Genomic DNA, 56402 nt, shown 5'->3' with positions numbered 1-56402 from the left:
CGCTTCACCCTCACTGGCAGCGGCCGTCAGCCAGGCCATTCCCGCGCAGCGCCAGACGCAGGTTAATACCATCATCAATGCCGGCACTGGCGCAGGAATTATCCTCTCTGTGCCGCTGCTGCTTATTCTGCCCTGGCGCTACGCCTGCGTGCTGTTCGCAGCAATTGCGCTACTGACCTTGCTGCCGGTGTGGCGTTATCTGCCGTCGGGCGCGGCGGTGCAGGTTGAGTTGTCTGGTAATACGAACCTGTTTAATCGCAAGGTGCTACAACTGGCGATTATTGCCTGTATCAGCGGTATGGCGAGCGCAGCGTGGTGGAGCTTTGGCCCCGAAGTGCTGCGCCAGCATGCGAAGGTGGCAGATACGCTGATCAGCCTGCTGTGGCTGGTGTGCGGCGCAGCGGGGATGCTCGGCGTGCTGACCGGGCCGCTTGCGCGCCTCATCGGTATGCGCCACGTTTACCGTCTGTCGCTGCTGTTTATGGCCGCACCGCTGGTGCTGATCGCCTTCAGCCATGATTTCAGCGGCTGGCTCTTCCCCGCGGTGGCGCTCTGTGGAGCCGGGTATATTACGCTCTCCGGCGTGCTGCTGGTCGGCGGCGCGCAGGCCACGCCGCAGAGAGCCGCCTCCGGGGTTGGCGTGGTCTTTTTTATGCTTGCCGCCGGGCAGGTTGCCGGATCGATGCTTTTTGGCGTGCTTTACGCACAGATCGGCGCGGCACCGGCGCTGATCGCTTTTACACTGCTGGCGGGCCTCATGCTGTTTTATCCGCCCGCAGTATCGCAAGATGGGCGTTGATGCGCTCAACAAGCATATCGGTGCTACCTTCGCTCGTCAGTTCATAGAGATCGATCCTGAAGCCGATCGCTTTGATCGGTTCACGTTCAGCAAGCGTGACCGTACCGTCAGTTTTTGGATAACCGCTATAGCTGTTCCACAGCGTGTAAGGCGAATCGTAGTTCCCTTTTTTGCCACTGGCGAAAAGAAACACCGCCAGAAAGCTCTCTGATTTATCTGGCGGTGTTTTTAACGCGCTGGCGAGCGGGTTTTCATTTTTGCCGTACTGGTCGTTGCGCTGCTCCCAGGCAAGGGCGCTGTCAGTAATCAGGCGGAAATCAAGTACGAAATCCTCGCTCCCCATTTTGCGGGTGGCGGTCTGCTGGCGACCAAAAGCGAAGGAGACATCCATCAGTGGCAGAAAGTCCCACTCCCAGCAGGTAAAAGGGTTGCTGTTGCGCTGCGGCGGCGGAGTGAAGCTCCAGTGATCGCGGCGAAAAAACGTTGCCCCGAGGTGAGAGGCGGTTTCATTGATGAGCGGCAGGATCTGCTGATAGTAGGCCGCACAAATCCGGTGCGCCTGGCGAACGACGCTAAAGGGATCGGACATCAGGGTTTTCCTTGTAAAAAGGGGAAGTCAGCCGGGAGGCCGGCATCATGAAGAAAAGTAAGAAAGGGCTGCCACGGCAACAACGGCGCGCGAACGCCATATAACTCAAGGGCGCGCAGGCAATCGGCGATGATGCGCTGATCCTGCTCTGTCGGCCAGGCGCTGGCGGGGTGTTCCATTTTAGCTCTCACCTCGCGCCACTCTGCACCATAGAATTTCACTTCTGGGAAGAGTGTTTGCAGCCCCGCAAACAGGAAGGCAGCCTCTTTTGGCAGGTTGCCAATAGCCAGGAAATGCAGCGCCTGCTGAGCTTCCTCGCTATTTTTCCAGGCATAAATCTCTTTACACCACTGCTGCTGATACTGCTGACCGCCCGCAGGGGGTTTGACTTCTACAATCAGCGTGGCGTGTTCGAAAGTCAGGACAACATCGGGCTCGGCATACTTATCCTTTTCATTGATCCACGGCGCGACAGCGCTATCCAGTTCGTCAGGAAAGGGGTATTTGGGCCAGAAGGTGAGGGATTCAAATTTCCCCCATTCGCAAATATCGGTTGCGAGCAGCGAGGAGAGTAAAGCCTGCAAGGCGTGCTGGGAGAGGTAACTTATTCGCCCCCAGAATGCGGCAGTCAGAAGATCTTCATAATGTTGAAATACCGACCGCCAGCTTTGCGAGGCCTTATCGCTGACATCCACGCGCCGGGCTTTGCCGTGCAAAATGGCGTGTAACATTGTGGTTCCTTTCACAAAGTAAGGATAAGTAGTAACGGCAGAAAGCCCCTGTTCCTTTAATGTTATTACCGGGTAAAGCGATTCTGGTAGTTATCCCGGCGGCAACTTTGCCTTACACTTTGCGGGTGTGGTTGCGAGGAGAAGAGGATGAGTGAGTACTGGTGGAAAGATCTGCACGATCGGCAGGATCGCTGGCAGGGGCTGGAGCTGGTGGTGCGCGAAGGCAGCGGGCAGGCGATGGAGATGCAGAGCGGCAACAATGGGCGCATGGCGCTACAGGTCAACGGCGAACCGCTCTTCTGGGCAACGATGCTCAACGATCACTCCGGCGTCTGGCTGGTGTTTAACGCCGGCCACCCCGGCCAGGATCTGCTGCTGCCTGCCATCAACTCGGCAGACGTGGAGAGCGCCAAACGGGCCGGTGAAGAGAACTGGATCAGCCACTGGTGCCGCTACTTTGCCCGTCAATTGATGGAAGCGCCCGTTCCGCTATTGCCAGCGCGCCGCTGGCTGCTGCGCCCGATGTTAGCGGCAAAGCCACAGGCGCCCTATGTGTGCAACCGCAAAGTGCCGCGCGAGAAGTGGCGTTTTGAGACGCCCGATCACAGCAGCTATATCGGCGTGAACTGGTCGCTCTACAGTGAAGATTTTCCCGATCTGCAAAACCCGGAAAAGGTGAAGTGGGTTGACTGGTGGTGGGGCGGTCATCTGCTGCTGAGCCGCTACGCGGTGGATGCAGAGTCCGGGCGCGTAAAGTGGTGGCGCAAGAAGTGCCGCGAAAACGCACTGCCGCCGATTCTGGTGTGGTATATCGCCGGGCTTGCCTCGTTCGTCATCCTCGACGGGCACGACCGGTTGCAGGCCGCGCTGGCGGAAGAGTATCAGCCGCAGTTTCTGGTGTTGAGCGAACTGAGCGAGCAATCCTGGACGCCTGATGAAGAGGCGCGGCAAAAAGTGCTGCGTTCGCTGGCTATCCAGCAAGAGAAGGGCAAGAAAACGCCGGCCAATATTGATGCGATGAACCAGTCGCTGATTAACCTCTACGATACGCGTTATCTCTACGCCCCGACCCACAGCCGCGCGGTGCTCGGCGATGGCTCTGGCTGGGAGCGTCAGGTGAAAACCTACCTGCAGCACCATCAGCTTGATGCCTTTATCGGGAAGATTATGGCGCGCGAAGAGTAGCTATAAAGATCAAAGCGTTAAATGACGGTGCAACGATGCGCAGGATAAAAAGATAATGATGCGAAAGCCCCACGCACCCACGGCAATCCTTTTGCGCATAGTGAAGTGCGGCAGCCTGTTTGTGGTTTCACTCGCTCTGGTGCTCTTTTTTCTGCTCTGGCTGATGCTCTCCGGGCTGGGGGAAACCACGGTCTACACCGAGCGCAATGTGTGGGATTACAACCTGTTGACCGAAAAGGCGATTGCGCAAGCGCCGCGTATCTCTTCGGACCATCATTTTGAGTTTCATAATGGTGACGGTTATCCCTCAACCAACAGCATTATTTTTGATAATGCCAGCAAAGAGAGCGTCGAGGCGCTGCGGCACTACCTGAAAAGCCTCGGTTATGAACGCGATCCACACCCGATCACCCGCGCAGAAGAGTGGCGAAAACCCGATGGCACCGCCGCAGAGACCTTTTCACTCTCTTACGACGCGCAAAGCCGCCAGGCGACGCTAAGCCTGATACTTTAACGTTAGTGAGTGCTTACTGAAAAAGTCCCGCTTCCCTGCGGGCCTGGAAAATCCCTATTTCACCGCCTGCAACGCCGTTTTATCGACGTAGGGCTTCATCAGCGTATCCGCCTCTTTTTGTGCCGCAGCCGCCGCCGCTTCCGGCGTCACTTTCTCATCGTTTACCACCGCGGCGAGCTGGTTCTCCATCGCTTTGCGTACGGCGACGGTTTCGTAAGTGGAGTACCACGGGTGCGCATACTGTAGCTGCTCCAGTGCAATCGCCGCGCGCGGATCCTGCTTGAGATAGGCTTTCATCTCCGGCGTGTCGTAGGTCGCTTTCAGCGGCGAGAAGTAGCCGGTAAAGCGGCTCCATGCGCCGTTCACCTCGGGGCTGATGAGGTAGGTCATAAAGGTATAAGCCGCTTTTTTCTGCGCGTCTGAAATGCCTTTAAAGCTCACCAGGCTGGCACCGCCAATCGGTACCGCGCGCTGAAGCTGAGCAGGCATCATCGCCACGCCCAGTTCAAAACCTTTGCTGTTCTCGCGCATAAAACCGAGCGCGCCGGTGCTCAGCATCGTCATCCCGACCTTGCCGGAGAAGAAGGCGGCGCTGATCTGTTTTGAGTTCAGCACGCCGGAAGGCATCACTTTCTCTTTGTAGATCAGATCCTGCCAGAAGCGCAGCGCGCCAATGGTGGTCGGCGCGTTGTAATAGACTTCGCCCGGGAAGTTTTCATTGAAGTAGTTGCCACCGTTGGCGCGCACCAGTGAAGAGAAGATCCAGCCGCCGTAATCGTCATTGGTGGAGGGCAGCATAATGCCCCATTGACCTTTGCTCTGGTCCGTCAATTTTTTCGCGTCCTCCAGCAGCGTTTTCCAGTCTTGTGGCGGCTGTGTAATGCCCGCCTGGTCAAAGAGTGTTTTGTTGTAGTAGAGGATCGGCGTTGAGTTGTGGAACGGAATAGCATAGGTGACACCCATCACCTGCGCATTCTTATGCATCGCAGGCCAGAAGGCGCTTTGCAGGAAATCGCCCGCTTTTTTATCGCCATATTTGAACAGCTCATCCATCGGCAGAATTTCATCTTTCAGTGCCAGATCGGTGGTGAAGTTGGCGGACATGATCACCAGCGCAGGCGGCTGGCCCGCCTTCTGCGCAGACTCGGCTTTCATCTTAGTCGTGTCGTAGTTGCCGGTAAAAATGCCGCGCACCTCAACCTCTTTTTGCGAGTCGTTGAAGGCGTTGATGATGCGCGTCATCTCCATCGTCAGCTTGCCATCGACCGGGGCCGGAAACATAAAGTCTATCTTCTCCTGCGCAGCCGCAGTGGCGCTTATCGCAAGGGTTATACTGTAAGTAAGCGCTCGCATTAGCTTATGCATGGTCTCTCTCCTGGGCTAAATTACGCTGCGTATCGGCAGCAAAAAGGTGGCAATCAAAAGGTGAAAAGCCGACGCTGAGTGTCTCCCCTTTGTTGGGAACATCTCCCCGGTGACGGCGGATGTAGCGCAGGTTGCCGATAGGCGTGGAGAGATACAGCTGGTAATCCGCCCCCATCAGTTCGCGCTGGATGACGGTCGCTGGCAGCACCAGATGACCTGCTGCTGGCGTATCGGTGATATGTTCCGGGCGAATGCCGAGCCACACCTCAGCATGATGGCGGGCGTGAACCGGCAGCGGCAGGCGCTGCTCGCCCAGTAGCACGTCGCCCCCGGCGCAGAGCAGCCGTTGCAGGTTCATCGCCGGTGAGCCGATAAACCCTGCGACAAAGAGGTTCGTCGGGTGCGCATAAAGTTCTTCCGGGCGGCCCACCTGCTGCACATGCCCGCCATTCATCACCACGATGCGGTCGGCCATCGACATCGCTTCGGTCTGATCGTGAGTCACGTAGATGGTGCTTATCTGTAACTGCTGGTGCATCGCCATGATGCTGTCGCGCACATCGCTGCGCAGGCGGGCATCGAGGTTGGAGAGCGGTTCATCCATCAAAAAGAGCTTCGGGTTGCGCACGATAGCGCGCGCCATCGCCACGCGCTGACGCTGGCCGCCAGAAAGCTTCGCCGGTTTTCTCTCCAGCAGCGTATCGAGCTGCAACATCTGCGCTACGTGTTCCAGCCGCGGTTGCCAGCTTGCTCGCTCTTCGTTACGCACCTTCATGCCAAAGGTAATATTGTCGCGCACCGACAGATGCGGGAAGAGGGCGTAGTTCTGGAAGATCATCGCAAAGTTGCGATCGCGCGGCGAAAAAGAGGTGATCTCCTGATTGTCGAGCCAGATCTCTCCGCGACTGACGCTCTCTAATCCGGCGATCAGCCGCAGCAGCGTGCTTTTGCCGCAGCCGGATGGCCCGACCAGCACCACAAATTCGCCGTCGGCTATCTCCAGCGAAACCGCGCTCAGCGCCGCGTTGCCATCGAAGCTTTTACTTATCTGATTGAGTCTTAACATAGTTTTAGCGCTCATCCAGCGGGCAGCTGATCTGCGGGTTGTAGAGCCACGGGCCAGGGTAGTGAGAGAGTGGATGCAGGTAGCTGACCCACTGCTCGCCAATCTGGCGATGCATCAGGCAGGCGGGCGGCGACATATCGTAATAGGGGCGGGTATCTTTGTGGCAGTACGGCACCTGATGCACGGTGGCAGGAATGGTGGCAATCGTCGCCTGGCGATACTGGGTCATGGTCAGGCTATGGTTATGGCCGCAGAAGATGCGCGTCAGCGCCGGGAAACGCTCAACCAGATTTAATAACAGATGACCATTTTCACAGGCAATACGATCCATCTGCGCATTGCCGAGCGGCAGCGGCGGGTGGTGCATAAAGAGCGCAGTAGGCCGATCTCTGACTTGCATAAGCTGCGCTTCCAGCCAGTTCAGCGTCTCCGGTGTCAGCCAGCCTTTTGACTCCCCGGCGAGGCTTGTGTCAATAAACAGCAGGCGAGTGGTGAAGCGATCGATCGCGTAACGCATATTGTGCGGATCGCTGCCCAGCTGCGGGCAGAGCGGGTGCATATACTCAAGAAAGTGCGCTTTGTCGTCGTGATTGCCGGGGATGACAAACAGCGGATAGTCGAGGCTGCCGAGCACCTGGCGCGCCACGCGATACTCCTCAGGCTGGCCGCAGTTAACGATGTCGCCGCTGATGACCACCGCGTCCGGGCGCTCGCGCAGGGCGTTTAGCTGGCATACCACATCGGCGTTACCGGCATTGACGTCAATAAACCCATACAGCTTCTCATGCTGGCTGCGAAAGTGGGTGTCGGAAATTTGCGCTAAAAACATCACTACACTCCTTATTTAATGCCGGAGAAGCCAAAGCTTCGGAGAAACTGTTTCTGAAACGCGATAAAGGCGACCATCAGCGGCAGGCACACCATCAGTGTCCCGGCGCTGATCACCCCCCACTGCCCGCCAGACTCTGCGCCCATGGCAAACGACACCAGACCCACCGTCAGCACCTGTTTATCGGGATCGTTGAGCATCATTAGCGGCCATAAATACTCGTTCCAGTGGTAAGTAATGCTGACGGTGGCGAAGGCGAGCAGTGACGGCCACGACATCGGTAACATCACGCGGAACAGCACCTGCCACCAGCGACACCCCTCCATCAGTGCCGCTTCTTCAATCTCTTTCGGAATGGCGAGAAAGGCCTGGCGCATCAGGAACACGCCAAACGCCGAGGTGAAGTAGGGCATCATTACGCCGGTTAAGGTGTTGAGCAGGCCAAAGGTTTTCAGCGTCAGCATATTGGGGATCATCATGACCACCGGCATGATCATCAGCTGCACCAGAAAGAGGACGAACAGCGTCTGCTTGCCACGAAACTCATGGCAGGCGAAGACATACCCGGCGGTTGTAATAGTAAAAAGCTGCACGAAGAAGGTGCCGAAGGTGAAAATCAGCGTGTTGCTGTAGAGGCTCAGCCAGTCGGCGCTTTGCCACGCCTCGCGGAAGTTATCCAGCGTCAGCGGGAAGCGCGGCAGGATCGAGGCCATCTCTTCACCAAACGTGGTAGCGCTAAAAGCAGAGGAAACCATCCAGATAAAGGGGCTCACCCACAGCAGTGCGAGGCAGCTCATCAGTAGCGCCAGAGTAAACGAACGGGAGTGGCGCAGGCGCAGCCAGCGCGGGCGGGCAGTGGCTGCCGCTGGGGTGAGAGCAGGTGAGATCTCAACGCTCATAGTGTGCGCCTCTTTCCAGCAATTTCAGGTTAACCAGCGAAAAGATGAACAGGCCGACCAGCGTCAGGAAGGTGGCCGCCGATGCCTTGCCGAGATCGTGCGTCTCCCAGGCGAGATTCTGGATGTAGTAGAGCAGCACGGTGGTGGCGTTGTCCGGCCCGCCGTGGGTCATCACCGCAACATGATCGATCTGCGTTACGGAGTAGATCAGCGCCGTGGTGAGCACAAAGCTCAGCGTCGGGCGCAACAGCGGCAGCGTCACTTTGAAGAAGACCTGGGTCGGCGTGGCGCCTTCCATTACCGCCGCTTCGCGCGTGGAAGCGGGAATGGCCTGCAAGCCGGCGAGAAAAAAGAGCATGTAGTAGCCGGCGAATTTCCATACGCCAATCAGCGCCAGCGCAAATAGCGCACTGTTGCTGCGACCGAGCCAGTTGTTATTCATCGGGCCAAAAAGGGCGGCGAGATAGTGATCGAGCATGCCGAGGCCAGGCATAAAGATAAAGAGCCAGAGGGCGGCGGCGCTCACCATCGGAATAATCATCGGGAAGAAGAAAGCAGTACGCAGCCAGCGGTTCACGCGGTGGTTTTCCCACAGCGCAACGGCCAGCAGCAGCGCCAGCGTGACGCCCGGAATCACCGTCAGCAGGATATAGAGCAGGTTATTGAGCAGCGATTGCCAGAAGACGCCATCCTCCAGCAAGCGCGTAAAGTTAGCCGCCCCGACAAAGGGCGGGTTGTCGCTCGCCATGCGCGTATCAAACAGGCTGTCGTAGACCGAGCGCAGGAGGGGAAAGTAGGTGAAGAGCGCCAGAAACAGCAGCGACGGCGAGAGGATAAGCCACGGAAGCCAGTACTTTTTCATAGTTGCCTGAAGAAACATCACACGTTTTCAAAGCGGGCATTGTGTGAAAACAATGCTGCAAAAGCATGGCGTGCAGGTGACTGTTTAATGAACCGGAGGAATGGGGGAAGGTGCCGGGGAAGCGCAGCGCGAAGGGTGTTGTAGGCCCGATAAGCGTAGCGCCATCGGGCAATGCATGGGAGATGCCGGGTGGCGGCTGCGCCTTACCCGGCCTACGAAAGGCGTGTGCTTACACCCAGGCCCAATAAGCGCAGCGATGATGGTTTTGTAGGCCCGATAAGCGTAAGCGCCATCGGGCAATGCATGGGAGATGCCGGGTGGCGGCTGCGCCTTACCCGGCCTACGAAAAGCGTGTGCTCACACCCTGGCCCAATAAGCGCAGCGATGATGGTTTTGTAGGCCCGATAAGCGTAAGCGCCATCGGGCAATGCAGAAGAGTGAGCGGTTAAACCTTAAAAATCCATCTTCACCGTGAACTGCACTTCACGCGGATCGCCAATCTGATTACCCAGATTATTGGTGCCCATTGAAGAGGTGTAATAGGTCTTATCAAACAGGTTTTTCAGGTTCAGCTGCAACGTAACCGGGTAGCGCAGCTGCATTTTGTAAGCGGCAAAGGCGTCCGCGACGACATAGCCCGGCAGGTAATAATCCGCACCGTTGGTGGCCGAGCGGCGGCTGACGCCGTGTCCGCCACCGCCGAGGGTCAACGTATTACCCGCAAAGAGATTGTGAATGTCATAGGTCAGGAAGAGCGAACCGGTGTGACGCGGCACGTTCGGTAACGGTTTGCCGGCGTAGTCCGGATCTTCCAGCACTTTCGCCGCGGTGTAGCTGTAGCTGGCAATCACGTTCATATTCGACGTCAGCGCGCCTGCCAGATCCATTTCGACGCCGCGGGAGCGTACACGCCCGGCGGTTTTTGCCACCGTCTCATCGCCGACGATCTCGTTATACAGTACGTTGCGCTTGTGGATGTCAAACGCCGTAATATTAGCGGTAACGCCATCGAACAGATCGAATTTGGCACCCACTTCATAGGAGGTCGACGTTTCTGGCGGCAGGTCGCCGATATAGCTGGCAATCGACGACTGCGGCATAAAGGCTTTCGCCACGTTACCGAACAGCGAGATCGAGGGCGTAACTTTATAGACGAGGCCAAATTTCGGCGTCCACTGTTCATCACTGCTGTCGGTATTGACCTTAAACGGACGCCCTTTGCCCGCATACTGGGTGTAATACTGATAGCGCATCCCGGCGACGGCGATCCAGTTGTCCGTCAGATAGAGCGCATCCTGCGCATACGCCGAGTAACTCTCTTGTTTGATGGTCTGATCGCTGTCCGATGCTGAGACCGTTGTGCACTTGCTGGCACCGCCGTAGCTCGGGTTGTAGATATTGAAATCTTTGATATTTTTACAGCGGATCATATCGGTGCGCAGCAGATCGTAATTTTCATACGCGACGCCGGTTAGGATCTCGTTATAAAAACCACCGAGCGTCACATTGCCCTGCAGATCGGCGCGCGTGGTGTGCATGCGCTGGGTCGATCCCTGCGTGGCGTCCACCCGACGCGTCAGCCCGCCGGTGGCGGCGTTATAGGCCATCACCCGCGACTGGTTATCGCTGTATTTATCCTGGCTGAAACCATACTCCAGCTTTCCGGTCCACTGGCTGTTAAAGCGATATTCGGCGTTTAGCTGCGCGATATCAGATTCACCATCAGTGATATTAAATGGCTCATCAAAACGGGTTTTTCGATCGACATTGACCGGCTGTTTGCTGGCAAGATCGAAGATCGTGCCGCGATCGAATGGCATCTGATAATCGCGATGGGAGTAGAGCACATTGATGGTGGCATTGTCGCCAAACCAGCTCAGTGAGGGGGCGATAAACGTGCTTTTCTGCTTGCCGAAATTACGCCAGTAATCTTCGTTCTGGTACTCGCCAATCAGGCGCCAGGCCAGCCGCGTGCCCGCAATCGGGCCGGTAACGTCAAACTCGCCGGTGCCGCCGCCAAAGCTGCTGGAGGTGGCGGAGAGGGAGCCGCCAAAAGTGGTTTGCGGGCGTTTGGTCACCACGTTGATAAGCCCGCCAGGATCGAGAATGCCATACAGCGTTGAGGCCGGGCCTTTCAGCACTTCCACCCTTGAGACATCGGCGTTAAAACTGCGCGGTACCACGGTGCGCAGGCCGTTGGTCATCACCGAGCCGTCGCGGTTAGCACCAAAACCACGGCGAACAAACGCATCCTGCGTGCCGCCGAGCGTATTCGTCTGCACAACGTTGCTGACGTTATAGAGCGCTTCATCAAGCGTAGTGGCGTGTTGATCTTCCAGCACCTGGTCGCTGACGGTATTCACCACTTGCGGAATATCCAGCAGCGGCATGGAGGTCAGCGTGGCGGTGGAGGAGTTGAGCGGCTGATAGCCAGAGGTCGCCTGTTTAGTGGTGGAAGCCGCATCCGCCACCACCGTCAAGGTGTCGCCCTCTTTGTTGTCTGCTGCGTGCGTAAGCGGTGAAACGAGCGCGCTTAAAATGAGCGCAGAGAGGCGCGTGCGCCCTTTTTGCCCGGAATAACAACCCGTTAAATCTGCCATGTCTTCTCTTTTCCCGAAGAGTGCCTGCGTTACCGGCAGGCGTGAACGTTTTTTATGATTATTACTGGTAGGTAAAGCGCTATCCGTTAACCGTAGTGTGCGGCTTCGGATTTGTAATTGATAATCATTCAATCATGGAGTTATGTAGTAGTAAACGACAAACAGGAGAGATTCACTACAGCAAAAGCGCAGTGATCAACGTGCAGATTGCGCGGCGGATTTAGTTAATTAACTTATTAAAAATAAATAATTTAATGGTTGAGTGAGTTTTGCAAATAAGCGCCTGCTCTTCGCCAGGGCGGGTAAGTGCGTTAGCGGATTAGGATACTTGACTACTACAGCGGCAAACTGCAAAATTTTTAAAGAGAATGAGATTTATTTTTATTTGAATGCTAACGCACGCGCGGGTAGCCACGCTGTTGCGGCGCAGGAGTCAACATGCCACAACATGTGGAACAACCCGACAGCGGGCAGAGTATCGTGCTCGACCGTCTCTCGGCGGGCTATCACAAACAGCTGATTGTCGATGAGATCAGCCTGACCATCCCGCCTGGCAAAATGAGTGTGCTGGTGGGAGCAAACGGCTCCGGTAAATCCACGCTGCTTGGCACCATTGCCCGCATGCTGAAACCGCTCGGCGGCAGCGTGCTGCTGGATGGCAAAGCGATTCACCATCAGCCGACAAAAGCCGTTTCCCGCCAGTTGGGAATGCTGCCACAGTCGCCAGTCGTGCCGGAGGGGCTGACGGTGTTCGAACTGGTCGCGCGCGGGCGTTTCCCCTGGCAGAGCTTTATGCGCCAGTGGTCACACGAGGATGAAAATGCGGTACAGCAGGCGCTGGAAATGACCGGCACCGCCGGGTTTGCCCATCAACCCGTGGACAGCCTTTCCGGCGGCCAGCGGCAACGCTGCTGGATTGCGATGGCGCTGGCGCAGCAAACGCCGGTGATCCTGCTTGATGAGCCGACCACCTTCCTCGATCTTCGCTACCAGGTAGAGATCCTCGAACTGCTGCATACCTTAACCCGCGATCATGGACGCACAGTGATTGTGGTGCTGCACGATCTTAACTTCGCGGTGAACTACGCCGACACGCTGATCTTTCTCAAACAGGGGCGATTGCAGGGGGTGATCAACGAAGGCGAGGCCTGCACGCCGGAGCTGATTAAACGCGTGTTCGATGTCGATGTGCAGATGTCGGTTAACCCTTTGACCGGCAAGCCTTTCTTTATACCCTTTCGCAAACCGGGCGGTAGCGGCGCATGAGTGTTCGTCAATCCGCCCGCGTGAGCGTTGCCGCGCTTGGCCTGTCGGGAGTGGTGGTGATGGCGGCGATTGCCCATCTTGGCCTCGGCGCGCGCTACATTGCGCCACCAACGGTGGTGCAGGCGCTGATTGCCTTCGACCCGCATAATTTCGATCACCGGGTGATTATCAGCCTGCGCTTGCTGCGCCTCGTCGCCGCGCTCTTTACCGGCGCCGCGCTGGGCGTTGCCGGGGCACTCTTGCAGTCGGTTATTCGCAACCCCTTAGGTGAGCCGCACATCCTCGGTTTGAACGCCGGTGCGGCGCTGGCGGTGGTGGCGACGACCGCGCTCGGCATCACCATGGGCGATGCCGCCGTCAGCCGACCGCTGATGGCCGCCACCGGCGCGGCTATCCTCTTTTCCCTGCTGATGCTGCTCTGTTCTGCCGGGCGCGCTGGCTTCACGCCGATGAAGGTGACGCTCTGCGGCGTGGCGCTGTCGGCCTTTGCCTCATCGATCACCGCCGCGATCCTGATCCTTGATGAGCAGACCTTGCTGAGCATGCGCACCTGGCTGGCGGGCGATCTTGCCGGGCTGAGCTGGGAACAGATCACACCTGCCGCGATGGCTGCTACCGCTGGCTTCGGGCTGGCGATTGCGCTGGCACCAGCGCTCAATATGCTGGCGCTTGGCGATACGCTGGCGCGCGGCCTTGGCGTCTCGCTGACGCGAATTCGCCTGCTCTCATTACTCGCCGTTGCGCTGCTGTGCGGCGCGGCGGTGGCCATTGCCGGGCCAATCGGGTTTATCGGTCTGGTGGTGCCGCATATGGTGCGCCGCATGGCGGGCAGCGATCTGCGCGTGGTGATCCCACTTTCCGCCCTTGGCGGCGCAGCGCTCTTGCTGCTGGCGGATATCGCGGCGCGAACGTTGCTTTCGCCGCAAGAGCTGGCGACCGGCGTGATGAGTGCGCTGGTCGGCGCGCCGCTCTTTATGCTGCTGGCGGCGAGGTTCTTCAAATGAGCCAGGAACTTTATCGCGCCGGGCTGCGAGCGTTCCGGATCGGCGGCTTTTCCCGCCTGCTGCGCCCGCGCGCGCTGCTATGGCTGAGCGGGCTGCTACTGCTGGCACTGGCGTTGCTGCTCTTCGGCGTGTCGCGCGGCTCGCTGCCCGTGCCGACATCAAGCCTCGCGCGGGCGCTGTTTGTGCCGCAGACGCTGAGCGGCGAGCAGCACTATGTGGTGTGGGATCTGCGTCTGCCGCGGCTCTGCATGGCACTGCTTTGCGGAGCGATGCTCGGCATGGCGGGCGCGGCGATGCAATCCATGACGCGCAACGGGCTGGCGGACCCTGGCTTAATTGGCGTGAAAGAGGGGGCCAGCGTCGCGGTATTAACGCTGGTGTTCAGCTTTCCGGCGGTGAGCGTTATCTGGCGTCCGCTGGCGGGAATGGCGGGTGGCCTGCTTGCTGCCGGGCTGGTGATCGCGCTGGCGCGGGACGTCTCCCGCCCGCGCTTTGTGCTGCTGGGGATTGGCCTCTCCTGGTCCTTCGCCGCCGGTATCGGTCTTTTCATGACTACCGCCGATGTGCGCGACGTGCAGACCGCAATGCTCTGGCTGGCGGGCAGTTTACAGGCCGCCAGCTGGCCACTTCTGGGCGTGACGCTCTGCTGGGCGCTACCTGCGACGCTTATGTTGCTGCTGACCGCCCGCGCGGCGGATGTCGCGCAGCTCGGCAACCAGGCTGCAACGGGTCTCGGCGTGCGGCTGATGCTGCTTAACGGCCTGCGGGTGTTCGCGCCAGTGTTGCTCACCGCTGCCAGTGTCTCCTGTGTCGGCAGCCTCGGGTTTGTCGGATTGATTGCCCCGCATATAGCGCGCTTTCTGCTGGGCGGCGGTGAGCGCGCCCTGCTCTGGGGCAGCGTAGCGCTCGGTGGCTTGCTGGTGCTGACCGCCGATACGATTGGGCGGCTGGCGTTTGCGCCGCTGCAAATTCCCGCCGGGATTGTGATTGCGCTGGTGGGCGGCCCCTTTTTCCTGCTGTTGCTCTGGCAGCGGCGCGATCGCTTATAACCTTAAGGAGTTCTATGCGCATCCTCTTCTCCTTGCTGCTGCTGGCAGGTTTCACCGCCGCTGCCGCAGAGCCTATGCAGACCTTTACCGACGACTTAGGGCGCGTGGTCAATGTACCGCAGCACCCGAAACGCATTGTCTCGCTGCACGATCTTGATATCACTATTCCGCTGATTGAGCTTGGCGTACCGCCGGTCGCCAGCCACGGGCGCACGCAGGCGGATGGCCACCATGTTTTACGCTCCGGGGCGCTCTTGACCGGCGTCGACTTTGATAACGCGGATATTCGCTTTATTGGCTCCGCCGATATTGATATGGAAGCCGTAGCGGCGGCGAAACCCGATTTGATTATCACCGAGCCCAGCCGCAATACGCCGGTGGAGCAGTTGGCGAAGATCGCGCCCACCGTGAGCATCGATCATCTGCAGGGCGGCGCGCCGGAGATCTACCGCAAGCTGGCGCAGCTGACCGGCACACAGGCGCGGCTGGCGATCCTGATGCGGCGCTATCAGGAGCAGATTGCCGTACTGAAAAAGAGCATTGATACCCGCAAGATAACGGTATCGGTTATCCAGGCGAACAACGGTAAAATCAACGTCTTGCACAGCTACCACTCGCTGGGTCGCGTGCTGCGGGATGCTGGTTTTCGCTTCCCGCCGCTTATCGACAGCATCCCTGAAGGGGGGCGCATGGATGTCAGCGCCGAGCGGCTGCCGGAGCTGGATGCAGACTTTGTCTTTGCGACATGGCGCGGAGATACCGGCGGCACGCCGCAGGATGAAATGGCCGCCATGGACGCGGTGATGCCCGGCTGGTGCGATTTCCTCACTGCCTGTCATAACGGGCGCTATGTGCTGATTTCACGCGAAGAGGCGATCTCTAACTCCTTCGCCTCGTTAAGCCTGATGGTGGCGCAGGTGCAGTCGCAGATTGCCGGACGACCGCTACCAGCGGCGCAAGAAGGGAAGTGAAGATGCTGAACGCCAAGCGGGCTAAAAGTCGCGTCGATGTCTACGGCGAGCGTTTTCGCGCGCGGGCGCAGACGCTGTCGCCGCGTTTGCAGGCGGTGGCGCGTTATATCCACGATCATCGTGAAGCGGTGCTGGAGCAGACGGCAATGGAGATCGCCGCCGCCACGCAAACCTCGGATGCCACCGTGGTACGCGCAATTCAGGCGCTGGGCTTTGCCGGGTTACGCGATCTGAAGCAGACCCTGGAGCAGTGGTTTGGCCCGGCGGCGTCGTCAGCCGAGAAGATGAGCGCCACGGTGAATGCGCTCGCCTGCGACGTCAATTCAGGCATCGATTTTGTCCTCGAAGGGCATCAGCACACCTGCGAAGTGCTCTCCGCTCCCGCCAACCGCTACGCCATCGCGCAGGCGGTGGCGCTGCTGGTCGACGCGCGCCAGGTGGCGATTTTCGGCATTGGCGCATCGGGTATCCTGGCGGAGTACAGCGCGCGGCTTTTCAACCGCATCGGCTTGCCCGCCACCGAGCTTAACCGCACCGGCATTGCCCTCTCCGAGCAGTTGATTGGGCTGCAGCGCGGCGACGTGCTGGTGATGATGGCGCAGAAATCGGCGCACCGGGAAGGGCTGACTACGCTGAAAGAGGCGCGGCGGCTCGGCATTCCGGTGATCCTGTTAACCAACGCCGTAGACTCGCGCTTCAGCCAGCAAGCGGATGTGGTGATCCATGTCCCGCGCGGTGGCGAGAAGGGCAAAATCCCGCTGCATGGCACGGTGCTGCTCTGCCTGGAGATGCTTGTTTTATCGGTGGCGTCGGCAAATTCGCAGCGGGCGATTAAAACGGTGAAACGCATCAATGAGTTTCACCGCGGCTTAAAGCCGGGCGGGAAAAAGGGGTAAGCAGAGATTACATCCTCTCCCTGCGCGCTGTTTTATGAGAATAGTTCTCAATAGCATTGAAGCGGCCTGATGCGAATGGTAAGGTGTAGGCCGTTTCGCCCGGCGTGGTGCCTGGGTTTGATCGAGAACGAACGGCTGCCGGTTATGCAAAAGAGAGACTTTTCCGTTGAAGATTTTATCGGCTTTGGCGAGCGCTACGGCATCGATTACCGCTTTCCGGCGCTGGCTTCCTGCCGCTCGCTGAGCGAGGAGAGACGCATTGTCATTCAGGGCAATGTGCAGGAGATGCGCTTCTCCAGCGGCCTGAACCTGACCCGCTCCGATATTCACGTTCTGCAACCCTATGAAACCACCTCTCTGCACAGCTGCCCTCTCTATATGTTGGTGGTGCTTGAGGGTAGCGTGATGCTGCGCCTCAACGACGAGGAGTTTATCGTCCGTTCCGGTATGGCCTTCACTTCACGCCTGAGCGAGCAGCAGGTGATGAACGCTCGTCACCTGGCCGATAACGCTCTGCGCACGCTATCGCTCGGCGTCGATCCCGCCAGTTGCCAGCGTTCGCCGCTGCTCAGCGCGCTGCTGGATCAGTGGGAGTCGCACGGCGCGCCGACCTTTTTATGGCAGGTGCCCGCGTTTCTGCTCTCGGGTTTACAACAGAGCCAGCTTGCAGCGCTGCCTGCGCTCTCCCGCGAGCTAATTCTTGAAGGGGTAATGCTGCAACTGGTCGGGCACGCGCTGTCACAGCGGATGGCGGGCGTGGAGCAGTGCACGCGCGCTTGCGGCGGCGAGGGGCAACGGCTTGAGTCAGTGCGCCGCTTGCTGGAGCAGCAGCCGGAAAAAGAGTATACGCTCACGGCGCTGGCGCAGCTGGCGGCGATGAGCACCAGCAGCCTGCGGGTAAAATTCCGCCAGGCGTATGGCCACTCGGTGTTTGACTATCTGCGCGACTGCCGCCTGGCGCTGGCGCGGCGCTACCTCGCTCAGGGCTACAGCGTGCAGCAAGCGGCCTGGATGTCGGGGTATCAACATGCCACCAACTTTTCCACTGCCTTTCGTCGCCGGTATGGCATCGCGCCGAGTGAAGCGCGCGCCAGCTGATCGCCTCCCCATAGACCTTTTCTCTCGCCCTGCGCGCCATTTTGTCACCGCGCATATGTGAATTGTCATTGCGCATAGCTATTGGCGAATCCAAAAGGGTAATAATTCTTATTTACAATAATAACCGCTTCTGGAGAGTTTCATGTTCGCAAAAACGCGACTGGCATTGATGATTGGCTGCATAACCGGTGGGGTAAGCGTTTCGGCGCTGGCGCAGGAAAACGCTAAAGATACGGTGGTGGTGACCTCGCAGGTACAGAGCGGCGCGACCAAGCTTGAGACGCCGGATATCGAAACGCCGCAGGCGGTATCGATCGTCACGCGCCAGCAGTATGAAGAGCAGGGCGCCACCAGCGTGCGCCAGGCCGTCAGCTACACACCCGGTGTCTACAGCAACCAAATTGGTGCCTCCAACCGCTTTGATTACATCGTGCTGCGCGGCTTTTCCGACGGCAGCCTCGATAACGTCTACCTCGATGGTCTGAAGATGATGGGCGACACCAACTCCCACAGCTCGCTGGTGATCGACCCGTGGTTTTTAGACAGTGTTGAAGTCGTGCGCGGCCCGGCATCCGTGCTCTATGGCCGCTCGTCGCCAGGCGGTATCGTGGCGCTGAACTCGCGTAAACCCTCTTTCGATCCGGGCGGTGAAGTGAAACTCTTCGCGGGCAATAACAACCAGCGCGGTGCGGCGTTTGATGTTACCGGGCCGGTGGATGATAACGATCGCGTGGCGGTGCGTTTAACCGGTATGACCCGTTACGCCGACTCCCAGTTTGATCACCTGAAAGAGCAGCGTTACGCCATCGCGCCGAGCGTCACCTGGCGTATTACCGACACGACGCGCCTCGATGTGATGGCCTATCTGCATCGCGATCCGGAAGGCGGCAGCCACTCCGGCCTGCCGTATGAAGGCGCCGTGGTGCCCCATGCCGGGGGGAAAATCTCCAACACCTTCTTTGAAGGCGAAGATCGGTACGATAAGTACAAGCGCCGTGAAAATATGGTCGGCTATAACTTTGAACACCTGTTCGACAGCGGCTGGTCAGTGCGCCAGAAACTGCGTTACCTGCGGACTAAAGTCGATCTCAATCAGGTTTATGCTTCGGGCTGGCTGAATGAGACTGAGCTGAACCGCGGTTACTCCGGCTCGGATGAGTCCCTCTCGGCGGTGACGCTGGATAACCAGCTTGATGGCAGTGTTGATACCGGTGCCATTAACCACCGTCTGCTGGTGGGCGTCGATTACCAGCACCGAAATAACAATGTCACCTCATCCTATGGTAGCTTCCCGGCGATCGATGCCTTTAACCCGATCTACGGTGCCGATCCGCTCTCAATTTCCGTGTATGGTCGCGAAAAACACAAGCTGGAGCAGACCGGGATCTATGTGCAGGATCAGATGTCACTCGATCGCTGGCGCCTGACCCTCGGCGGCCGTCACGATCAGGTGAAGATCACGAACAGCAATAAGATCGGTGATACTCACGATACGCTGGAGAAAGATCATATCAGCAGCCGTGCGGCGCTGATGTACCTCTTTGACAGCGGGTTTGCGCCCTACGTCAGCTACTCGACCGCTTTTACACCGACCAGCTTTACCGATGAGAACGGCAAGATCCTGCAACCGATGAAGGGCAAACAGTGGGAAGCGGGGCTGAAGTTCCAGCCGGAAGGTTCGCAGACCATGTACAGCGCCTCGGTCTACCGCATTAATCAGAACAATATCGCCACCAAAGTGGAGCCGACCGATCCCTACCGCGCGATTGGCGAGATTGAATCAGAAGGGGTGGAGCTGGAAGCGGTGGGTCAGCTGACGGATAACCTGCGCCTGCAGGCGGCCTACACCTATAACGACATCCGTTATAAGAAAAGCAGCGCCGACGAGCAGGGCAAACGGGCAGTTTACGCCCCGCGCAACCAGGCCAGCGCCTGGCTGAGCTATGATGTCAAAGCGGGGGCGCTGAACGGCCTGACCGTGGGTTCCGGCGTACGGTATGTTAACGGCATCACCTCCGACCGCCAGAATACCCATACGCTGCCCTCCTACACGCTGGTGGATCTGGCCGTCGGGTACGATCTCTCGAATGTCGGTCTGAAAGGGCTGAGCGCGCAGGTGAACGTGAATAACCTCACCGATAAGCGCTATGTCGCCGCCTGTAACTCCGCCAACTACTGCTACTTTGGCGCCGAGCGCAGCATCGTCGGCAGCCTCTCTTACGCATTCTGATGTGATAAACCCGGCCGCTGCGCCGGGTTTTTTCTTAGCTGAGATCGACACCTTTATGGCCGAAGAGCCAGGTGACGATAAACCCGCCGAGATAGGCCACCACCACGCCCGCCGCATAGACCGCCATTCCGGCGTAGATGCCATGATCGGAGGTCATCAGCGGCAGCGCCACCAGCCCGGAAGGGCCAAACACCGTATTCAACCCGACCGGTAAGCCAAGCCACGCCACGGCACCTATGAAAAAACCGCCGCAGGCGCCGCCAATACAGGCGGTGACAAAGGGTTTTACACGCGGCAGAGTCACGGCATAGATCAGCGGTTCGCCGACGCCGAGCAGACCGGGTATGATCGCCCCGCGGATCTGGTTGCGGATCGTCGATTCACGCGCCGCGCGGAAGTAGAGCGCCAGCGCCGCACCCACCTGGCCGCCCCCCGCCATCGCGAGGATCGGGAAGAGCGAGTTGAAGCCCTGCGCATCCATCAGAGCAAAGTAGACCGGAATAAAGCCCTGATGTACGCCAAACACCACGGCAATCAGGAACAGCCCCGCCAGCACCGCGCAGCCAAACGGGTTGCCGTTCAGGTGCAGAAACAGCCACGACATCCCTTTAAACAGCTCGCCGCCGATCGGCATGATCAGCGTAAAGGTGAGCGCACCGGTGATCAGTAAGGTCAGCAGCGAAGTGAGGATCATATCGAGGTTGTCGGGGACAAACTTGCGGATCTGCCGCTCGATCCACGCCCCGAGGATCGTGGCGATCAGCACGCCGATAATGTTGCCGCGCGGATCGATACTCATGCCGAAGAAGGTGTCGATCCCGGAGAAGTAGCCGACCGTCGCTTTCGCGTCGTAGCCGAGGACAAACAGCGCGGCAATAATTGCGCCGTTGACGCCGCTGCCGCCAAAGGCTTTTTGCGCGTTGTAGCCAATCAGGATCGGCAGGAAGGTAAATAACCCTTTGCCGAACACTTTCATATAACCGACGCTGTGCGCGAGCGCGCTGCTCTTCTCCTGCGCGTTGACCAGCAGGCTTTGCTCAATCAGCGTGGCGAAGCCGAGCAGCATCCCGGCGGCGATAAAACCGGGGATGAGCGGCGTGAAAATGGTGGCAAATTTCGCCAGAAACTGATGCAGACCGCTGGTCTGCTTCGCCTTCATCTGCTGTTTAGTATCGCGGGCGACCTCTTTGAGCGAGGCCGTTTCCGCGGGCGCGTTATCACCGCTTATTAAGAGACTCATCATCTCTGCCGCGGTTTGCGCTTTGCCGGGGCCAACGATGATCTGTAGCTGATCGTCGCTGTTCACCACGCCGAGCACGCCAGGCAGCGCCAGCAGCCCGGCCTTGTCGACAAGCGCATCGTCATGCAGCGTCAGGCGCAGGCGCGTCATGCAGTTGCCGCAGCTTTTGATATTCGCTTCACCACCGACCCGTTGCAGGATCGTAGCGATCAGTTCCGGCGTGATTTTGGCCATCACTTCACTCCTGCGTGAAGCAGCGCCTGGCGGATAAACCCGCCGTTATCCGCGAGCAGACTCGCGGCTTCTTCGGCGTCGATCTGCGCCAGCACCATCAGGATAGCGGTTTTGCAGTGGCCGTGGCTGGCCTGTAGCGCATGCTTCGCCTCGTCGCTGTCGCAGCCGGTGGCTTCCATCACAATGTTGACCTGGCGCTGCACCAGCTTCTGATTGGTCGCTTCCACGTCCACCATCAGGTTGCCGTAGACTTTGCCGCTGCGGATCATCGCCCCGGTGGTGAGCATATTAAGCACCAGTTTTTGCGCCGTGCCTGCTTTCATCCGCGAGGAGCCGGTGACCACCTCCGCACCGACCACCGGCGTAATGGCGATATCGGCAATCTGTGTCATCGGACTGCCGGCGTTGCAGGTCAGCGATACGGTGGTGGCATGCAGACTTTTGGCATACTCCATGGCGGCAATCACATAGGGCGTGCGCCCGCTGGCGGCGATGCCGACCAGCACGTCGTTGGTGTTGAAATGGAGAGATTTGAGATCGTCGACGCCGAGCGTCAGGCTATCTTCGGCGTTCTCCACCGCTTGTAGAATGGCGCGATGACCGCCAGCAATAAGGCCTACCACCTGCTCGCGCGGCGTGCCGTAAGTGGGCGGGCATTCGCTGGCATCCAGAATGCCTAAGCGCCCGGAGGTGCCCGCGCCGCAGTAAATCAGACGTCCGCCCTTTTTAAAGGCGCTGACAATCGCATCCACCGCCTGCGTAATTGCCGGTATCACCTGCTCAACCGCCAGAGCGACCTTCTGATCTTCACGGTTAATCACCCGCAACATCGCTTCAGTATCAAGCATATCGATATTGGCGCTGGCGCTATTGCGCCCTTCGGTCGTCAATCTGGATAGATCAATGTTCATCACGTCTCACTTCACTCTGCGTTATGACTTTCTGCCTGCCGCCTCGCGGCGACGACACCCGAAAAAGGAATAATATATTATTCAAAACAATCAATTTAAGAATAATTTATTCTTACACGGGGCGCGAAACGAGAGTGTGACGCTGCTCATGATGCGTATAAGTTATCGTTAAGCGTCGCGTCAGCGCTGGTGAAAAGTGAGGATCGCCTGCACCAGCGCATCGGGATCGGGCTCAAGTTCGCCAGCGTTAAGCGCCGCGCGAAGGCGTTCGATCTTAGGCTGGTCAACTTGCGGCAATTGATCAAGATCGGCCTGTGCCTGTTCAAGCAAAAAGAGGATCGCGTCAGAAAATGGGGGCGCTGTCATGATATGCGTCTCACAGAGGGCGGTTACCGTTTGGCTACCTAAAACGACCATCGGTGCCGTAAACTTAATCCCCGCGTTTTGCTTAGCCCGACTCCAGTTGATAGTGAAATATCATGCCATTTTGCAGACAGACCAACGGCACGCCGTCGGGCGCAATCTGCTGCATGGCGTTCTCCGAGTAGGTCAGCAGATCAACACTGTTGGTCACCATGCGGTTACGCTTCGCCGGGTTGAACAGCACCGGTGCATAGGCAAAATAGTGCTTACCGTACCGCTGGCGCACGTGGACAAAGTTACTTTTCAGCACAAAGGCGGTATCGTGCGGGCTACTGAGGGTGCTGACGATAATATTGCCCACCGTGCTCATGCGCGAATCGTAGATCTCCCGTTGGTGCAGCATCAAATCATAAAACCCCACCTGCTGAGCGATCTCCTCCGTCTGATGCAGGGCGCGCTGACCGCGCTGGAAAAAGGTGCCGCCGGCTAGCGCCGTCAACGTGATGGTAAGCAGAAAGAGCGATCGTCTATTTGCTATTACAGGAGGCCATTTCATCCATTTTTCTCCGTGTCTCACTCACAATCAGCTTATTTAATAACGCTGCGTCGGCGCGCCAGTGATCAATTTGCATCACCAGAATCCGTTGCTCGCAGGGATTATATATACGGAAGGTATAATTCAGGGTTTGGTTTTCACTACGATAGTAAATAGCAATACGCAGCGCTTTCTGTTTCGCCTGCTGATTAAGCCGGATATAGCTCTCTTTTAATCGATCATAAATGGCAGTCGGCTGTTTCATTCTCTCCGCGGGTGCCAGAAGGGCAAAAATACGCAGCTGGCTGTAGATATTTTTAGCCACCTCTTTGGCCACTATTTTATTGTTGTAAGTGAGCGCCAGATAGCCGCTGCAAAGCGTAGAGACAATCAAGAGCAGCATAATAAGCAGGCCGGTCATGTAAGGGGCAGGCTGCGCTGTGCCTTGCGTTGTTGTTGCGGGTAATGCAGGCGCGGCAGGTGGACTTTTCGTTGTTGTTGCGGGTAACGCAGGCGCGGCAGGTGGACTCGCCTGCGGGGGTGGGTCGATTTCAGGCGGCGCAGGGCGCGGGGTCGGCGGCGGCCCGCTGACCAGAGGGCGGCAATATTTTGCCTCCAGCACGTAACCCTGTTTCGGGATGGTGCGAATAATTCGCTGCTGCTTTCCGTTATCGGCCAGGGCGGTACGCAGCGTATGAATAGCGTGGGGCAGGCTGTTACTGCCGACGGCGCGATCTTCCCAGACCTGCGCGGTGAGATCCTCATGAGAGAGGATCTCGCCGGGGTGTTGCTGCAAAACAGCCAGCAGCCTGAGCGGGTGTGTTCCCAGTCGTTTCTCCTCGCCGGTCACGATGTGTTGGATCGCGCCTGACGCGGGAACGATGACCCAGTTATTCACGGTGCAATTGGGTTTATTCATAAAAGGTTAGCGATTGCGGCTAATCCAGCGGGCACTTATCACAAGAAATAGTGCTATTGGCTGAATCAGATAAATAACAGAATAAATATTCGTAGTTCACCGGCTTGTGGTGTTAATAATACGGAAGGCGTGGCGCAAATGACATGTGATTTCATTAGTTACCGCTTTTCAAAGGATTAAAAAACGCCTTTGTGGTGTATTGTTTGACGCCGTTGAGAAGCGTCCTTGCATGTTATTAGCGACACCTCTTCTCATTTTGTTAATTAGGTGTTGCCGAAACTTTTGATTAATTGTTTTATCCGCTGTTCCTCATACGTAATGTAAATGATGAATTTGACTGCCGCAAAAACCTTAAGCCCCGCTGATGAGGCGCGTTATATCAGTGATTATTTGCCGCTGGTACATAAAGTCGTCAAACAATTCAGCTGGCAGACCAGCAGCGTGATGAGCAGGGAAGATATGCGGCAAATTGCCCTGATGGGGCTGCTTGCCTCGCTACGCCGTTATGGGCCGCCGGATGCGCAGTTTGCCGGTTACGCCATTCAGCGTATCCGTGGCGCGGTGCTGGATGAGTTACGCCAGCAGGACTGGCGTCCGCGCAGGCTGCGTCAACAGACGCATAAGCTCACGGATGCGATCCGTGAGATAACCCGCGAGCTCGGGTATGAGCCGCGCTATGAAGAGCTGAGTGAACGGCTGTCGGTGACACCGGAAGCCTGGCAGCAATATCTGCTGCTGCACTCGGCCAGTGCGCTGGAGAGCCTGGATAGCCTGCTGGAGAGCGACCTGCATACCAGCACGCTCTTTAGCCGCCCGCTCGAGGATGAACTGCTTCCTGTCTACACGTTACGCAGTGCGATAGCCAGCCTCGACAAGCGGGAGCAGCTCATTCTCGCGCTCTATTACCAGCATGAGATGAGCCTGAAAGAGATTGCGCAGGTGATTGGCGTATCGGAAGCGCGCGTCTGCCAGCTCAACAAAGTGATTGCCCGGAAGGTAGAGGCGTTTATTGGTAAATAAACGCGCTCTTTGCGGCACTGGTTGGTGCCGGTGCTTATGTTTAACTCATTGGTTTAAATGTGTTGTTCTTGTGAAAGCTGTGATTTTGTCATCCATCGTCGCCCCCAGTCGGAGCTTGCTCCGAGGGTTTTTGGGGCTTTTTTTTACTCTTCTTGTGCTGTCGCTTGTCACCGGGTGTGTGCAACCCCCCCCGCGCACGGCGACGCCCGTATCAACCCCGCCTGAGACAAATGCGCAGGCCGCTGCCGCGCATCATCAGGCGCAGCGAAAAGCGCGCGTTCGCGCATCACTGCTTACGGTGATGAACCGTCTGGAGAAGCAGCTTGGTAAACCCTACGTGCGCGGCGGTGTCTCACCGCAGCGGGGATTCGACTGTAGTGGACTGGTGGTCTACGCCTATAACAAGGTGCTGGAGAGAAAACTCCCGCGCACGACCCGGGCGATGTTTGGGGATAAGGGGCTGAAAAAAGTGGCCCGGCATAAGCTGCGCCGTGGCGATCTGGTCTTCTTTCGCAGTCAATCGCGCGGCCCGGCGGACCACGTTGGCGTCTATCTGGGTAACGATACTTTTATCGAAGCACCGCGCAGCGGGCTGAAGATCCGCATCAGTAACCTGACAAACGATTACTGGCAGGATCACTACCTTGGCGCGCGGCGTATTCTGACCAGCGAAGCGATTCTTTGAGGCTACGCCTCCAGCGCATGGTGGATCGCTGCGCCCAGCTGTTTGATCGCCTCCCGCCTGGTTTCATCCGGCGGTAGGGCGCAGTTAAGGCGCAGGCAGTTGCGATACTTGCCGGAAGCAGAAAAGAGCGAACCGGGGGCGATCTGGATTTTTAACCGGCAGAGCTGGCGCGAAACGCAGACCATATCGACGCTTTCCGGCAGTTCGACCCATAGCATGAAGCCCCCCTGCGGGCGCGTCACGCAGATACCGCACGGAAAATATTGGCGTACCCAACAGGTGTAGATCGCCAGCCGCTGCTGGTAGACCTGGCGCATCCGGCGTACGTGGCGGTGGTAGTGCCCGTCGCGGATAAACGCCGCCACCGCCAGCTGGGTGGCGGGAACGTTGGTGCCGATGGCGGCATATTTTTTATGCAGCACCCGGTCCAGATAGCGCCCCGGCGCGATCCAGCCAATGCGCAGACCCGGTGCCACGGTTTTGGTCAGGGAGCTGCATAGCAGCACGCGGCCATCAATGTCGTAGGATTTAATGGTGTTTGGGCGCGGGTAATCGGTGGCCAGCTCGCCATAAATATCATCTTCGAAAATGACAATATCGTGGCGCTGTGCCAGCGACAGCACCGCCTTTTTGCGCGCTTCCGGCATGACAAACCCGAGCGGATTCTGGCAGTTAGGCACCAGGATCACCCCTTTGATCGGCCACTGCTCCAGTGCCAGCTCCAGCGCCTCAATACTGATCCCCGTTTCCGGGTCGGTCGGAATTTCAATCGCTTTGATATCCAGCCCGCGCAGCAGCTGCATGGTGCCGTAGAAGCAGGGCGATTCAACGGCGACAATATCGCCCGGGTTGCAGACCGCCAGCAGCGCCAGCGACAGCGCCGGATGGCAGCCCGCGGTGATAACAATCTCTTCCGCATTCAGCGAGGTGCCGCCATCGAGCATCAGGCGGGCGATCTGTTCGCGCAGTTCGTGCTGGCCGGGCAGGGGATCATAGCTGAGGGCGTCCATCAGCTGGTGCTGCGCGATGCGGCTCATCTCCTTCCACAGCGGTTTAAGGGTGGCCTGGGTAAGATCCGGCGCACCGCCGCCGAAGGCGACAATCTCTTTATCCGTGCGCGCATCAAGCAGAGTTAACACTTCATCCCACTGCGTGACGTCAACCGGGCGCTGTACCGGGCGCGACATCGCCGGCACCGGCGGTTTGGCTTTGCGCGGCGCGACAAAGTAGCCGGAGCGCGGCTGTGGGGTGATGAGCTGCAACGTCTCCAGAACCTGATAAGCCTGCTGTACGGTGCTGATACTGACGCCATGCTCCTGGCTCAGGCTACGCACCGAGGGCAGTTTCTCACCGTGGCGATATAAGCCATGTTCAATGCGCTCTGCCAGCAAGGTGGCCAGATGTTGGTAGCGGGTCATGCTGTATCCTAAAAAGTCACCATACAGTTTCGAAAAACAGTACAGATTGGGCTGGAAAGTGGCGTGCAGATCCTCTTTTACGGCATCTGTATGTTAAAGAAAACTATTTTCTGAGTCTGTATTGTGCAGGGCGATCGCAGCGAAGATAGAGCTCTTTTCAGGCGAGGAGAGCAAGATGGAATTTTTCGAAAATCGACCACGGCGCCCGTTTTCCGGGTTTGTTTTACTCTGGCGTCAGGTGCGGCGCTGGCACCTGTTGGCGAAAACCCGACGCGAACTGCGCAGGCTTACTGATGAGCAGTTAAAGGATATGGGACTGCGGCGCAGCGATATTAGCTGAGGGCTAAGTGGGCGCAGGAAATATCTGGTGGTTCCCGCCCACCCGGCGTTGGGCTATGCTTAGCTCCATAACCTGAAGGGAGAGAGCACATGCAATTTATTACCAACCACGATGATGACGATAAAAAAGAGAAAGAGGCAGGCAATGCCAGCCAGCTGATGCAGCAGAAACTGCTGGATGCGCGTTCGATCATCATCTCCGGTGAGATCAACCAGGCGCTGACTGAGAAAGTGGTGACCCAGCTTCTGCTGCTGCAGGGCATCAGCGATGCGCCGATCAAAATCTATCTCAACAGCCAGGGCGGCCATGTCGAAGCGGCAGACACCATCCATGACATGATCAAATTTATCACCCCGGAAGTGCACATCATCGGCACCGGCTGGGTCGCCAGCGCCGGGATCACTATCTTCCTCGCGGCGAAGAAAGAGCACCGTTACTCGCTGCCGAACACCCGCTTTATGATCCACCAGCCGCTCGGCGGCGTGCGCGGTCAGGCGAGCGATATCGAAATTGAAGCCAAAGAGATCATCCGCACCCTGGAGCGCGTCAACCGCATGATCGCCGACGCGACCGGCCAGCCGGTCGAGAAAGTGAAGCAGGACACCGATCGCAACTTCTGGATGAACACCAAAGAGGCGATGGATTACGGCATTGTCTCCCGCGTGGTCAACTCCTACGCCGATCTCAACCTCGATTAATCCACTCTGCTTTTCTGAGGCGAGAACGCTCTCGCCTCATCATTTTTCCTGATTCTGTTTCGCCCCCCTGACGCCTTTCTCATGATGGAGTGATGGCATGAAAAGCAGTATCACCGCGGCGCTGATGGCCGCCGCGACCCTGAGCACTCCCGCGCTGGCGGCACCTGCCAGCGTCTCGTTCGAACATAAAGACTGGCAAGTGGTGTGCGATAACACCCTGACCTGCCGCGCAGCGGGCTACAGCCCGGAAGAGGATGCCTCCGGCTCGGTGTTGATCACCCGTAAAGCGGGGCCGCAGACGCCGGTTACCGTGCAGGTGGTGCTGGCAGATATGGACGGCAGTGAACCGCCGTCGCCGCCGAAGCTGGCGCTGTGGATTAACGGTAAATCACTCGGCGCGTTAACTCCCGGCGATAATGACACCTGGCGTCTGACGGACGCGCAGGCCGCGCAGATGATTGCTGCGGTGAAGGGCAGCGGCAAGGTGGTCTTTAAAGGCGGCTCAAAACCGTTTGTTCTCTCTGGCGACGGCGCCTCTGCCGCACTGCTGAAAGTTGACGATGTGCAGGGGCGCATCGGCACGCCGGGCGCACTGAGTAAAAAAGGTAATAAGCCAGAAACTTCCGTAACGGCTGCGATCCCCGCCCCGGTGATCCAGGCCGCGCCGGTGAGCAAGGAGGGCGCGCACGCCCTGAGCGCAGCCGACGCGAAAAAAGTGACGCCGCAATTGCTCGCGGCACTCGGTAAAGATGATGACTGCGGTCGGCTCGCCAACCCGGAAGAGGAGGTGATCAAAGGTGAAAATGATCTCACCCTGACGCCACTCGATGCAAAACATGGCCTGATTTCCGCGCTCTGCTGGCGTGGCGCTTATAACGAAGGATACGGCTACTGGGTCGTCGACAACGCCCTGAAAGAGAAACCGCACTTCGTTACCAGTTCGGGAACCGATTACAGCGATGGTGCCATCACGCTTGCTCAGCGCGGGCGCGGGATTGGCGACTGCTGGGCATCGGCCGAGTGGGTGTGGGACGGCGAAGCGTTTCGTCAGAGCAGCGAAGGCACTACGGGCCTGTGCCGCGGCATTCGTGCGGGCGGCGCCTGGGAGCTTCCCGAGTTTGTCGCCGAGGTGAAAGCCGCGAAATAATCCTCTGAGCACCGCCGCGACAGGCTGTATAAAGCGCGGTGGTGCTCATCGCTTCTACCCTCATGGCATTCGCAACAGAGAGTACCCCTATGTTAACCACCCTTAATCACCTGACGCTGGCGGTAAGCGATTTAGCGCGCAGCGTTGATTTCTACCATCAGTTGCTCGGCATGAAGCTGCATGCGCGCTGGGATAATGGCGCATATCTCACCTGCGGCGGGATCTGGATCTGCCTCTCCGTTGATGAGGCGCGCCGCGTGACGCCTGCCGATCAAAGCGATTACACCCATTACGCCTTCAGCATCGGCGAGCAGGATCTGAAGGCGTTTATTACGCGGCTGGAGCAGGCAGGCGTGGTGAGCTGGAAGGTGAACAAAAGTGAAGGCGCATCATATTATTTCCTTGACCCGGACGGCCACAAGCTGGAAGCCCATGTTGGCGATCTGGCACAGCGTCTGGCAGCTTGTCGCGCGCAGCCCTACAAAGGGATGGTGTTTTTTGATTGACCTGCTGCCCTTTCACAATCCATGCTCTTTGCTCCGCCGTTTCTTGATAGTTACCCTGATAACCTTTATTGTGCCCCTCCGCTAATGTGAGGGGACGTAATGACCGAAAACGAACTATTTTCCCGTCGGCCGCTGGGAATGCGCATGGCCATGGTGGTGCGCCAGTGGCGAGCAGCGATTGATCATGCCCTGCGCGACACCGGCATCACCCAGTCGAGCTGGACGGTGCTGATGCAGTTGCAACAGCTGGGGGAGAATGTGTCGGTCAGCGAACTGGCGGAAGTGCAGGGCATTGAACTGCCGCCGTTAATGCGCACGCTCGCCCTGCTGGAAAAGCGGGGGCTGATTGCGCGTACGACATCGCCGTACGACAAGCGCATCCGCCTGCTGGCATTAACCTCGAAGGGGTGCGCTCTGCTGGAGAAAATCACGCAAGTGATTGAGGCCTGCCAGCTGCGGGCAACGAAGAATATCCCGGCGGAAGATCTGCAAAAGTTCAGCGCCACGCTGAGCCAACTCGCCTGTAATTTGCGCGTGATGCGCGAAGAAGATAATAAAACCGAATAAGAAAATGATGACGCCTGAACAAAAATTTGCCCGCTGGGTAAGGGTCAGTATTGCCTCTTTCCTGCTGATGTTTGTCTATTTTATTATCGCCGATATCTGGATCCCGCTGACGCCGGACTCCACCGTGATGCGTGTGGTGACGCCGGTTTCCGCCCGCGTCTCTGGCTATGTTTCTGAGGTTTACGTGCAGAATAACAGCCGGGTGAAGCGTGGCGATCTGCTGTACAGACTCGATGCCACCCCTTTTGAAAACCAGGTCGAAGCGGCTGAGATTGCGCTGGCGCAGGCGCGTCTGACTAATCAACAGCTCGACGCGCAGATTGCCGCCGCGCAGGCGAGCCTGAAAACGGCGCAGCTGACGGCGCAGAATAATCGCGTCACCTTTGAGCGCTATCAGCGCCTCGGTAAAATGCAGAGTGTCTCGCAGTCCGACCTTGATAATGTGCGCACCACCTGGCAGGGGAGCGAGCAGTCGGTGACGAACCTCAACGCCAGCATTGAAGCGCTGCGTATTCAACGCGGTGAACGTGACGAGGCGCATAACGTCACGCTGCAAAAATACCGCAATGCTCTGCAACAGGCGCAGCTGAACCTCCGCTGGACGCAGGTGCGGGCCGAAGCGGACGGCACCGTCAGCAACCTGCAACTGAGCCCCGGTTTTTATGCCCAGGCGGGCGGCGCGTCGCTGGCGCTGGTGCATGAGAAGAGCGATATCGTCGCCGATTTTCGTGAAAAGAGCCTGCGCCATACCCATGTCGGCACCGATGCGGCGGTGGTCTTTGATGCGCTGCCGGGCCAGGTGTTTCACGCGCATGTCACCAGCAGCGATGCGGGCACGCTGGCCGGGCAGGAAGCGGTAAACGGTGAGCTGTCGAAGCCGGAAACCTCTAACCGCTGGGTGCGCGATGCGCAGCGTATGCGCATTCATGTGGCGCTCGATGAGCCGCTGCCAAAAGCGTTGCCGACCGGCGCACGCGCCACGGTGCAGCTCTACAACAGCGAAGGGATCTTTGCCCGCTTCTTCTCCGGGCTGCAAATCCGCCTGGTAAGCCTGCTGCACTATGTCTATTAACACGCTGGCCCGCGTCTTTACGCCGCACGGCAATATCGTCTACACGGCGAATGATTTTCGCCAGACGCTACGCATCGTTTTTGCCGGGATGATCGCCCTGAGCGTGTCGAGCTTTTACAACACCCAGTATGGCGTCTTCTATGTCATCTACCCGGTGATGCTGCTGTCACTGGTGCCGGTCTTTAACCGTCACGTCGCTAAGCAGTTCGTCTTCAGCGCGGTGATTAACTGCATCGAAATGGTGTTTATCATCGGTTATCTGATGCAGTGGCCGGCGATCATGACGCTGGTGGTGTTTGGGCTCTACGTGATGCGTTTTCGCTTTATGAGCAAAGGCCCGCTGTTTCTCTTTGGCTCTACCGGCGTGGTGTGTCAGAGCACGATGCTTAACTTTATGAGCTACCCGTCGAGCGACTGGCATACGCTGCTCTTTTCCAATATTGAGGCCAGCATTATGGCCGTCGCCCTTAGTGCGCTTATGCACTTTCTGCTGCCGGACGTCGAGCCGCGCACCCGCCCGCCGCTGATTGAGAAAAACGCCGCGCGGGTGCGCCACGAATCGCTGCTCTCCGGCACGGTGGCGACGATGATTTTTGTTGTCTTCCAGATAAGCGACCTGAGCGATTCGCTCTCCGCATTGATGGCGGGAATTTTGATCCTCTTTCCGATGCACTATCGCGGCTCGGTGCTGAGTTCGTTGTGGCGCGTAGTCGGCGTGGTGCTGGCCTGCCTCTACATCCTGCTGGTGCAGCTCATTCTCTATAACCACAGCAGCCATATGCTGTTGATGATGCCGCTGATTGGCCTTGGGCTGGCGTTTAGCGCGCGGCTGCATGTGATGGAGAAGGTGGGGGCTGGCGTCGGTTTCGCCAGCGTCACCACCATCGGCATTATGTTTGGTCAGAATCTGCACCCGGACACCGACCTGGTGTTCAGCGACTTATATCGCATTGTCTCCGTCACCGTCTCGCTGGTGGCGACGCTAACGATGGTCTATCTCGTGCACCTGATTTTGAACCGCTTTGAAGCGACACGGTTTGTGATTGAGGAGTGAGTTAACTGCCGGATGGCGCTGCGCTTATCCGGCCTTCGATTCGTGTGCAGAGGGCTTGTGTAGGCCGGATAAGGCGTGAGCCGCCATCCGGCAGCTCAGAGGGCAGAGAGGTTTAACAGCGCCGGGATCTGCGACAAGAGGTACAGAATCAGGCCGATACAGCCGCCAACCAGCGTACCGTTGATACGAATAAACTGCAGATCCTTGCCGATATTGAGCTCCACCTGGTAAGACATATCCCGCGCATCCCAGCTCTTCACCGTGTCACTGATATGACGCGTCAGGAAAGCCGAAAACTCCGGCGCGACGCGATGGGCCGCCTGTTCGAGATGCTCATTAAGCGAGGCGCGCAGCGCGCCGTCCGCCAGCAGCGTTTCGCCAAACCACAGCCCGGCTTCACTGATGCGCTTCTGCATTCTTGAGTCGTCTGACTGCATATCTGCCTTCATCCAGTTACGCAGATCGCCCCACATTTCACTGACGTAGCGGTTAAAGGCTTCATCGTTTTTCAGGTACTCTTTGATATTTTCTGCCCGCTCCGCCATCTCCGGATCGCTTTTCAGATTGGCGATCAGTTTCATTGTCGCGCGATCAAACGCCTGGCGGATCTGGTGCGTGCGATCGGCATTGATATCATCCAGCAGGGAGTTAACGGCATCGGATACCAGCGCCGCGCTCTGCTCCCCCAGCCACTCTTTCGGCAGCACTTTCGCCTTCACCGGATGGTCGGTCTCCAGCCAGTGCACCACCTGACGGGCGATAAAAGTGCGCGTGCTCTCACGCTGCAGCAGCGCAATCAGCTGAGTTATCAACGTATCCAGTAGCTTCTGGTGGCGGTTGTTACGCGTCAGGCTCTCCAGCATCAGGGCGCTGGTCTGTGTTAAGTCGACTTTATCGATCGCTTTATGCACTGCCCGGCGGATCAGCCGTTGAATACGGCTATCGTCGGTCATCTCCAGAAAGCCGCTCATCACCTGCAACAGATGCGTGCCGACGCGCTGCGCGTTCTCCGGCTGGCTGAACCAGATACCGATCATCTGCGCGGGCTGATGCCGCTGGATCAGCGCCACCAGTGATTGGGTATCAAGAAACTTCTCCTGCACAAACTGACCAAGATTGTCGCCAATCCGGTCTTTATTACGCGGAATGATCGCCGTATGGCGGGAGATAAATGGCAGCGGTACGCGGCGAAACAGCGCTACTACGGCAAACCAGTCGGCCAGTGCACCGACCATCGCCGCTTCGGCAATGGCTTTGACCCCGCTCACCCAGAAGCTCGGCGGCAGGAAGAGGGTGGTAACAAATACCGCGGCGGCGATCAGCAGCAGCGACAGCGCCAGTCGTTTGGCGCGCTTCAGTTCAGCTAATTTTTCCATCTGATAAGCATAGAACTCAACGGTGAGTTCATGCAAAGGGTTAATAGATAAGTAGATTGCGCAGCAGTGTCCACACAATCCACCCGCCAAACAGCATCAGCACCACGCCGGCAATGCGCTCTATCCAGCAGATGCTGCGGCTCAGACGCTGTTGCAGCGCGGGCAGGCCAATCAGGCTGACCAGCGCGAAATCCCATAGCAGTACCACCATCACCATCCACACACCGCTGACCGATTGTTGCAGCAGCGTCACATCCGGGCCGAGCAGGGCGGTCATCAGCGCCAGGTAGAAGAGGGCATTTTTCGGGTTAAGCAGCGCCGAGCCGAGGCCAAGTAAAAACTGTTTGCTCATGCCGGGGCAGCGCTGACGTGTCTCATCCAGCGCCAGTCTCTGCGGGCGGCTGCGCACCAGGTGTGAGCCAATCCACAGCAGATAAAGCGCGCCGAGCAGTTCGATGGCGGTAAACAGCCCGCTGAAGTGACGCAGCGCGCTGGCGCCGATAATCACCAGCAGAATATAGAGCGCATTGCCGAAAGCGATGCCGATGCAGAGCCCGGCGCTGCCGCGCAGGCGGTAACGAATGGCGTAACCAATCAGCAGAAAAAAGTCCGGGCCGGGGCTGAGCAGCGCAACGAAATGTGCCAGCGCCAGGGCAGGAAACGCAGCGGGAAAGATATCCATGGTGACCTCGCATAAAAAAGTGCGGTCACCATAGCCTCTGCGCGGCGCTATTTATTGTCTGATATTGATCGGCCAAGAGCGTACTGGCGCGGCGTGGCGGCGGTATAGCTGACAAAGGTTTTATGAAAATGGCTCTGGTCGGCAAAACCGCTCTGGTAGCCAACATCCGCCAGCTTATCCCCGGCACGCAGGCGGCTTTTGGCGAACTCGACGCGGGCAAGGTTGAGAAAACTGCCGGGCGTTAAGCCGGTGTCCCGTTTAAAGGTGCGGATCAGCGTCTCCTTGCGCAGCGAAAAGGCGTGCGCCAGCGCATCCAGCGTCGGCGGCTGCTGTAGATTCTCCTGCAATGCCATTACCACCTGTTCGCTGAGTGGGCGTGACGGTTCATCATCTGGTATATGCGGCAAAGCGGTGAGCAGCGTCTGGATGGCACCCGGCAATGGCTGCGTCTGGTTGCTCTTCATCAACGCCACGATATGCAAGAAGTATTCAAACCATTGCGGGTCGCGAATCACCTGTTGGGCGCGGTTTTCATCTGCCAGATAGAGCATATGGTAGCTGCGCGCCTGCCCGATGAGCGGGTTGCAACTGTGTGGCGTCAGGGCTGGAATCACAATCAGATCGCCGGGCCGTAGCAGGTACTCCTGCTGGTGGCAGACGCAGCGGGTCTGGCCGTCGATAATCGCGCCGATGGAGAGCTCTGCGTGACGATGGCGTTTATACGCCTGTGTGCTGTTGTGGGTGCTGCGCAGCTCCACGCCAGGCAGCGCCGCTGAGCGGAAAAAGGTTTGTGCGATATCGCGGGTACCGGCCATGTATCACCTCTGTCGGGGGAGGTATTCCGGTATAACACAGCGCATCCGGGATCGCGAAACGCGCTGTGCAGAAGCCGCCACATTGGGTAGGCGGATTCAAAGCCTCTACCAGGCTAATCGTCACGGTTTCCAGCGGCGTAGCGGCGTGTCGCGCTCGTAGGGCATTGGCGTCGGGTAGGTGATAAATTCGATGATGCTGCCCCACGGCGTGCGGCCATAGCAAAAGCAGTTGCCGTCGCCCTTTTCGGTCGGGAAACCGAGCGGCTGCGGCGCAGTAAACACTTCGCCACCCGCCTCGGCAAACTGTTTCAGCGCGGCGTCGATATCCTCGGCATAGACTGCAAAGTGTTGCAGGCCAAAGTCATTTGCCCGCAGCGGCTCGCGCTGTGAGGGCCCCTGCATTTCAAACAGCTCAATGCCCGGCCCGTGTTGCAGCTTGAGCATGCTCACCGCTTTGATCACCGTGCCCGGCACCAGCCGCAGCGTCTTTTGCTGCGCCTCGCTATCGATATCCTCATCTTCCGGTGCGACGGACTGGTAAATCAGTTCCGCGCCTAATGCCTCGGTGAGAAAACGGGTGGCGGCTTTTATATCCGGCACAGTTATCCCAATATGATCCATTCCGCGAACGCTCTGCTGCATATTTCCTCCTGCAAGTTGGGTGTTATTAAGCATAGCGGAAGCAGAGGCGGTAGAAATAAAGCGGCATTCATGAAGCATTAATTGAACAAAAAGTGACAGGCAGTAACGTTTATTCATCTGTCCCGGGGAATGACAGGGTCAAATAAGGTTAGTGTTATTTTTGGTTTAATGTAATTTTTTGATTTTAATCTTTTTTATTGGGTTTGTTTTTCAGGGTGGCAAAAATAAGACGTTAAATGAAACATAAGAACACTCCGGATATACTCAACTTTACTTCAGCTCTTCCGACGCTTTACTACCCTTATTACCCTAAGCGGTAAATTAAGGAGACCCATATGGCTTACCAGACAGTGAATCCTTTCAACAATCAGCTGATTAAAGCGTATCCGAACCACAGCGATGCCGATATTGAGGCGACGCTGCGCCAGGCTGACGCCCTTTACCACTCCGGGTGGGCAAAAGGGAGCATCGACCAGCGGCTGCCGGTACTGCATAAACTGGCTGACCTGCTGGAGAGCCATGAGGAGGAGCTGGCAAAAATTGCCACCCGCGAGATGGGGAAACTGATTGCACAGAGCCGCAGCGAGGTGCAGATCTGTGCGCAGATCGCCCGTTACTACGCGGATAACGCAAAAAAATTCCTCGCGCCGGTGAAATATGACACCGAACTGGGCGATGCCTGGGTGGAGCACCATCCGATCGGCATCATCATGGCGGTGGAGCCGTGGAACTTCCCCTATTACCAGCTCATTCGCGTGCTGGCACCGAACCTGGCCGCCGGTAATCCGGTGATTTGCAAACATGCCAGCATCGTGCCGCACTGCGCCGAAGCTTTTGCGCATCTGGTGCGTGAAGCGGGCGCGCCGGAAGGGGCGTGGACTAACCTGTTTATCTCCTCCGATCAGGTCTCGGCAATTATCGCCGACCCGCGCGTACAGGGCGCGGCCCTGACCGGCTCGGAAAAAGCAGGCAGCGCGGTCGCTTCGCAGGCGGCGAAGCACATCAAAAAATCGACCCTCGAACTGGGGGGCAACGATGTCTTTATCGTGCTCGATGACGCCGATCTGGAGAAGGCGGTGAAAACGGGCGTGCAGGCGCGTCTGGCCAACGCCGGGCAGGTCTGTACTGCGGCGAAACGCTTTATTGTGCACCAGAAGGTGGCCGATCAGTTCCTGCGCCAGTTCACCGACGCCTTCCAGCAGGTGAAGATGGGCGACCCGATGGATGAGAGCACCACGCTTGGGCCGTTGTCGTCAAAAGATGCGCTGGAAACACTCAGCAAGCAGGTGAGTGAAGCCGTGCAGAAGGGAGCAAAACTCCATTTCGGCGGTAAACCGGCGACCAGCGAAGGTAACTTCTTTGAGCCGACCATTCTGACCCACATTACCCGCGATAACCCGGCTTACTTTGAAGAGTTCTTCGGCCCGGTGGCGCAAATTTATGTGGTGCAGGATGATGAAGAGGCGGTGCGCCTGGCGAACGACTCCCACTATGGTCTCGGCGGGGCAATCTTTAGCCGCGATATTGAGCGGGCGAAAGCGCTGGCGTCACGGATCGAAACCGGGATGGTTTACATCAACTGGCTGACCGATACCGCGGCGGAACTGCCGTTTGGTGGGGTGAAACGCTCGGGCTTCGGACGAGAGCTGTCGGATCTGGGGATCAAAGAGTTTGTGAACCAGAAGCTGGTGGTGGTGCGTCAGTAGCCGTAGCTGGCATCGTTTGCCGGATGGCGCTTGCGCTTATCCGGCCTACGCGTGACCCCATATCCATTTTGTTGAGCCGCCATTCGGTTTTTGCCGGATGGCGGCTTTGCCTTATCCGGCCTACGCTCGGTGCCAGGCTTTTGCAGGCCAGATAAACGTAGCGCCAGCAGGCCGTTACTTTTTCAAACGGGCAAACGCCGCTCTGATCTCCTCCTCCGGCAGCTCTACGCCGATAAACACCAGCGTACTGTGCGGCGTTTCGTCGCCCCAAGGGCGATCCCAGTCGGCGCTGTAGAGGCGCTGCACACCCTGGAATAAGAGGCGGTTCGGCTCACCATCGATCCACAGCATCCCTTTGTAGCGCAGCAGCCTCTCTGCAAAGCTCAGCAGCAGGGTTTCCATCACCCGCGACACTTCACTGATATCCACCGGGTAATCAAGCTCCACCACAATCGAGCTGATATCGTTCTGCTTATCAGCCATAAAGTGGAAGCGCGGTTTAGTGGCAACCACCTTCTCTTCAAGCATAAAACCGTTGGTGTTAAACAGCCGCGCAAGATCGATATCGCCGTGGGTCACGGTATAGATTGGCGCGCGGGCATTGATGCGGCCGAGCCGCTCGCGCAGCGCTGCGTTATCCGGCGCGACATCAGTTTTGGTCAGCAGGATACGATCTGCGTAGCCGACCTGCGATTGCGCCAGCGTGTACTGATTCATCTGCTCATCGGCATGTACCGCATCAACCAGTGCAATCACGCCGTCGAGCAGATAACGCTGGCAGAGGATCTCATGCGAGAAGAAGGTCTGAATGATCGGGCCAGGGTCCGCCATGCCGGTGCACTCGATCACTAACCGATCAAAATGGAGATCGCCGCGATCGAGACCGTCGAGCAGATCTAACAGCGCATCTTCCAGTTCATTTGAGCGGCTACAGCAGATGCAGCCATTGGTCAGGATTTTGATCTGCGTGGCGCGATCGCCAAGCAGTTGATCGTCCACGGAGACCTCGCCGAACTCATTTTCAATAACCGCAATCTGATAGCCGTGTTGTGCATTGAGGATGTGGCGCAAGAGGGTGGTTTTGCCGGCACCGAGAAAGCCGGTCAGCAGGGTAACTGCAACAGGTGTCATGGACTCTCCTTTAACAACAGCGAACGCCGCCTTTGCCATCGCCGCCGTAGCGCGCCTGTTGACGCTCGCGGAAAAACGCTTCGTAGGTCATATAGGGCGTATCCGGATGGTTGGTTTTCATATGATCAACATAGTTGTCATAGTCCGGAATACCAATCAGCATCTTTGCCGCCTGCCCGAGGTACTTCTTCGCCTGGCCTAAGTTACCAAACATTCGCGCCTCCAGATATTGATAATGCCGCAGAGGGGTGCGCCCGCTGCGGCAAGTGGTTTGAGATTAATGGTGCGAAGAGGTTTTGACGCCGCCTTCCGGCACCGGCACATACGGGGTCTCTTTATCGGTACGCGTGGTGTTATTGCGAACCTGGAGCCACGTTTTGATGCCGTAGAAGATGATGCTGTAAACCACCACCAGGAACAGAATGCTTAAACCGGCGTTGGTGTAGTTGTTCACCACGATATGGTTCATATTGGCAACCTGCTGCGCGGTCAGCTCGCTGCCGCCTGCGGCAATCTTCGCTTTGTACTGGTTAGCCATGTAGAGGAAGCCTTCCAGCTGCGGATTACTGCTGAAGAGCTTCAGGCCGAGCGCCCAGGTGGTGCAGATCAGCAGCCAGGTCGCCGGAACGACCGTCACCCAGATGTATCTGGTGCGCTGCATCTTCACCAGGATCACGGTGCCGAGCAGCAGGGCAACGGCGGCCAGCATCTGGTTAGAGATCCCGAACAGTGGCCACAGGCTCTTCACGCCGCCAAGTGGATCGACCACACCCTGATAGAGCAGATAACCCCACAGGCCGACGCAACCGGCAGTCCCCACCACACCGGCGACCAGCGAGTCGGTCTTCTTCAGGAACGGCACAAAGTTGCCCAGCAGATCCTGCAACATAAAGCGGCCTGCGCGGGTGCCCGCATCCAGCGCGGTAAGAATAAACAGCGCTTCAAACAGAATGCCGAAGTGATACCAGAAGCCCATATCCGCCATCGGGATGATTTTGTGGAACACATGGGCGATACCCACGGCCAGCGTCGGCGCGCCGCCCGCACGGTTGAGCACGGAAGGTTCCCCAATATCTTTCGCGGTTTGCAGGATCTGCTCTGGCGAAATCACAAAGCCCCAGGAGCTGACCGTCGCCGCGGCATGCGCGGTGACATCCTGCAACTGCGCCATGATCATCGGTGCATGTTCGGTGCCGAGCTCATGCAGGTTTGGCATGGTGATGCCAAGGCCCGCAGGCGGGGTGTTCATGGCGAAATAGAGGCCCGGTTCGATAATGGAGGCTGCCACCAGCGCCATCACCGCCACAAAGGACTCCATCAACATCGCGCCATAACCGATAAAGCGCGCGTCGGTCTCATTGGCCAGCAGTTTCGGCGTGGTGCCGGAGGCGATCAGCGCGTGGAAGCCGGAGACCGCGCCGCAGGCAATGGTAATAAACAGGAACGGGAAGAGTGCGCCTTTCCACAGCGGGCCGGTGCCGTCGATATACTGCGTTACCGCTGGCATCTTCAGTTCCGGGTTGAGGATCACAATCCCCAGCGCCAGGCCGACAATCACGCCGATTTTCAGGAAGGTGGCCAGATAGTCGCGCGGGGCGAGGATCAGCCACACCGGCAGCAGGGCAGAGACAAAGGCATAGCCAATCAGCGCAAAGGTGATGGTGGTGTCTTTAAAGGTCAGCGCCGGGCCCCAATAAGGGTCTTGCGAAATCACGCCACCCATCCAGATTGAGGCCACCAGCAGCACAATGCCGATCACCGACACTTCCCCCACGCGGCCGGGGCGCAGGAAGCGCATATAGATACCCATAAACAGCGCAATCGGCACCGTTGAGCAGACGGTAAAGACGCCCCACGGGCTCTCTGCCAGCGCTTTCACCACGATCAGCGCCAGCACCGCCAGGATGATAATCATGATCAGGAAGCAGCCGAAGAGGGCAATGGTGCCCGGCACGCGGCCCATCTCCTCTTTCACCATCTCGCCCAGCGACGCACCGTTACGGCGTGAGGAGATAAACAGCACCATGAAATCCTGCACCGCACCGGCCAGCACGACACCGGCCAGCAGCCAGAGCGTGCCGGGCAAGTAGCCCATCTGCGCGGCAAGTACCGGGCCTACCAGCGGGCCGGCACCGGCGATAGCGGCAAAGTGGTGACCAAACAGCACGTAGCGGTTGGTCGGCACGTAGTTAAGACCGTCGTTATTAATCACCGCCGGCGTGGCGCGGGTGGGATCGAGCTTCATCACCCTCTGGGCGATGTAGAGGCTGTAGTAGCGATAAGCAACAAGATAAACGGAAACAGAGGCGACCACGATCCACAGGGCGCTGACGTGCTCACCCCGGCGTAACGCGACAACCGACAAACAAAAAGCACCGATTATCCCAAGGATGACCCACGGAACGTGCTTAAAAAGTTTTTTGGTATCCATAGCAGACCTGGTTTTTTATCAGAAATAGGGAAGAGAAGTGTGTAGTTGTTAAACAGGACAAATGTTGCCGCCATGATGGCAAATCGCGCGCGCGAAAGGGGGCGATTTTGCCGAGCGGTTACATTAGCGTGGTAAGCGGTATTGAGATGGGTCTAAGAGGTTTTACACCCCGGTGATTCGCAAATTTATGTGAGTGAGATCACGTAAGATAGCTACAGGAAAGCTGCCGGATAGCCGCATTAATCAGGTTATGCAGCTATTTTGTCGTCTACAAATTAGTGCATTTTTCCATAAAGTTTTTCCCCGCCAGGCCGAAAATCTACTCACTATCTATAAGGAAAGAGAATGATATGTTAACGCGCATTAAAATCGTTACCAGCTTGTTACTGGTATTAGGATTATTTGGCCTTTTACAACTCACCTCCGGCGGATTGTTCTTTAATTCGCTTAAGCAAGACAAAGAAAACTTCACCGTCCTTCAAACCATCCGACAGCAACAATCCACCCTTAACGGCAGTTGGGTTGCCCTGCTGCAAACCCGTAACACCCTGAACCGCGCGGGTATCCGCTACATGATGGATCAGAACAATATCGGCAGCGGCGCAACCGTTCCGGAACTGATGCAGATTGCCAGCACCTCGTTAAAACAGGCGGAAGTGAACTGGAATGCCTACCAGGCATTGCCGCGCGATCCGCGTCAGAGCGAGGAGGCAGCGGCGGAGATCAAGCGTAACTACGATATCTACCACAACGCGCTGGCGGAGCTCATCCAGTTACTGGGCGCAGGCAAGATCAACGAGTTCTTTGATCAGCCGACGCAGAGCTACCAGGATGGGTTCGAGAAGCAGTATGTCTCCTACTTACAGCAGAACGATCGTCTGTATGATGCCGCCGTGGCTGACAGCGAGAGTTCATACGGTTCTGCCATCTGGATCATTATCAGCGTGCTGGTGGTGGTGCTGTTGGTGATTATTGCTGTGTGGGTGGGGATCAAACGTGCGCTTATCGCACCGCTAAACCACCTGATCGACAATATTCGCCATATCGCGGGCGGCGATCTGGGCCAGCGCATTGAAGTGCAGGGCTCCAACGAAATGGGCGTGCTGGCTGACAGCCTGCGTCATATGCAGGGTGAACTGGTGCGCACCGTCAGCGACGTGCGTAATGGCGCTAACGCGATCTACAGCGGTGCCAGCGAAATCTCCGTGGGTAACAACGATCTCTCTTCACGTACTGAACAGCAGGCCGCTTCTCTGGAAGAGACCGCTGCCAGCATGGAGGAGCTGACCGCGACGGTGAAACAGAACGCCGAAAACGCCCGTCAGGCGAGCAACCTCGCGCTGAGCGCGTCGGAAACGGCGCAGAAAGGTGGCAAAGTGGTGGATAACGTGGTGCAGACCATGCGTGATATCACCGCCAGTTCGCAGAAAATCGCTGACATTATCAGCGTGATTGATGGGATTGCCTTCCAGACCAACATCCTGGCGCTCAACGCCGCCGTGGAAGCGGCGCGTGCCGGTGAACAGGGGCGTGGTTTTGCCGTGGTTGCTGGTGAAGTGCGTAACCTGGCCCAGCGCAGTGCCCAGGCGGCGCGTGAAATCAAGAGCCTGATCGAAGACTCTGTTGGACGCGTTGAGGTAGGTTCGACGCTGGTGGAGAGCGCCGGTGAAACGATGGATGAGATCGTGAATGCCGTCACCCGCGTGACCGACATCATGGGCGAAATCGCCTCTGCCTCCGATGAGCAGAGCCGCGGTATCGACCAGGTTGGCCTTGCCGTCGCCGAGATGGATCGTGTGACACAGCAGAATGCCTCGCTGGTGGAAGAGTCTGCTGCCGCGGCGGCGGCGCTGGAAGAGCAGGCCAGCCGTCTGACCGAAGCGGTGGCCGTTTTCCGCCTGATGAACGAGCAGCGCACTGCTGCTGCGAAAACAGCCGGTGGTAACAAAACCGCGCCAGCTGTGGCGCTGCCGCGTAAAGCGGTGGCGACCACCTCTGGCGAAAACTGGGAAACCTTCTAATTTCCCGCTGCGCCCTGCTCTGCAGGGCGCGCTTTTACCCTTCGCGCTTCACCACTTTTATCTCCACCAGACCAATTCCCAGCTGACGCGGCGCGTGACCAAGGATATTCCCTTCGTTGGTCGACTGCGGATCCGGCGGCACAATCACCAGCTTGTTACTGCCTGCACTATTGGTGAAATGCAGCGTGGTGGTGCTCACCTCATGGCCGAGCGTCAGCGTCTGCTCTTCACTGCCGACACGCACCGGAATCGGGCGATTAGCGTTATCGCCAAACGCTTTCGCTGTGATCACCAGATCGAACTGTGGCGGCAACGGCTGCTGATACTCAATGGCCACCTCTTTGCCAAGCTGCGCATTTGACCAGCGCCCCCAGGTTTCCGGGCGTGAGATACCGCTAAACTGTTTCACCTCTTCCGGCGCGCCCGCGACGTTAAAGATAAAGCTGTCGGCTTTATAGCGAATATCATCATCAAGGATCTTCAGCGTATCGACGCTTTTCTGATAGCGGGCAGTGTCGATAACCGACTGTTTAAAGGCTGTTTTTCCCTGCCACTGCGCTTTATCCACGCGCTCTGCCTGCTGTTCGCCGCCCAGTTGACCCTGCGAGACGCACCAGCCGGTTGCAAGGGCGAGTTCAGGCGCCCAGAGCCGCGCCATTTTGTAGCAGCGATCGACCCAGACAAAGTTGTCGCGCGGCGCGAAATCCGCCAGCTGGAAACGCAGCGGCGCGGAGTATTCACTCTCCGGCAACGGCTCGATTTTGTCGGAGACGCGCACCAGCAGCGGCAGGCGGAACTGGCTGCCGGAAAACGTAATCGTCTCCTTCTCTCCGTCGACGGTGAAATCCTTCATCTCTTTAGGGAAGTTCCACAGGCGGATGATATCCGGCTTCCACGCCAGCACCTTCTGCTTCATGTTCAGGAATACGCCGGAAAGGGACTGGCCGGAGAGGCTGCTGCGCCCAAGCCCGAGGAAGTTGTCGCCGCCGAGAATATCAAGCACGGTCGCGCCATTATCCAGCGTGCTACGCCTGATGCCGGAGAGATCCTGCTGCGGAGTGTCGCCACGCAGTACAAAGAAGAGATTGCTGCGATCCTGCTTGTTCAGGTACTTCCAGGCACTGTTGTTCATCGCCAGGTGATCGGAGGAGACCACAATGACCGTCTCTTTGAACCACGGCGAGGCTTTTATCCGGTTAATCAATCTGGCGATATTTTGCTGGCTGCAGGTCACCGCGCTGAAAGAGCGGTTCACTTTGTCGTCATAACGGTAGCTTTTGCGCTCGCAGCCACGGGAGATAAAGCCGTCCGGGTGGTGCGTGTCCACCGTCAGCGCAAACAGGGAGAAGCGCTTACCGGCGCGGGAGAGAGTTTCATACTGCTGCCAGACGGTATCCAGCACCGTATCGTCATAGAAGCCCCAGTCGTTGCGATAGTGGGGATCGGCAACCTGGTTTTTCAGCTCCTCCGCGCCAATCAGATGGTCAAAACCGTGGGATTTCAGGAACACATCTTTACCGGCAAAACGCAGGTTCGCACCCTGAACAAAGTGGTTCTCATACCCGGAGTTTTTCAGGATATCGCCGAGACAGAGGTTTTGCGGAAAGAAGCTGGAGACCGAGGCGGAGGCATTGCCTTCGAAGGGCGCAAAGAGCGGGATACCGCACTGTGAAGAGACCATTCCGGCGATGGTGTAATCGGTGCCCGGCAGCTGTTCGGTATGGCTGAAATCGAGGCTTTCCGCTTTCAGCGCGCCAAGCTCCGGCGTCAGATCGGGAAAAGCCTCCTGATTGAAATAGGTGCGCTCAAGGCTTTCGCCGTAGATGTAGACCAGGTTCAGCTGCGGGTTGGGGATCTGCCTGGCGGGCACTTTGTAATACGCGGCAAAATCGGGATCGCTTTCACGCGTTTGCGACTTCACTAGCTCCGTTATCTGGCGAAACGCCGGGCTGGCATCCACCGAGCCTAAGGCCAGCACCAGAGCCAGCAGGCTGTAACCGAAATGGTGGGGCATATGGCGACGACGGCGCAGCACCCAACTGAGGGCACAAAACACTGCAATCAGCGCCAGCACTAAGCCTGCGCCGGGCAGCAGATACTTACCGATGCCCGCGCCGGTCAGGCTGTTGGTCAGGGTATAGATCACCGCGTCGGTTATGCCGTCGCCGGTAAAGTAGTTACTGGCATAAAGGGTAATGTTTAATAGAACAAAGAGGCCTAATACGAGAAGCGTGGCGCTAAACCACCACCTATTGCGGCCTGCTTTCAGGGCATAAATTGCCACTGAGGCGATAAACAGGACAAGGGAGAGCAATCCGGACAACCGTTATTCCTCAAAAGTGCCAGAGATATTACTGGTCATGAATATTTGTAACGGGAGATATAATTTAATGACGATGTCACCCCCCTGCAATTGTAGTGTCATCTTATCGGTGGTTTATTCAGAATTGGTTTAGAAAGCGGGAAAGGTGATCGCTATCGCACAGCATGAAAGGGAGAAAAATGCCGCGTTGGGGATAACGCGGCGTGAAGCGGCTGATTTTAGTACTCTTTACCTGTGACGCGGCTGCGGTAGCTCTCCCAGTTAAAGATGACCCATAAACTGTTGCCAAGACGCATGCGATCCATCACCCGTTCGCCAAGCAGCTTATTCATTTCGTCCATATTGCTGTTGGTCAGCATGCCGGTCGGGCGCTTTGAGGAGGAGCGGCGATCGACAATCTGATTGATGATCACTTTTTCGTAGCGCGACTCGGTCTGCATACCAATTTCGTCGATCACCAGCAGGTCGACGCTGCTTAAATCGTTCAGCAGCTGCTCTTCACTGCTTTCGCGGTTGCCGAAGGTCTCTTTCATCGCCGACATGATGTCCGCCACGGTGATAATCAGCACCGATTTACCGCGCAGCAGCAGTTCGTTGCAGATGGCGGCGGCAAGATGGTTTTTGCCAGTGCCCGGTTTGCCGGAGAAGATAAAGCTAGCGATATTGCCATCAAACTCTTCGACATACTGTCGCGCCTGGCTTAGCGCGCGCATCTGGCCTTCCGTCTCGACGCGATAGTTGTCAAAAGAGCAGTTTTGATGCAGAGGGCGGATGCCGGAACGGTTAAAGGTGCGCTGCATCTTCATGGCGCGGTTTTCGCGCTCAAGCGCCGCCGAGCGCAGTTCGCCCTGCTGCTTTTGCCAGGCCATCAACTCTTCGCTGTTTTTGAACGCCGGTTCGACGTGAGCCGGGATCATCTTTTGCAGCCGCTTCATCAATTCGCCAACGTTTTTCATCGCTAACCTCGAAAGCCAGGTGGAATGTGGTTGTCCGGTTCAGAGAGCGTGTTGATATCGCGCTTCGCCGCGCCGCTCTGGCTGCTGCGCCCGATTTGCAGGCTGCGCGCCAGCTTCTGCTGCCACTGCACATGGTGGAAGACTTTCCCTTCCGCCTGCCAGTACGCGACAAACGATGCCAGCTCTTCCTGCGAAGGCGGCTGCGTGAGGGCGATGCCCCAGAGCGCGGCCAGGCGCTGAAAATCGGTGTCCGGCTGCCAGCCCGGGTACATAGCAAATTTGCCCATCGGCACGCTCACCGGTGCGGCGGCAGGCTCTTCATAGAATTGCGCATCAAGCGACACATCGCTTGCCGGGCGTGACAGTTGCGCTTCCAGCGCCAGCAGTTGTTCAAGGCGCTCGGCGGTAAGCGCGTAAAACGCGGGGCTGTTATTTGCAAATACGGCGACGGTACCGCCTTCCGCACGCGCCAGTATCGCGGCGTTATCGCGCATAAATTCATCAATGCCGATAACATTCGACGTCAGGATTCTGGAAGACATAACACGTTCTCAAACAGGGTAACGACAGAAAGAGTGGCGGGCGCAGTAGAGGCCGCCGACAGAAAGGCACATAGTAACACAGCGCGCGCAAAGGGGAGCACAGCACGAAAAAAGCCGGGTTACCCCGGCTTTATCATTTCCCAAAAATGCTGGCTAAATAGATGCGTTACGCGATGATATTCAGCGTAACGTCGATGTTGCCACGGGTGGCATTGGAGTAAGGGCAGACGATGTGCGCGGCGTCGACCAGTTTTTTCGCTTCGTCAGCATCCATTCCCGGCAGGTGGATGTTCAGTTTGGCTTCAATACCAAAACCGGTCGGCAGCGGACCGATACCCACTTCACCTTCGATAAAGGCCTCTTTCGGCATGCTGATTTTGTCGCGGCCAGCCACGAACTTCATCGCGCCGAGGAAGCAGGCAGAGTAGCCTGCGGCAAACAGCTGCTCCGGGTTGGTTACTTCACCGCCCGCACCGCCCATCTCTTTCGGCACACCCAGCTTGACGTCGAGGACGCCGTCAGAAGAGGTTGCGCGGCCGTCACGGCCTCCGGTTGCTTTGGCTTTGGCAGTGTAAACAACTTTTTCTAAAGACATGACAGGTTCCTTATTATCTTGAGTGTTTGCTATAAAATAGCGTGCGATTTATTTATTAGCATAAATCCCCGTAAGGGAATTTATACCTGGTGAAACTGTTTGCGAAACTGCTCAAGCTGCTTTTTGACGTCATGCAGCGTCGCATCATCGCAGGCCACCGCGCAGCGTATCGCTTCCGGGATGGCTTTTGCCCGCTGCTGCAGTTCACGGCCGCTTTCGCTCAGGGTAATAACCACCTGGCGTTCATCGTGCCGCGAACGCTGGCGATCGATTAGCCCGGCGCTTTGCAGGCGCTTTAACAGCGGCGTCAGCGTGGCGGAGTCGAGGAACAGACGCTCGCCAATCTCCGACACGGTAATATCATCTTTCTCCCACAGCACCAGCATGACCAGATACTGCGGGTAGGTCAGGTTCATCGGCGTTAACAACTGCCGATAGAGCTTATGCAGCGCCAGGTTTGTTGAGTAGAGAGCAAAACAAAACTGGTTATCTAACGCGAGCTGCCCGGTCGCAGTGGAGCTTGTGTTTTTCTTCATGGTTTTGAATATAGATAGTGTGCGATTTAATTGCAAGGTATTTTTATGCCGCTCAAACACGCGGGCGTCTACGGTAGATCCATAACCCCGGCAGCGATAGACCAATCGACAGCGCACCAACGATCGAGCAGGCCTTCAGAAAGTTGGTCAACAGCAGGATCATTAAAGCCTCACTGTAGCCGACGTGGCTAATTTTTACCGCCGAGATCATCGCCGTATAGGCTGAAATCCCCGGAAACATAGGAATGACCGCCGCCACAGTAAAGACCTTCGGGTGCGCCAGATACCAGCGTGACCAGCGGATCCCGATGCACCCTACCAGCATTGAGGCGACAAACGTCGACCATTCGATATTAAAACCCCAGTGCATCATGGCAAAACGCGAGCCGTGACCGATGGCGCCCAGCAGCGCACACCAGCGCAGCGCACGGTGAGGGACGTTGAACACCATCGCAAAGCCGACCGCCGGAATGGCGGCCAGCAGCATATCTTGTGCCAGTGCGTAGAAGAACGAGATTATACCCATCCGCGTAGCCCCCAGAGTGTCATTGCCATGACCACGCCGATACAGGTCGCGAGCGTTAACAGGCTGGCAATCGCCCAGCGCGCCAGCCCGGTATTAATATGTCCTTTAAACATGTCGGCGACGGCATTGATCAGCGGAAAACCCGGCACCAGCAGCAGCACGCTGGCGGCCATCGCGACCGTTGAGGCGTGCAAAAAAGCGGGCAGGGTGAGCATCAGCCCGGAGACGGTTGTGGCGACAAAAGCGGTAATGCAGAAGTTGATTTGCGGATGCATATGCCGCCCGGCAAGCTGCAGGCGAACATACATCGCAATGCTGCTGGCGCAAAAGGTGATAAACGCACCGTCCCAGCCGCCGCGATTGAGCTTGCAGAAACAGGCGCAGGAGAGCCCGACCATCAGCGTCACCAGCCAGCGCGGATAGCGCAACGGTTTTACCTGGGCGAAGCGCTTCTCAACGTCATGGAGATCCAGCAGCTTATGCTCGGCGAGGATCACGATATGTTGCACCTCCGTCACCACATGCATATTGATGCCGCGATCGCTGCTTTTGCGCGTCGAGGTCAGACAGTGGCCATCTTTAATGGTGGTTAGCACAATGGCATTCGAGGAGATGAGGCTCTCAACGCTGTCCATGCCGAGCGCTCTCCCCAGACGGGTCGGCAGCTCATCTACCAGCGCACTCTCTGCGCCGTGCTGGAGTAAAAAAAGGCCGCACTGAATACACAAGCGCGTAATGGTTCGCTGCGTTGAGTGGTCTGTTTCCATGCTTGCCCTGGTTATCTGGTCACGCCGCTCGCAACCGGGGAGCGGAACATCTCTTTTTAGCACAACAGCGGGGGAGGCTGGCGCTAACGCAGATCAAGAAGTGTGCAATAAAGTCAGGTAATAATTTTCTCTTGAGTATTCGCCAATCCAATATTTTTAAGAGTTTTATTAAAAAGGCTCTGTTAATGGCGGCGACATATTACGGATAATCCTGGTTAGCGTTAATGTTCTTACATTAACCCTCGCTTTAAATATTTATTAAAGTTATTGGTTTTTTATTATCTATATCCAATGTGATTGTTTTATTTTAATTATTTTATTTTTAATAAGGCACTAAGTATTTGAAGAGTCGTTGTGCTATGTTGTCACGCACGTTGGCAATATTATGATTTTAAATATTTATATTAAATTGCTAATCATAAATTCCAACAATTCTTATAACGGCTGGTTCGGAACATTATTGTCAATTTACGCATTATTGGTACCGATTGAGTAAATACTCATAACGAGGATTGATAGAAAGCGCAAATGGAAGCGGAGGTTTTTATGCTATCACCAGGCGACAATCACGGGATTATTATTAGCCAGGCTCCCGTACTTAGGGCCGGCATTGGCAGCATATTTGAGCATCATTTTCCTGAGTACCCGGTAACGCATTACACCACGATAGAGGAGGTCACGCTGCCGCAGTTAGCGGATAGCAGCTTGGTTATCATTGATTTCTCAGGTGGGCTGCGGTCTGCGCAGCAGCGCTGTGAACACTACTACACCTTGATCTCACAATGCGATAAAACGCGCTGGCTCTTCTTTATTTCTCCGGAATTTTATCCTGACGCGGTGGACTTTTTGATCCAGCCGCAAACTATGCTGCTCGCCGATATTGAGCCGATCGAGAGCGTGGTTAATGCGGTACGGGGCGGAGACGAAAATGCTCCGAAAGTGAGTTCGACGCTACTTTCTGCGGTACGACAGCACTGTGCGGAGACGCCAGCGCCGCGAAAATTACTCACCTTCTCTGAAAGGAAAGTGTTACGTCTTCTTGGAAAAGGATGGGGAATAAACCAAATCGCCATGTTGCTCAAAAAAAGTAACAAAACCGTCAGCGCGCAGAAAAATAGCGCAATGCGACGTTTGTCGCTACGCAGTAATGCAGATTTGTACACATGGATTAATAGCCATCAGGGTATGAAAGAGCTGAATTTAGGATCAGCATATGGAGACCATAATGAATGGAAAACATTAGCCAAGCGGGACATGTAGCCATCATTGAAAAATGCATGATGAGTCGGGAAGGGTTGCAGAGTTTATTCAGCGATCCCGTTTTTGCAAACTACTCTTTTCATTTTTTTAAGGATCATATTGCGTTTCGGCAGGCATTAAAAAAGTCCGCCTATTTCTCGGTCATCTATTCGCTTTTCGGTCAGCGTAAAGAGCGGCGCGAATGCCTGATGTGTCTGCATCTGCTTTCGCTCTCCTGCCCGGATGTTCAACGCATTGTGCTGGCGGGGGATGACAGAGAAGCGCGGCTGGTGGGACACCTCTCTCCGTCGCGCCTGCACGGCATCTTAAGTAAATCATCAGAGCTGCCGGTGCTGCTTGAACAACTCACCACGCTGCTTGGTGAAACCCGGCGGGTTAACGAGAACATGATCAATCATGGCTACGTCAGCCAGTTTCGTATGCTAAGCCCAACCGAAAGGGAGATTTTGCACTATATGACGCGGGGCTTTTCCATTGCGGAGATCGCCTCGCAGCTCGACCGCAATGTGAAAACCATCCGCGCGCACAAATTCAATGCGATGACAAAATTGGGCGTAACCTCCGACGTCGGTTTACTTGATGCCGCAGATATTCTGACCTGGATTCCGCCCAGTACCCGGGCGGCATCAGAGCTGATGTAACGCTCACTTCATTGCGCGTAAGCGCCAGGACCGGGCCTGGCGCAGCGACACTACAAGCAAACGTCAATCCACTTTGCGGACGTCAGCGCCGCCATGCGTTCCGGTGAAATACGGACCGCGCTGTGAATCGCGCCAGCGGCCGGTAACACTTCCTGATACTGTTTGAGCGAGACATCGCAATAGACCGCCAGCGGCGTTTCCAGCCCAAAAGGGCAGACGCCACCGACCGGATGGCCGGTAATCGTGACTACTTCATCGCTGCTCAGCATCCGCGCTTTGGCACCAAAGGTGTTTTTCAGTTTTTTGTTATCAAGCCGGGCATCACCTTTCGCGACAACCAGAATGACCTCGTTTTTCACCTTTAACGATAGCGTCTTGGCGATCTGGCCCGGCTCGACGCGATGGGCCGCGGCCGCCAGCGCAACGGTTGCTGTACTTTGATTGAGTTCAATAATATCGATATCAGGGGCGTTATCGGCAAAGAATTGCCGCACGGACTGCAAACTCATGATGTTCTCCTGGGAAAGACCGCAGCTAATCTGTCACAAGCGAGTTATCTCTGTAAATAATCCATCATGACAAACCGCTTACATTACGTTTCTCGATCCCCTTCACAATCGCGGAAACCGGTTACATGAACCTGTTGCAGTGTTCTCAGGGCAGGTTAATACTCATTTTGTCACTCCCCTGACCCTAAAATAAAAAGAGCCTCATATGAAGCCTACGCTACTCAGTTGTGATGCTGTTCTGCCAGACAGCATGGTTTCAACCATCCGAAACCGATCGCGGCACGGCTGCACCGCTGCTGTTGTCATTACCTTGCAACTCTGACAGGAGATCGACGATGTCTGCTAACCATGCTGCGTTTAATCTTATCTTTCGGTTTATTGAAAACTACGTCAGCCCGATAGCCGGGCGTATCTCTTCCCAGCGCCACGTGATGGCCATCCGCGACGGCTTTATCTCCGCGATGCCCTTCATGATTGTCGGTTCATTTTTACTGGTGTTTGCTTATCCCCCTTTTTCGCCGGATACCACATGGGGTTTTGCCCGCGCCTGGCTGGATCTGGCGAAGCAGTATGAAGGGCGGATCCTTACACCGTTTGATATGACGATGGGGATCATGTCGATCTACATATGCGCCGCTATCGCCTATAACCTCGGCAAGCACTATGCGAAGACATATCAGCTCGATCCCTTTATGTGCGCGATGCTGTCGCTGATGGCGTTTTTACTCGTCGCCGCGCCGAAAACCAGCGGCACGCTGCCGGTGGACAGCCTGGGTGGCACCGGCATTTTCACCGCAATCCTTGTCGCAATCTACTGCGTGGAGATGATGCGTTTTCTGAAGGCGCACAATATTGGCATCCGCTTGCCGGACCAGGTGCCGCCGATGATCAAGAACTCCTTCGATCTGCTGATTCCGGTGCTGGTGGTGGTGCTGACGCTCTATCCGCTCAGCCTGCTGATTCAGTCGCAGTTCAATATGTTGATCCCACAGGCGATCATGGCGCTGTTTAAACCGCTGGTGTCGGCGGCGGACTCTCTTCCTGCGATCCTGCTGGCGGTGATTATTGGGCATCTGCTCTGGTTTGCCGGTATCCACGGCGCAGCGATTGTCTCCGGCATGCTGCAGATGTTCTGGTTGACCAACCTGGGTATTAACCAGAGCGCGCTGGCACAAAGCGCGCCGCTGCCGCATATCTTTATGGAGGCGTTCTGGACCTTCTTTATTGTGATCGGTGGGTCGGGTGCGACCATGGGGCTGGTGTTCTGCTACCTACGCAGCCGCTCGGTTCATTTACGTTCTATTGGCCGTCTCAGCGTTGTGCCAAGCCTGTTTAACATCAATGAACCGGTAATTTTCGGTACGCCCATCGTGATGAACCCGGTATTTTTTATCCCCTTCCTGCTGGCACCGACGCTCAACGCGATCATTGCCTGGGCGGTGATGAAGATGGATCTGATTGGGCGCGTGATTTCGGTTGTGCCGTGGACCGCACCCGCACCGATTGGCGCAGCGTGGGCATTAGGCTGGGATTTCCGCGCCGCTGTGCTGGTGCTGCTCCTCGCCGCGATTTCCGCAGTTATCTACTACCCCTTCTTCAAGGTGTATGAGAAGCAGCTGCTGGAGCAGGAGGCGGAAGAGGCGCGTCGCGCAGAAGAGGAAAATCGACAGGTTGCCTGATACAAAAAGGGGCGAATGATCGCCCCTTTTCTGTTCCTGCGTATAACGTTATTTCAGCGTACAGTCGCCGCACTGCTGAACATCCGGCAGGCGATAGCGCTGGCAGCATGTCCGGCGTACCAGCGCGCCGTCGCGCAGTACCACCGTGCGCCATAGTGGGTTGTCGCTACCGTCGGCAAGCGTTTTTTCGAAAAAGCAGGTCTGGCGCAGGGCGGCCAGCCGGGCTTCGCCGATAAGCGGCATCATCTCGCCCAGATACCAGTTAATCAGGTAACCGGTGTTGCTCCAGATAAGTTTGCCATTGATATCGCCTGTCGCTTCCAGCGCCTTGATAACGGGCTGGATGGTATGAGTGACCAGAGCGGCAATACGTTCGGCATCACTTTTCAGCGTCAGGCTGTGATCCTGTTGAACATCGATCCAGAAGCAGGCGGCGCGCCCGCTTTCGTGAAATTCAACGTGGAAGTTATCGGGATCTAAATCCAGCGCGCTCTTTTGCGTTAACAGCGTCAGTAACAGCGGAGGCACCATCAAGCCGAGATACCATTGCGCCCATAATGAGAGTAGTGGCTTGCTTTCACGCGGCTGAGTGGGATTGTTACGGTAGATATGGTCGGAGTAGGTGGCAATAAGTGAGCTTAATGCCGTCGGGCGCGACCATTCCGCCAGTGTCATTGCCTGATGGGGAGCCGCTTCGTTAAGGCGCAGAAAATCGAGCAGATGGGCCCGCGTGCTGGCAATAGCTTCACGCATGGCAGTAGCCAGCGAGTCGCGCTCATCATAAAGCGGACTTTGCCAGATAACATGTTGCGTAATCGATGCGGTACGGTATGCCATAGCCCCAGCTGGAGAAGGAATCTAAATGATAATGATTGCCAATCCTATCCAGAGGTTAAACCGATAGCAAGATGTTTATCGTAAAGTTAGCGCCAGCGCACGTCAGGCGAGCTGTAAGTCTCCGCTGACCAGAATATTGTTGCGACCTAAATTTTTGGCTTCATACAGCGCCTTATCGGCCTGCGTCAGGGCCGCATCAATATCGTTATTCTGCAACGGCGCAATACCAATACTGACGGTGACATTCGTGGCGACACTCTCGTTAAACATGTGGGGGATCTTCAAATCGTAAACCCGCTGGCGGATATGTTCTGCGGCCAGCCGCGCCTGCTCCTGATCGATATTGTTTAATAAAATCATGAACTCTTCGCCGCCGAAGCGCGCCACAATATCCCGTGAGCGCACCGCGTCGCGGAGCGCAGCCGAGACGCGAATAAGCGCCTGATCGCCCATCATGTGCCCGTAATGGTCGTTATAGGCCTTGAAGTGATCGATATCCAACAGCAAAACAAAGCGGCTGCTGTCATCGACGGCAAGGAGGTTATCAAGCTTATGCTGCAATCCACGGCGGTTATAGAGACCGGTGAGCGGGTCAAGCATGCTCAGGTCGTTCAGCGTTTTCCGCTCCTGCATTAACCGCTGCATCAAGGCGCGGGCGAAATTATCGTTGCGCTTCTGAATAGCATGCTGAATGGCAATCCCGACCACGGGCAGAGAGAAGCTATAGATGAGGCGCATACAGCTCTCCGATTCATTCAGCCACAAGCTGGTCACAAAAAGCGGTAGGGAGTGGAGCAGGAAGGCGATGACATTATTGGAGAAGGCGATAGTGCCGATAAACAGAACGCTAAGCAGCGCCACCAGCAGGTAGGCCGAAGCATCATCTCCTATCAGTTTTGCTTTAAGTACAACATGCCACGCCCACAAGCAGCCAAAGAGGAGTGAGATCAGTGTGATGTTGATTTTGCTTCTGGGGTAAAATTTGTGCCACGCGGGCAACACCGCGCTGAGCAGGAAGATCGCGCCAACCGGCAGGGTTACGGCGTGCAGATTATAGAGCGGCACCACCATAGAAAAGAGTGCTGAAATGGCGTTGAGCAGTAAAAAGAGACGTAGGGACAATCGATATCTCTTATTACAAAGAGATTGCCATGTTTGTGATGTCATACCTATAAGTCGTATTTATCCGCAGATTTTCAGTGCGTTATGAGTCATTAAATAAAGTTGCGCGACTAAATCGTCATCGCGAAATATTAGTAATAAGAATTTTTATTTAAGCGGTGCTTAATTTATCACCTTACTCAATGACTGTCATTAGAAGATGCAGAATCTTAAGACTGTGCGAACGCGCTGACAGATGAGAAATTTTATCATATGATATTGGTTATCATTCGTGATTAAAGAGATGAAACCATGCTGCAGCGCGCGTTGGGAAGTCGTTGGGGGATCGTTTTTCCGGGCATGATTGTAGCCGCATTAGTGCTGGCAGACCTGTCGGTGAACAGCTGGCGCGCGGTGATTTTACTGGGTTTATTATTGACGCCAGTAATGCTTTACCACAAACGTTTACGTCATTACGTTCTGTTGCCATCAAGCATTGCTTTGATCGGCGGCGTTATTTTGCTGCTGCTGAATTTGAAAACGGTGTTGTAACAGAGGGGGGAACGAAGAGGAGGGAGCAAGATATCTGGTGCGAGGGGGGGGACTTGAACCCCCACGTCCGTAAGGACACTAACACCTGAAGCTAGCGCGTCTACCAATTCCG

General features: G+C 56.8%; 56 protein-coding genes (1 of these 56 cut by a window edge). 25 read left to right on the top strand and 31 right to left on the bottom strand.

All coding sequences use genetic code 11. The features are described 5' to 3' along the window. Positions 1-799: the 3' portion of an MFS transporter gene (locus PU683_RS17970; protein WP_277173878.1), read on the top strand. It extends 332 nt beyond the left edge of the window; the window shows 799 of its 1131 coding nt (coding positions 333-1131); its start codon lies beyond the left edge, outside the window; the stop codon is at positions 797-799. Here the strand turns inward: PU683_RS17970 and PU683_RS17965 are convergent. After that, positions 756-1388, bottom strand: a complete 633-nt coding sequence (locus PU683_RS17965) for a hypothetical protein (protein WP_277173877.1) — start codon at positions 1386-1388, stop codon at positions 756-758. The genes PU683_RS17970 and PU683_RS17965 overlap by 44 nt on opposite strands. Then, positions 1388-2119: a hypothetical protein gene (locus PU683_RS17960; protein WP_277173875.1), complete on the bottom strand. Its 732-nt coding sequence runs from the start codon at positions 2117-2119 to the stop codon at positions 1388-1390. Before PU683_RS17960 ends, PU683_RS17965 begins: the two co-directional genes overlap by 1 nt. Positions 2120-2266: 147 nt before the next feature. Here PU683_RS17960 and PU683_RS17955 point away from each other — a divergent pair, with 147 nt between their 5' ends. Further along, positions 2267-3304, top strand: coding sequence for a hypothetical protein (locus tag PU683_RS17955; protein WP_277173874.1), 1038 nt, complete (start codon positions 2267-2269; stop codon positions 3302-3304). 121 nt (positions 3305-3425) lie between these two features. Next, positions 3426-3818: a hypothetical protein gene (locus tag PU683_RS17950; RefSeq protein WP_277173873.1), complete on the top strand. Its 393-nt coding sequence runs from the start codon at positions 3426-3428 to the stop codon at positions 3816-3818. Positions 3819-3872: 54 nt separating this feature from the next. On the opposite strand, the gene PU683_RS17945 is transcribed toward PU683_RS17950, so the two are convergent. From PU683_RS17945 to PU683_RS17920, 6 genes are all read right to left on the bottom strand, one after another. Further along, entirely contained in the window at positions 3873-5183 is a 1311-nt protein-coding gene (locus PU683_RS17945; RefSeq protein ID WP_277173872.1) for an ABC transporter substrate-binding protein, read from the bottom strand. Further along, positions 5176-6249, bottom strand: coding sequence for an ABC transporter ATP-binding protein (locus PU683_RS17940; protein ID WP_277173871.1), 1074 nt, complete (start codon positions 6247-6249; stop codon positions 5176-5178). Before PU683_RS17940 ends, PU683_RS17945 begins: the two co-directional genes overlap by 8 nt. Before the next feature lie 4 nt (positions 6250-6253). Then, a complete protein-coding gene (locus tag PU683_RS17935) occupies positions 6254-7078 on the bottom strand; it encodes a phosphodiesterase (RefSeq protein ID WP_277173870.1) in 825 nt (274 codons plus the stop codon). Between the two features lie 11 nt (positions 7079-7089). Further along, positions 7090-7977 carry a carbohydrate ABC transporter permease gene (locus PU683_RS17930; RefSeq protein WP_277173869.1) on the bottom strand — a complete coding sequence of 296 codons (888 nt, stop codon included), beginning with the start codon at positions 7975-7977 and terminating at the stop codon, positions 7090-7092. After that, positions 7967-8839: a carbohydrate ABC transporter permease gene (locus tag PU683_RS17925; protein ID WP_277173868.1), complete on the bottom strand. Its 873-nt coding sequence runs from the start codon at positions 8837-8839 to the stop codon at positions 7967-7969. The genes PU683_RS17930 and PU683_RS17925 overlap by 11 nt, the downstream gene beginning before the upstream one ends. Before the next feature lie 452 nt (positions 8840-9291). Then, positions 9292-11439 carry a TonB-dependent siderophore receptor gene (locus tag PU683_RS17920; RefSeq protein ID WP_277173867.1) on the bottom strand — a complete coding sequence of 716 codons (2148 nt, stop codon included), beginning with the start codon at positions 11437-11439 and terminating at the stop codon, positions 9292-9294. 438 nt (positions 11440-11877) lie between these two features. On the opposite strand from PU683_RS17920, the gene PU683_RS17915 reads away from it, so the two are divergent. The 7 genes from PU683_RS17915 to foxA all read left to right on the top strand — a co-directional run bounded on the left by PU683_RS17915 (position 11878) and on the right by foxA (position 19953). After that, positions 11878-12705 carry an ABC transporter ATP-binding protein gene (locus PU683_RS17915; RefSeq protein ID WP_277173866.1) on the top strand — a complete coding sequence of 276 codons (828 nt, stop codon included), beginning with the start codon at positions 11878-11880 and terminating at the stop codon, positions 12703-12705. Between the two features lie 59 nt (positions 12706-12764). After that, the gene (locus PU683_RS17910; protein ID WP_431190966.1) at positions 12765-13709 is read left to right on the top strand and encodes a FecCD family ABC transporter permease; all 945 of its coding nucleotides are present in this window, start codon (positions 12765-12767) and stop codon (positions 13707-13709) included. Next, a complete protein-coding gene (locus PU683_RS17905) occupies positions 13706-14758 on the top strand; it encodes a FecCD family ABC transporter permease (protein WP_277173863.1) in 1053 nt (350 codons plus the stop codon). Before PU683_RS17910 ends, PU683_RS17905 begins: the two co-directional genes overlap by 4 nt. 14 nt (positions 14759-14772) lie before the next feature. Beyond that, positions 14773-15729: an ABC transporter substrate-binding protein gene (locus tag PU683_RS17900; protein WP_277173862.1), complete on the top strand. Its 957-nt coding sequence runs from the start codon at positions 14773-14775 to the stop codon at positions 15727-15729. A gap of 2 nt (positions 15730-15731) precedes the next feature. Continuing rightward, a complete protein-coding gene (locus tag PU683_RS17895) occupies positions 15732-16625 on the top strand; it encodes a MurR/RpiR family transcriptional regulator (RefSeq protein ID WP_277173860.1) in 894 nt (297 codons plus the stop codon). A 144-nt stretch (positions 16626-16769) separates the two neighbouring features. After that, entirely contained in the window at positions 16770-17723 is a 954-nt protein-coding gene (locus tag PU683_RS17890) for a helix-turn-helix domain-containing protein (protein ID WP_277173858.1), read from the top strand. Positions 17724-17865: 142 nt separating this feature from the next. Continuing rightward, on the top strand, positions 17866-19953 hold the full coding sequence (gene foxA / locus PU683_RS17885) for a ferrioxamine B receptor FoxA (RefSeq protein ID WP_277173856.1): 2088 nt from the start codon (positions 17866-17868) through the stop codon (positions 19951-19953). A 34-nt stretch (positions 19954-19987) separates the two neighbouring features. On the opposite strand, the gene murP is transcribed toward foxA, so the two are convergent. From murP to PU683_RS17860, 5 genes are all read right to left on the bottom strand, one after another. Continuing rightward, a complete protein-coding gene (gene murP / locus PU683_RS17880; RefSeq protein WP_277173854.1) occupies positions 19988-21427 on the bottom strand; it encodes a PTS N-acetylmuramic acid transporter subunit IIBC in 1440 nt (479 codons plus the stop codon). After that, positions 21427-22338: an N-acetylmuramic acid 6-phosphate etherase gene (murQ, locus tag PU683_RS17875; protein ID WP_277173852.1), complete on the bottom strand. Its 912-nt coding sequence runs from the start codon at positions 22336-22338 to the stop codon at positions 21427-21429. The genes murP and murQ overlap by 1 nt, the downstream gene beginning before the upstream one ends. A 180-nt stretch (positions 22339-22518) precedes the next feature. Continuing rightward, complete coding sequence (locus PU683_RS17870) at positions 22519-22704, bottom strand: flagellar biosynthesis anti-sigma factor FlgM (RefSeq protein ID WP_277173850.1); 186 nt, start codon at positions 22702-22704, stop codon at positions 22519-22521. 82 nt (positions 22705-22786) lie between these two features. Then, entirely contained in the window at positions 22787-23257 is a 471-nt protein-coding gene (locus PU683_RS17865; protein WP_277173848.1) for a hypothetical protein, read from the bottom strand. Then, the gene (locus PU683_RS17860; RefSeq protein ID WP_277173846.1) at positions 23229-24155 is read right to left on the bottom strand and encodes a winged helix-turn-helix domain-containing protein; all 927 of its coding nucleotides are present in this window, start codon (positions 24153-24155) and stop codon (positions 23229-23231) included. The genes PU683_RS17865 and PU683_RS17860 overlap by 29 nt, the downstream gene beginning before the upstream one ends. Before the next feature lie 327 nt (positions 24156-24482). Between PU683_RS17860 and PU683_RS17855 the strand changes: the two genes are divergently transcribed. Both PU683_RS17855 and PU683_RS17850 read left to right on the top strand, forming a co-directional pair. Then, on the top strand, positions 24483-25175 hold the full coding sequence (locus PU683_RS17855) for a FliA/WhiG family RNA polymerase sigma factor (RefSeq protein ID WP_431190965.1): 693 nt from the start codon (positions 24483-24485) through the stop codon (positions 25173-25175). Between the two features lie 178 nt (positions 25176-25353). Beyond that, a complete protein-coding gene (locus tag PU683_RS17850) occupies positions 25354-25860 on the top strand; it encodes a C40 family peptidase (RefSeq protein WP_277173842.1) in 507 nt (168 codons plus the stop codon). A 2-nt stretch (positions 25861-25862) separates the two neighbouring features. Here PU683_RS17850 and PU683_RS17845 read toward each other — a convergent pair whose 3' ends face one another. Beyond that, positions 25863-27278 carry an aminotransferase-like domain-containing protein gene (locus tag PU683_RS17845; protein ID WP_277173840.1) on the bottom strand — a complete coding sequence of 472 codons (1416 nt, stop codon included), beginning with the start codon at positions 27276-27278 and terminating at the stop codon, positions 25863-25865. A 175-nt stretch (positions 27279-27453) separates the two neighbouring features. On the opposite strand from PU683_RS17845, the gene PU683_RS17840 reads away from it, so the two are divergent. From PU683_RS17840 to PU683_RS17810, 7 genes are all read left to right on the top strand, one after another. Continuing rightward, the gene (locus tag PU683_RS17840) at positions 27454-27618 is read left to right on the top strand and encodes a DUF1127 domain-containing protein (protein WP_277173838.1); all 165 of its coding nucleotides are present in this window, start codon (positions 27454-27456) and stop codon (positions 27616-27618) included. 89 nt (positions 27619-27707) lie between these two features. Further along, positions 27708-28316, top strand: coding sequence for an ATP-dependent Clp protease proteolytic subunit (locus PU683_RS17835; RefSeq protein WP_277173836.1), 609 nt, complete (start codon positions 27708-27710; stop codon positions 28314-28316). A 97-nt stretch (positions 28317-28413) separates the two neighbouring features. Continuing rightward, entirely contained in the window at positions 28414-29463 is a 1050-nt protein-coding gene (locus tag PU683_RS17830) for a DUF1176 domain-containing protein (RefSeq protein WP_277173834.1), read from the top strand. Positions 29464-29552: 89 nt separating this feature from the next. Next, the gene (locus tag PU683_RS17825; protein WP_277173832.1) at positions 29553-29969 is read left to right on the top strand and encodes a FosA family fosfomycin resistance glutathione transferase; all 417 of its coding nucleotides are present in this window, start codon (positions 29553-29555) and stop codon (positions 29967-29969) included. A 99-nt stretch (positions 29970-30068) separates the two neighbouring features. Continuing rightward, a complete protein-coding gene (locus PU683_RS17820; RefSeq protein ID WP_277173830.1) occupies positions 30069-30536 on the top strand; it encodes a MarR family winged helix-turn-helix transcriptional regulator in 468 nt (155 codons plus the stop codon). A gap of 4 nt (positions 30537-30540) precedes the next feature. Next, a complete protein-coding gene (locus PU683_RS17815; protein ID WP_277173829.1) occupies positions 30541-31608 on the top strand; it encodes an HlyD family secretion protein in 1068 nt (355 codons plus the stop codon). Then, positions 31598-32662, top strand: a complete 1065-nt coding sequence (locus tag PU683_RS17810; RefSeq protein ID WP_277173827.1) for a DUF2955 domain-containing protein — start codon at positions 31598-31600, stop codon at positions 32660-32662. The genes PU683_RS17815 and PU683_RS17810 overlap by 11 nt, the downstream gene beginning before the upstream one ends. 95 nt (positions 32663-32757) lie before the next feature. Here the strand turns inward: PU683_RS17810 and PU683_RS17805 are convergent, their stop codons facing one another. From PU683_RS17805 to PU683_RS17790, 4 genes are all read right to left on the bottom strand, one after another. Beyond that, a complete protein-coding gene (locus PU683_RS17805) occupies positions 32758-34038 on the bottom strand; it encodes a DUF445 domain-containing protein (protein ID WP_277173825.1) in 1281 nt (426 codons plus the stop codon). A 40-nt stretch (positions 34039-34078) separates the two neighbouring features. Beyond that, positions 34079-34720, bottom strand: a complete 642-nt coding sequence (locus PU683_RS17800) for a LysE family translocator (RefSeq protein WP_277173823.1) — start codon at positions 34718-34720, stop codon at positions 34079-34081. 47 nt (positions 34721-34767) lie between these two features. Further along, positions 34768-35535: an AraC family transcriptional regulator gene (locus tag PU683_RS17795; protein WP_277173821.1), complete on the bottom strand. Its 768-nt coding sequence runs from the start codon at positions 35533-35535 to the stop codon at positions 34768-34770. A 120-nt stretch (positions 35536-35655) separates the two neighbouring features. Continuing rightward, positions 35656-36177 (bottom strand): VOC family protein, encoded by a 522-nt coding sequence (locus PU683_RS17790; RefSeq protein ID WP_277173819.1) that lies wholly within the window; start codon positions 36175-36177, stop codon positions 35656-35658. 335 nt (positions 36178-36512) lie between these two features. Here PU683_RS17790 and PU683_RS17785 point away from each other — a divergent pair, with 335 nt between their 5' ends. Further along, on the top strand, positions 36513-37883 hold the full coding sequence (locus tag PU683_RS17785; RefSeq protein ID WP_277173817.1) for an NAD-dependent succinate-semialdehyde dehydrogenase: 1371 nt from the start codon (positions 36513-36515) through the stop codon (positions 37881-37883). A 174-nt stretch (positions 37884-38057) separates the two neighbouring features. Here the strand turns inward: PU683_RS17785 and yjiA are convergent, their stop codons facing one another. From yjiA to PU683_RS17770, 3 genes are all read right to left on the bottom strand, one after another. Beyond that, on the bottom strand, positions 38058-39014 hold the full coding sequence (gene yjiA, locus PU683_RS17780) for a GTPase (RefSeq protein ID WP_277173816.1): 957 nt from the start codon (positions 39012-39014) through the stop codon (positions 38058-38060). A 10-nt stretch (positions 39015-39024) separates the two neighbouring features. Further along, entirely contained in the window at positions 39025-39228 is a 204-nt protein-coding gene (locus PU683_RS17775; RefSeq protein ID WP_042714577.1) for a YbdD/YjiX family protein, read from the bottom strand. A gap of 63 nt (positions 39229-39291) precedes the next feature. Continuing rightward, on the bottom strand, positions 39292-41445 hold the full coding sequence (locus tag PU683_RS17770) for a carbon starvation CstA family protein (RefSeq protein ID WP_277173813.1): 2154 nt from the start codon (positions 41443-41445) through the stop codon (positions 39292-39294). Positions 41446-41795: 350 nt separating this feature from the next. On the opposite strand from PU683_RS17770, the gene tsr reads away from it, so the two are divergent. Continuing rightward, positions 41796-43466, top strand: coding sequence for a methyl-accepting chemotaxis protein (gene tsr, locus PU683_RS17765; RefSeq protein WP_277173811.1), 1671 nt, complete (start codon positions 41796-41798; stop codon positions 43464-43466). 34 nt (positions 43467-43500) lie between these two features. On the opposite strand, the gene opgB is transcribed toward tsr, so the two are convergent. The 7 genes from opgB to PU683_RS17730 form a co-directional block, all read right to left on the bottom strand. Next, the gene (opgB, locus tag PU683_RS17760; protein WP_277173809.1) at positions 43501-45789 is read right to left on the bottom strand and encodes a phosphatidylglycerol--membrane-oligosaccharide glycerophosphotransferase; all 2289 of its coding nucleotides are present in this window, start codon (positions 45787-45789) and stop codon (positions 43501-43503) included. A 218-nt stretch (positions 45790-46007) separates the two neighbouring features. Continuing rightward, a complete protein-coding gene (gene dnaC / locus PU683_RS17755) occupies positions 46008-46745 on the bottom strand; it encodes a replicative helicase loader DnaC (protein WP_277173807.1) in 738 nt (245 codons plus the stop codon). 2 nt (positions 46746-46747) lie between these two features. Beyond that, on the bottom strand, positions 46748-47287 hold the full coding sequence (dnaT, locus tag PU683_RS17750) for a primosomal protein DnaT (protein ID WP_277173806.1): 540 nt from the start codon (positions 47285-47287) through the stop codon (positions 46748-46750). A 166-nt stretch (positions 47288-47453) separates the two neighbouring features. Next, positions 47454-47882, bottom strand: a complete 429-nt coding sequence (locus PU683_RS17745) for an organic hydroperoxide resistance protein (RefSeq protein ID WP_042715761.1) — start codon at positions 47880-47882, stop codon at positions 47454-47456. 80 nt (positions 47883-47962) lie between these two features. After that, positions 47963-48418 carry a MarR family winged helix-turn-helix transcriptional regulator gene (locus PU683_RS17740; RefSeq protein WP_277173802.1) on the bottom strand — a complete coding sequence of 152 codons (456 nt, stop codon included), beginning with the start codon at positions 48416-48418 and terminating at the stop codon, positions 47963-47965. Between the two features lie 52 nt (positions 48419-48470). Continuing rightward, positions 48471-48944 carry a threonine/serine exporter gene (locus PU683_RS17735; protein ID WP_277173800.1) on the bottom strand — a complete coding sequence of 158 codons (474 nt, stop codon included), beginning with the start codon at positions 48942-48944 and terminating at the stop codon, positions 48471-48473. Next, a complete protein-coding gene (locus PU683_RS17730) occupies positions 48935-49711 on the bottom strand; it encodes a threonine/serine exporter family protein (protein WP_277173798.1) in 777 nt (258 codons plus the stop codon). The genes PU683_RS17735 and PU683_RS17730 overlap by 10 nt, the downstream gene beginning before the upstream one ends. A 528-nt stretch (positions 49712-50239) precedes the next feature. Here PU683_RS17730 and PU683_RS17725 point away from each other — a divergent pair. Next, entirely contained in the window at positions 50240-50971 is a 732-nt protein-coding gene (locus PU683_RS17725; RefSeq protein WP_277173795.1) for a LuxR C-terminal-related transcriptional regulator, read from the top strand. A 20-nt stretch (positions 50972-50991) separates the two neighbouring features. Further along, positions 50992-51612 carry a DNA-binding transcriptional activator BglJ gene (gene bglJ / locus PU683_RS17720; protein WP_277174325.1) on the top strand — a complete coding sequence of 207 codons (621 nt, stop codon included), beginning with the start codon at positions 50992-50994 and terminating at the stop codon, positions 51610-51612. A 50-nt stretch (positions 51613-51662) separates the two neighbouring features. Here the strand turns inward: bglJ and PU683_RS17715 are convergent, their stop codons facing one another. After that, complete coding sequence (locus PU683_RS17715) at positions 51663-52121, bottom strand: YbaK/EbsC family protein (protein WP_277173794.1); 459 nt, start codon at positions 52119-52121, stop codon at positions 51663-51665. A gap of 335 nt (positions 52122-52456) precedes the next feature. On the opposite strand from PU683_RS17715, the gene PU683_RS17710 reads away from it, so the two are divergent. Then, the gene (locus PU683_RS17710) at positions 52457-53800 is read left to right on the top strand and encodes a PTS sugar transporter subunit IIC (RefSeq protein WP_277173792.1); all 1344 of its coding nucleotides are present in this window, start codon (positions 52457-52459) and stop codon (positions 53798-53800) included. Positions 53801-53848: 48 nt separating this feature from the next. Here the strand turns inward: PU683_RS17710 and fhuF are convergent, their stop codons facing one another. Together fhuF and PU683_RS17700 are read right to left on the bottom strand one after the other, a co-directional pair. Further along, the gene (gene fhuF, locus PU683_RS17705) at positions 53849-54637 is read right to left on the bottom strand and encodes a siderophore-iron reductase FhuF (RefSeq protein WP_277173790.1); all 789 of its coding nucleotides are present in this window, start codon (positions 54635-54637) and stop codon (positions 53849-53851) included. A 102-nt stretch (positions 54638-54739) separates the two neighbouring features. Then, positions 54740-55804 carry a GGDEF domain-containing protein gene (locus PU683_RS17700; RefSeq protein WP_277173788.1) on the bottom strand — a complete coding sequence of 355 codons (1065 nt, stop codon included), beginning with the start codon at positions 55802-55804 and terminating at the stop codon, positions 54740-54742. Between the two features lie 246 nt (positions 55805-56050). Between PU683_RS17700 and PU683_RS17695 the strand changes: the two genes are divergently transcribed. Further along, on the top strand, positions 56051-56290 hold the full coding sequence (locus tag PU683_RS17695; protein WP_277173786.1) for a DUF1435 domain-containing protein: 240 nt from the start codon (positions 56051-56053) through the stop codon (positions 56288-56290). Positions 56291-56402 lie beyond the last annotated feature (112 nt).

It is taken from the genome of Candidatus Kosakonia sp. 282A-S69 (assembly GCF_029433855.1).
GTDB lineage: Bacteria > Pseudomonadota > Gammaproteobacteria > Enterobacterales > Enterobacteriaceae > Kosakonia > Kosakonia cowanii_A.
Note: the sequence above shows the minus strand (reverse complement) of the source record. Positions and strands in the feature narration are given on the sequence as shown.

Coding starts and splice junctions, on each gene's coding strand:
- murP (WP_277173854.1), bottom strand. CDS start 21,427: ATGGCCAAAATCACGCCGGAACTGATCGCTACGATCCTGCAACGGGTC.
- PU683_RS17700 (WP_277173788.1), bottom strand. CDS start 55,804: ATGACATCACAAACATGGCAATCTCTTTGTAATAAGAGATATCGATTG.
- PU683_RS17910 (WP_431190966.1), top strand. CDS start 12,765: ATGGCGGCGATTGCCCATCTTGGCCTCGGCGCGCGCTACATTGCGCCA.
- PU683_RS17775 (WP_042714577.1), bottom strand. CDS start 39,228: ATGTTTGGTAACTTAGGCCAGGCGAAGAAGTACCTCGGGCAGGCGGCA.
- PU683_RS17740 (WP_277173802.1), bottom strand. CDS start 48,418: ATGAAGAAAAACACAAGCTCCACTGCGACCGGGCAGCTCGCGTTAGAT.
- PU683_RS17865 (WP_277173848.1), bottom strand. CDS start 23,257: ATGAAATGGCCTCCTGTAATAGCAAATAGACGATCGCTCTTTCTGCTT.
- fhuF (WP_277173790.1), bottom strand. CDS start 54,637: ATGGCATACCGTACCGCATCGATTACGCAACATGTTATCTGGCAAAGT.
- PU683_RS17730 (WP_277173798.1), bottom strand. CDS start 49,711: ATGGAAACAGACCACTCAACGCAGCGAACCATTACGCGCTTGTGTATT.
- PU683_RS17745 (WP_042715761.1), bottom strand. CDS start 47,882: ATGTCTTTAGAAAAAGTTGTTTACACTGCCAAAGCCAAAGCAACCGGA.
- PU683_RS17900 (WP_277173862.1), top strand. CDS start 14,773: ATGCGCATCCTCTTCTCCTTGCTGCTGCTGGCAGGTTTCACCGCCGCT.
- PU683_RS17830 (WP_277173834.1), top strand. CDS start 28,414: ATGAAAAGCAGTATCACCGCGGCGCTGATGGCCGCCGCGACCCTGAGC.
- PU683_RS17870 (WP_277173850.1), bottom strand. CDS start 22,704: ATGACAGCGCCCCCATTTTCTGACGCGATCCTCTTTTTGCTTGAACAG.
- bglJ (WP_277174325.1), top strand. CDS start 50,992: ATGAGTCGGGAAGGGTTGCAGAGTTTATTCAGCGATCCCGTTTTTGCA.
- PU683_RS17935 (WP_277173870.1), bottom strand. CDS start 7,078: ATGTTTTTAGCGCAAATTTCCGACACCCACTTTCGCAGCCAGCATGAG.
- PU683_RS17930 (WP_277173869.1), bottom strand. CDS start 7,977: ATGAGCGTTGAGATCTCACCTGCTCTCACCCCAGCGGCAGCCACTGCC.
- murQ (WP_277173852.1), bottom strand. CDS start 22,338: ATGAACATTGATCTATCCAGATTGACGACCGAAGGGCGCAATAGCGCC.
- dnaC (WP_277173807.1), bottom strand. CDS start 46,745: ATGAAAAACGTTGGCGAATTGATGAAGCGGCTGCAAAAGATGATCCCG.
- PU683_RS17895 (WP_277173860.1), top strand. CDS start 15,732: ATGCTGAACGCCAAGCGGGCTAAAAGTCGCGTCGATGTCTACGGCGAG.
- PU683_RS17965 (WP_277173877.1), bottom strand. CDS start 1,388: ATGTCCGATCCCTTTAGCGTCGTTCGCCAGGCGCACCGGATTTGTGCG.
- PU683_RS17785 (WP_277173817.1), top strand. CDS start 36,513: ATGGCTTACCAGACAGTGAATCCTTTCAACAATCAGCTGATTAAAGCG.
- PU683_RS17695 (WP_277173786.1), top strand. CDS start 56,051: ATGCTGCAGCGCGCGTTGGGAAGTCGTTGGGGGATCGTTTTTCCGGGC.
- yjiA (WP_277173816.1), bottom strand. CDS start 39,014: ATGACACCTGTTGCAGTTACCCTGCTGACCGGCTTTCTCGGTGCCGGC.
- PU683_RS17840 (WP_277173838.1), top strand. CDS start 27,454: ATGGAATTTTTCGAAAATCGACCACGGCGCCCGTTTTCCGGGTTTGTT.
- dnaT (WP_277173806.1), bottom strand. CDS start 47,287: ATGTCTTCCAGAATCCTGACGTCGAATGTTATCGGCATTGATGAATTT.
- PU683_RS17955 (WP_277173874.1), top strand. CDS start 2,267: ATGAGTGAGTACTGGTGGAAAGATCTGCACGATCGGCAGGATCGCTGG.
- foxA (WP_277173856.1), top strand. CDS start 17,866: ATGTTCGCAAAAACGCGACTGGCATTGATGATTGGCTGCATAACCGGT.
- PU683_RS17710 (WP_277173792.1), top strand. CDS start 52,457: ATGTCTGCTAACCATGCTGCGTTTAATCTTATCTTTCGGTTTATTGAA.
- PU683_RS17805 (WP_277173825.1), bottom strand. CDS start 34,038: ATGGAAAAATTAGCTGAACTGAAGCGCGCCAAACGACTGGCGCTGTCG.
- PU683_RS17770 (WP_277173813.1), bottom strand. CDS start 41,445: ATGGATACCAAAAAACTTTTTAAGCACGTTCCGTGGGTCATCCTTGGG.
- PU683_RS17915 (WP_277173866.1), top strand. CDS start 11,878: ATGCCACAACATGTGGAACAACCCGACAGCGGGCAGAGTATCGTGCTC.
- PU683_RS17715 (WP_277173794.1), bottom strand. CDS start 52,121: ATGAGTTTGCAGTCCGTGCGGCAATTCTTTGCCGATAACGCCCCTGAT.
- PU683_RS17725 (WP_277173795.1), top strand. CDS start 50,240: ATGGAAGCGGAGGTTTTTATGCTATCACCAGGCGACAATCACGGGATT.
- PU683_RS17905 (WP_277173863.1), top strand. CDS start 13,706: ATGAGCCAGGAACTTTATCGCGCCGGGCTGCGAGCGTTCCGGATCGGC.
- PU683_RS17800 (WP_277173823.1), bottom strand. CDS start 34,720: ATGGATATCTTTCCCGCTGCGTTTCCTGCCCTGGCGCTGGCACATTTC.
- PU683_RS17960 (WP_277173875.1), bottom strand. CDS start 2,119: ATGTTACACGCCATTTTGCACGGCAAAGCCCGGCGCGTGGATGTCAGC.
- PU683_RS17860 (WP_277173846.1), bottom strand. CDS start 24,155: ATGAATAAACCCAATTGCACCGTGAATAACTGGGTCATCGTTCCCGCG.
- PU683_RS17945 (WP_277173872.1), bottom strand. CDS start 5,183: ATGCATAAGCTAATGCGAGCGCTTACTTACAGTATAACCCTTGCGATA.
- tsr (WP_277173811.1), top strand. CDS start 41,796: ATGTTAACGCGCATTAAAATCGTTACCAGCTTGTTACTGGTATTAGGA.
- PU683_RS17890 (WP_277173858.1), top strand. CDS start 16,770: ATGCAAAAGAGAGACTTTTCCGTTGAAGATTTTATCGGCTTTGGCGAG.
- PU683_RS17795 (WP_277173821.1), bottom strand. CDS start 35,535: ATGGCCGGTACCCGCGATATCGCACAAACCTTTTTCCGCTCAGCGGCG.
- PU683_RS17835 (WP_277173836.1), top strand. CDS start 27,708: ATGCAATTTATTACCAACCACGATGATGACGATAAAAAAGAGAAAGAG.
- PU683_RS17790 (WP_277173819.1), bottom strand. CDS start 36,177: ATGCAGCAGAGCGTTCGCGGAATGGATCATATTGGGATAACTGTGCCG.
- PU683_RS17845 (WP_277173840.1), bottom strand. CDS start 27,278: ATGACCCGCTACCAACATCTGGCCACCTTGCTGGCAGAGCGCATTGAA.
- PU683_RS17825 (WP_277173832.1), top strand. CDS start 29,553: ATGTTAACCACCCTTAATCACCTGACGCTGGCGGTAAGCGATTTAGCG.
- PU683_RS17920 (WP_277173867.1), bottom strand. CDS start 11,439: ATGGCAGATTTAACGGGTTGTTATTCCGGGCAAAAAGGGCGCACGCGC.
- PU683_RS17810 (WP_277173827.1), top strand. CDS start 31,598: ATGTCTATTAACACGCTGGCCCGCGTCTTTACGCCGCACGGCAATATC.
- PU683_RS17820 (WP_277173830.1), top strand. CDS start 30,069: ATGACCGAAAACGAACTATTTTCCCGTCGGCCGCTGGGAATGCGCATG.
- PU683_RS17940 (WP_277173871.1), bottom strand. CDS start 6,249: ATGTTAAGACTCAATCAGATAAGTAAAAGCTTCGATGGCAACGCGGCG.
- PU683_RS17855 (WP_431190965.1), top strand. CDS start 24,483: ATGAATTTGACTGCCGCAAAAACCTTAAGCCCCGCTGATGAGGCGCGT.
- PU683_RS17925 (WP_277173868.1), bottom strand. CDS start 8,839: ATGAAAAAGTACTGGCTTCCGTGGCTTATCCTCTCGCCGTCGCTGCTG.
- PU683_RS17735 (WP_277173800.1), bottom strand. CDS start 48,944: ATGGGTATAATCTCGTTCTTCTACGCACTGGCACAAGATATGCTGCTG.
- PU683_RS17815 (WP_277173829.1), top strand. CDS start 30,541: ATGATGACGCCTGAACAAAAATTTGCCCGCTGGGTAAGGGTCAGTATT.